The following is a 57,671-nucleotide window of genomic DNA, read 5'->3' on the forward strand; positions in this document are numbered from 1 at the left end:
AGGCCATCTGAAGATCCGGAATCCGAATTTAACTTTTTCTCATTATTTGCTTTTTAGGCTTCATAGTCTTTTTTGGTTTTTATATTACATTCATTAGTTTGTTTTAATTATATCATTTTTATTATAAAATTTATGTGAAATATTATAAAAAAATGTATTTTTGGTGTATATTTTATAGTTATCTAACTGTAATATTACAAGCACAAAGTTATTTTTATGAAAAGATAGAGTATGTAATACTATTTTAATATTTAATAAGTATTTGTACTACATTATGTAGTAATAGTATTACAAGTATTAACTGTCTTATTTAAAAACACAAAATGAAATACCTTTTGGCACTACTCTTTGTTCTCGCATGCTTGCAATTTTCTGCACAGCAGGAAAACTATTATGAAAAATGGTATAATGCTGATGAAAGCAAGCTTCCTCAAAATACCATCAAATCTGTCGTAAAAGATAAATACGGATTTATATGGCTTTCCACCGAAAACGGCATTGTAAGGTTTGATGGAAAGAACTTTCTGACGTACGATGTGAATATTCCTTCGGTAGAGAACAGAACTTTAGTAATAGAAGGCTCGGCAGATGACGACTGGCTTTTCACCTTTTTTAACTCCGGAGAGATTCCGTCCATAATTACCCGCAGATCATTTTCTGTAGTTTCTGAAAGAGATTCTGCCAGCTTTAACAAATTAAAATCTCATGGTCCGGAAAATCTTTGCAAAATCTTAAAAGACAGTTCGGAAAAAATAAAAAAGGGAAGATTTCATTTCTACATTACAAAAAAGGAATTTTATTATATAGACCATTACCGCCTTTTTTATCAAAAAAATGGTAAAACCCGATTTATCAGAGATTTGAAAGGATATGTCTATTTTCGGTTTTTCCTCTTGGGTAATGAACTCTTTTATCTTAAAGATAGTGCTCTTATTGAGAAAATAGAAAAAACAGGATTGATAAAGGAATATCAGACAGGAATAACAGAGAAAGATGATTTTGATTTTTTAGTTAATAATGCGAATAAGCAGCTCCTGATCAGAAATGATAATAAAATCTATTTGATTGAACATAAAAATAACACCATCTCATCAACTCTTGTCTGCGATAGCAAAACTCTTAAAGACCTTCCTATTACATGTATGTATTATGATTCCATAACAAGAACACTGATCGTTGGTACGGTTTCCAAAGGGTTCTTGTTGGTCAGAAAAAATTTTATCAATGCCTATAACTCTCCCCGGAAAACAATTTTTCATGCTATAACAACATTTAATGATAAAGAAGTAATTACAGGTGAAGGAGATGTATTTAACGTAAACGGTTACATCAAAAGCTTTCCTTTTCCCAATAAAGATAAATACGGTATACTTCCGCTTGAAGGAAAGGAAGAATTTGTTCTGAAAAGCGAAAACAGCATTATTCTGTGGTCTCAGGGTAAAGCAAGAACCATCCGGGATTTTGGTAAAAATACCTCAGTCCGTGGTATAAGCAGCACTGCCGGAAATAAAATATGGTTCTGCCTAGAATCGGAAAAAGATCTTATAGGATACATAACTATTAAAAATCAAAAAGTTATAAGAGAAAAATTTTATGATATTAATGTTCCTGTAAGAGGTATAGCCCAGGTTAATAATGAAGAATTTCTGGTTGCTGCACACAACGGACTTTATCTGTTTAACGAAAAGAAAAGTACAAGAAAAACACTTGTAAAAAACATAACTTTCAGAAGTATTAATAATAACGGAGATAATCTTTTTTGGGTACAAACTTATGGAAAAGGACTTTATCTTTATAAAGACGGCAGGCTGTATGCGCCGCCACAAAAAAACGGTACACTTTCCTCGGTACACAGTGTGCTGGATGATGGCATGGGATATTACTGGCTTTCTTCTAATAAGGGCCTTTTTCAGGTAAGAAAACAAAATTTTTTGAATTCTTATCTTCACAGAAAGTCTGATGTCTATATTCACAAATACACCCGTAAGGACGGCCTTCTTACTTCCGAGTTTAATGGCGGAGCTAATATTAACGGGCTCATCAGCAATGGTTTCGTTGTGTTTCCTTCCATGAACGGAATGGTTTATATTAATGTGAAAAATGCCTTTCCTGTAATGCCTGGGAATGATTATTACCTAGACCGCGTTGCTGTTAATGAGAAGGAAAAAAATGTTTCCGGCATTTTAAATCTCGAAAATAATTTCGGATATGTGAAAATTTTTGTGGATTACACGAATTTCGGGAACCAGGCAAATGATTATATCGAATATAGAATAGACGAAAATACATGGCAGCCGCTTCCAGAAAACAGAATCATAAGTATCAACTCCCTTACGCATGGAAAGCACGATATTCAGGTCAGAAAATTAAAAGACTTTTCTTCGGAATATATTTATAAGAAATTGCAGGTGTTTGTAAAGCCTACTTTTTGGGAAACTGCCGCATTCAAATTACTGGCCGTTGTTGTACTGCTGCTGGTATTCTATTCGTTTTACCGGATAAGGCTGAAACAGATAGAAAATGAGTCTCTCCTTTTAAATGCTAAAATTGATGAGCGCACCATCGAACTGAAAGAAACAATAGGTTCGTTATCCAAAACACGGGAAGAGCTTTATGCACAGCTTTACAGGCAGAAAAAACTTGTGGCTGCAATAAGCCATGATATCAAAAGCCCGCTCAAATTTATTAATCTGAGTACTGAGCTTCTCCTGGATAATATTGATGATGCGTGCTACGAAAAAAAAGTGATAGTTTCCATCAATGAATCTTCTGCACAGATACTCGAATTTATAGACTCTACGATTAATTATAATAAAATTTTCATTTACGACAATTATAAGACCAGGGAAAATATTGTGCTGAGAGATTTTATTTTCCAGAGAATGCTGCTGTTTGCCAATACAGCAGAATTTAAATCAATACAGATACAGAATAATATCGGTAAAAATGATATTGTGGTGAGTAATCCTGATGTTTTAAGCATTGTAATTCATAATATTCTGGACAACGCCATTAAGTATACCGACCAGGGATTCATCTATATTTACGGAATCACCAATGATGAGTGCCGTTATCATCTGGTAATTGAAGATACAGGATTCGGAATGTCGGAAGAAGAACTGGCAAAGCTGAAGCAGACTCAGGATTTCTCAGGTTCCAGGTTAGGTATGAAAATCGTTAAAGAGTTACTACCTCTTATAGACGTATCTTTTGATATCGAAAGCAAAAAAGGGGAAGGCACAAAAATGATTTTGACCTTTGCTGTCTGATCAATTCAAATTGAAAATATTTAGAAGAGCAGGGATGTTATTGATTCCGAGCTTTTCAAAAATTCTTGTTTTATAAGTGCTTACTGTAGATTTGTGGATGTAAAGTTTGGAGGCAATTTCGTTATTGGATAATCCTGCCACCAAAAGCCTTGCAATTTCAAGCTCGCGGATGGAAAGCATTTCGATAGGAGATGCGCTGCTTTTCCGGATCATATTATCAAGAAGCCTCTCTTTAAGCTCTTCACTTAAATATTTTCCCGATTCAAAGAATTTACTGAAGGCTCTTACGATCTCTTCCTGCTCAGAAAGTTTGCTTAAAAATCCATGTGCTCCTGCTTTTATAAAGTTAAAAGCATAAATCGTTTCTTCAAGAGCAGAAAAAATAAGTATCTTGATGCTGTCGCCATATTCTATGGTAAGATTTTCAACAAAATTGAGACTGTTGCCTTCAGGAAAATTGATGTCCAGTATGATGAAATTGATATTTCCTTTTTTGATGATCGCCTTTCCGTCGTTTAATGTAGACGCTTCAAATATATCGGTATTGGCAAAATGCTTTCTGATGAGCAGATAGACTCCCTGCCTCACAATGCTGTGATCATCAATAATCAGTACGCTTTTTTTGTTGGTTTCCATTTATACAGTTTTCATCATGTTTATATATTCAAATATATTAATATTTTTTCTAAATATTGTGAATCCGGGACTTCAGTCGGAACGAATGTTCTTAGAATCGCAGAATTTACAATTGCAGAACCCTGTTTTAATCAGAGAATCTGTGCGCTTTCCTTAATGCTGTTCATCACAAAGATACTTTTAGTCTGCCCGATTCCTTCAATTTCAGAGAGTTTATTCACGAAAAATTCATGGAACTCGTCCATGTTGGGCGCCAGGATCTTCAGCATAAAATCAAAATCTCCGCTGATATTATAAAACTCAACCACTTCTTTCAGTTTTCCCACCTCTTCGATGAATTTTCCTGCTGTCTTTTTATTGTGAATATTCAAAGCGATCATACAGATTACCATCATTCCTTTATTCACTTTTTTGCGGTCTACCACGGTCGTATATTCCCGAATAATTCCCAGTCTTTCCATTCTTTTAATGCGTTCATGTGTCGGGGTGGGGCTTAGATTAATTCTTCCTGCAATATCCCGTACACTCAGCTTGGCATCTTTCTGAAGAATTCTCAGAATAGCAAGATCTTTTTCGTCCGGATTATAATTTTCTGTTGTCATTTGTTCTGTTTTTGATACTTATTTTTTTAATATAAGAGTAAATGTACTTTAAAAAATTTAATAATATAATATTTGTTCTAAAATTAACATCAAATTCTAACAGTCGTTCTAATAATTGTAATTTTGCAGCATAAATGAACTATATGGACAGAAAAAGGATCATCTTGATGGTAGCATCTGCAGGAACTTTTGTAGAAGCGTTGGATATTGCTATTGTTAATCTTTCTATTCCTTCTATTCAGGGGCAGTTCGGTATCGGTACAGATACGGTGCAGTGGCTTCAGACGCTGTATGTGCTTTTTTTCGGAGGATTCCTTATTATCGGCGGAAAGCTTTCCGATCAGATCGGGCGTCGTAGGATTTTTCTGCTGGGTTCATTGATTTTCATGCTGACTTCGTTAGGAGCAGGATTATCCTCCGGATTTGAAATGCTGGCGGTATTTCGTGCTTTGCAGGGACTGGGTGCGGCATTCATCATGCCTTCAGCTATGTCTATTGTTACCAATACTTTCACCGGAGACCAGGAGAGAAACCGTGCAGTCGGGATCTTCAGTTCATTTGCGGCAATCGGTTCCGGAAGCGGACTTTCACTGGGAGGAATTATAAGTACTTACCTGAGCTGGCATTGGGTGTTTCTGATTAATGTTCCGATCTTGGCTGTCACGCTTTTTTTAGCTTATTATTATCTCCCGAAAGACATAATTTCAGAAAAATCAAAGAAAACAGATGTCTTATCAGGTGTTTTGCTTGTATTGGGATTGTTGAGCCTTACTTACGGAGCACATGAACTTATTCATATTAAACAACAGACTATAATAGTTGTTTCTTCCTTCATTACCGCTTTTTTATTGTTAACAATATTGTTTTATCGTTTAAAATCGGCAGCTCAGCCATTGATAGACCTGTCATTAATGAAACACAGATCACTGAAAGTTTCAGGACTAAGCTTCGTTGCACTGGGTGCATTTTTTATAGGCTTTCTGTTTCTTATTTCACTGATGCTCCAGAAAGATATGAATCATAGTGCAGCTTCGGCGGGATTAATGCTGGTTCCGTTCAGTATCATGTCTGCGCTGGTTGCCAAGTTTGTTCTGCCACATATTTCAAAAAGGCTCGATTCGGCTCAGATGGCTATTTTCGGATGGAGTTTTATGCTGGCCGGCGCTTTACTGCTGCTGATTTCAGTATATACCGGACATCCTTTGCCTTTGGTTTTAATTGGGGCAGCCTGCATTTCCGGAATAGGAATGACATTTTGTTTTACAGCACAGTCTGTGTTGGGTGTTCAGGATATTGAAGCTTCAGACTACGGAGTAGCTTCAAGTGTGAGTTCTACAAGTTATTTTTTAGGAGCCGGAATTGGGTTATCGTTCATGACATTAATGAGCCAGGTTTTTCCTTCGGAATGGGCAGTGGGAAATTTAAGCTTATTGATTTTGATCGTGTATGCTCTGTCTGCACTGGGAGTATTGTTTTATTTTATCATCAGAACTTTAAAAATAAGAGAAACTAAAATTGCAGTTTCGTAAAATTGACCTTCTTTAACTAAATTATATGAAAGAACCGGAAAAAAAACGCCGGTTCTTTTTATTTTAGCAGAATGAAAATACAAGTCATCAGTGATCTGCATCAGGAATTTGGAGTAACCGATTTGGCCTTTGATAATTCTGATGTGGTTGTGCTGGCCGGAGATGTGAATCTGGGAACGAAGGGAGTTGACTGGATTAAAAGCCATATTCCTAATAAGCCTGTAATCTATGTGCTCGGAAATCATGAGTATTATAAAGGCTACTATCCAAAAACATTGAATAAGATAAAAGAAGCAGCGAAGGATTCCAATATTTTTGTTCTGGAAGACAGCTTTGTAGATATTGAAGGCATACGTTTTCACGGATCCACTTTATGGACGGATTTTTCAATTTTTGGAGATCCCAGATATTACGGATTTCTCTGTCAGAACGGTATGAACGATTATAAAATGATCCGCCGCGATCCTTCCTATTCAAAAATGAGGTCGATTGATATTTTTAAAATTCATCAGTTTTCAAGAGCCTGGCTCACAGAAAGTCTGGAGGAATCTAAAGAGATGCGGAATATAGTTGTGACCCATCATGCGCCAAGCCTCCAATCGGTACCGGAACATTTTAAAAAAGATCCGCTGACGGCAGCGTATGCCTCAGATCTGGAAGATCTAATTCTAAAATATCAGCCTTTATACTGGATTCATGGGCATATTCATACGCCTTGCAGATACAAAGTTGGTAGGACTGAAATCATTTGTAATCCGCACGGATACGTTACGGAAAAATATAACGGATATGAGAAGGAATTGATTATTGGGGTTTAATCATTTCATTTAAAAATCATATCTTTGATAGTGTCAAATGATACTATCATACTTTGAAGCCGCCTTATATTATTACAGAGAAGATACTAACGTTAATTGCTTCTATTTCCGAGAAAATAGGAGAGATTAACGCCAGTCATCTTTATAAGCCTAATACCGAACTCAGAAAGAAGAACAGAATCAAAACTATTCAGTCTTCTCTTGAAATCGAAGGTAATACACTTACGGAAGAGCAGATAACCGCTCTCTTGGAAAATAAACGAATTATTGCTCCCGCAAAAGACATTCTTGAAGTTCAGAATGCGATTGAAGTATATAAGGATTTAAAGATTTTTAATCCCAATAAAATTAAAGATCTGGAATTAGCACATTCAATATTAATGAGAAATCTTGTTGAAAAACCGGGAAGGTTCAGAACTACCAATGTTGGGATTGTGAAAGGCTCAAAAGTAGAACATCTCGCTCCGGGCGGAACTATGGTGAAGGCATTAATGAATGATCTTTTTAATTATATAAAGAATGATAAGGATTTAATCCTGATTAAAAGCTGCGTTTTTCATTACGAGTTTGAATTTATACATCCTTTTACTGATGGAAACGGAAGAATGGGAAGGCTTTGGCAAACGTTAATTCTAATGCAGCAATATCCTGTTTTCGAATACTTGCCGATTGAAAGCTTAATCAAAGAAAACCAGCAGGAATACTATGATAAACTCTCGGAATCTGATAAAGCAGGACAATCGACTCCATTTATTGAGTTTATGTTGTCTATTATTTTACAATCTTTAGAACAGGTTCTACAATCACAAAATATCATCTTAAGCGCAAAAGACAGAATATTTTTATTCAAAGAAAAAATTGGAAATAAAAAGTTCAGCAGAAAAGACTATTTGCAAAATTTTAAAAATATTTCGGCTCCCACCGCAAGCAGGGATCTGAAATGGGCGGCTGATGAGAACATTTTGATGAAATCAGGAGAGCAAAGAACAACAGAATATCAATTTAAATAATTATTGAGCCGGAAAAAGATTAAACGTAGTACTTATCAAAATATTTCCTAATTTTTTAGACTTTTATACAATCTTAATATTCAAATATTTAAATTACAATTAATAAAAAATGCCCGGACAAAATCCGGGCATTCACGTTTTAGAAATATAAATAAGTAAAACTACTTTAAAGTAAACTTCACTTTGGTTTTAATAGCATCAGAAGAATTTCCTATTAAGGCTTCGAAATCTCCGGGTTCAGCAACCCAGTCGTGTTTATCGGCATCGAAAAAGCTTAAAGATGTTTTGTCAATGGTAAACTTTACTTCTTTTTCCTCTCCCGGATTCAGGAATACTTTTTCAAAACCTTTCAGTTCTTTGGCAGGACGCTGAACGGATGATTTCAGATCACTGATGTAAAGCTGTGCAACTTCGGCTCCTGCTTTTTTACCTGTATTTTTAACTGTTACTGTAAAAGAGATGGTATCATCCTGTGAGATGTTTTTTTTATCTGCTTTTGCTTTTCCGAATTCAAAAGTCGTGTAGCTTAGACCATGCCCGAAACTGAATAATGGTTTGATCTTTTTCGTGTCATGCCATCTGTATCCTACCAGAATACCTTCATTGTATTTGATATTAATAGGGTTTTTCTGATCTTTTCCTTTTCCTGCAGCCAATTCTTCCTTATTCCCCGGATATTCTCCCATTTGATGGGCAGCATTATCTTCAAGCTTTACAGGGAAAGTGAACGGCAGTTTTCCGGAAGGGTTCGCATCACCAGCCAATACGGCAGCCAGGGAATTTCCTGCTTCGGAACCCAGATACCATGCCTGAACAATCGTCGGAACTTCTTTTACCCAAGGCATTGCCACCGCATTTCCGGATACCAGCACTACGGCAAGGTTTTTATTGGCTTTTGCCAATGCAGAGATCACCTGATCCTGATTGTAAGGAAGTCCGTAGCTTTTTCTGTCATTGCCTTCGCTGTCCTGGAAATCAGCTTTATTTAATCCGCCTACGAAAATTACATAATCTGAAGACTTTGCCAGCGCAACCGCCTCTTCCAAAAGTGTTTCAGGAGAACGTTCTTCTTTCAGGTTCTGCCCGGATTTTACCCCGTTATATTCGCCACCGATGTCTCCTACATATCCTCGTGCATACTGTACATCAGCCTGTTTCCCGAATCTGGCTTTAATTCCGTCCAGGGGAAGCGTTTCATATTTTACTTTCAGGGAAGAAGAACCTCCTCCTACGGTCATTATCTTGATGGCATTTTCACCGATAACGGCAATTTTTTTAGCTTTATTAATATCAATCGGAAGTACATTTCCCTGGTTTTTCAGGAGCACGATTCCTTCTTCACCAATTTCTTTTGCTACGGCTTTATGTTCTTCAGAAGCAATATTCCCGAAAGGCTTGTTCCTGTTCATGGTAGTTTTATAAGCAAGACGCAACAGTCTGGTCACTTTATCGTCAAGCTCTTTTGTTCCCACTTTTCCTTCTTTAATTAATTTTAAATAAGGTTGTGCCAGATAATAATTGTCATAAGCATTGGAATGCCCGTCCGATAAGCCGTTTGTCCAGCTTCCGAATTCAAGGTCAAGCCCGTTGTGAATAGCCTGTTCAGTATTATTTACCGCACCCCAGTCTGAAACCACAACACCTTTATAATTCCATTCTTTTTTAAGGATGTCATTCAGAAGATATTGGTTCTGGCTGGCGTACTGTCCTTTGTACATATCATAAGCTCCCATGATCGTCCACGAATCTCCTTCCGTTACGGCAGCTTTAAAAGGGGGTAGATAAATTTCATATAAAGTTCTGTCGTCCACGATCACATTGCTGGTGTGACGAAACATTTCCTGATTGTTTAAAGCAAAATGCTTCACGGAAGTTGCCACACCGTTCGACTGCACTCCTTTAATGTAAGGAACCACCATTTTTGAAGTTAGGAACGGATCTTCTCCCATATATTCGAAGTTTCTTCCGTTTAAAGGTGTTCTGTAAATATTGACGCCCGGTCCCAGAAGAATATCTTTTTTTCTGTAGCGGGCTTCTTCACCCAATGCCTTCCCATAATTCCATGACATATTTTTGTTCCAGGTTGCAGAAAGTGCGGTAAGGGCAGGGTAGGCGATGATTGAATCATTAGTCCAGCCGGCCTGGTCCCATTCGTCCCATTTTACTTCAGAACGGACTCCGTGAGGGCCGTCGGTAGTCCAGAATTCAGGAATTCCCAGTCTCGGTACTCCCGGAGAACTGAACTTTGACTGCGCATGAAGCATGGCAATTTTTTCTTCAAGCGTCATTTTGGAAAGAGCATCCTGAATGCGCTGTTCAACGGGTTTTGATTCGTCTAAATAAACGGGAATTGTCTTGGTATTTTGAGCCATATACGAAGCGGAAATAAGAGTAAATAAACTTACAATGGCGGTTTTCTTTAACATAAAAAGCCTTTTTTAGATTAAAAACAAAAATAGGGAATTTTTTTATTATCTCAAATTGAGAAAATGTAATTTCGGAAAATTGGTTATTTTTCACCATTATAAAAACAAAAACATCATTCCTTAAAAAGAAATGATGTCAGCAAAAATATATAAATAACAAAATTTATATCAATCTTGAAAAATCTTATATAATAGATGTACCATTGTATAATTATTATGTTTAGTTCCAGCCTTTAATAGCACCACCCTTGAAAATTTCCTCTGCTTTTTTTAAGACCTCATCAGATTCATAGGCTTTTACGAATTTCTTCACCTTTTCAGAATTTTTATTATCCTCTCTGGAAACAATGACATTAACATAGGGAGAATTTTTGTCTTCTTTTAAAATTCCCTGCTTTTCTGCATCCAGTCCGGCCTGTGCTGCGAAATTATTGTTGATGATCGCCAGCACCACTTCTGTATCATCCAATACTCTCGGTAGCTGTGGTGCTTCAATTTCGATGAGTTTTAACTGTTTGGGGTTGTCTGTAATATCAGTTACTTTAGGCAGTAAGCCAATGCCATCCCTGAGTTTCAGCAACCCATTTTTCTGCAGCAGCAGTAAAGAACGTCCGCCGTTGGTCGGGTCATTGGGAATGACAACCGTACTGCCATTCTGAAGTTCGCTGATGTTTTTTATTTTTTTGGAATAGGCTACAATAGGGTAGACAAATGTATTTCCCACAACGGCCAGTTTATAGCCTCTTTGTTTTGACTGTTCATTCAGATACGGTACGTGCTGAAAGGCATTGGCATCTATGTCACCATTATTCAGAGCTTCATTTGGCACAACATAATCGTTGAAGGCAACGAGTTCCACGTCAAGGTTATATTTTTCTTTCGCTACTTTTTTAGCGGTTTCTGCAATTTCCTGCTCCGGTCCGGCGGTAATTCCGACTTTAATGGAGTTTGGATTGTCTTTTCCGGAATTACAGGATGACAGTAGTAATCCTGCAGTAATTAATCCTAAAATCTTTATTTTTTTCATTGTTTAAATTTTTTTAATGGTTAAAAAGCGAAGATCACAGAACGTTAGTAATCTCAGGGTGTCCCGGAAATTCGCCTTTTACCATCAGTGACAAAGTTTTGCAATGCCACCACACTATTTACATTCACATTATATTAATACTTAAGCCTGAGCAACATTATTTCTTCTTAATTACCGATGGTCAAACCGTTTAGCCAGTCGATCACCAGAAAACTGTATGATGAATACAATGGCTACCAATAAGGCAAGCACAAGGTTCATAATAACCGCATCATAGCCGATGTAGCCGTACTGATAGCCGATCTGTCCCAATCCGCCGGCGCCTACCGCGCCTCCCATCGCAGAATAACCGACTAACGTTATCAAAGTGATTGTTGCATTGTTGATTAACGAAGGCAGCGCTTCCGGCAGGAGAATTTTCCTGATGATCTGAAGCGGACTGGCTCCCAACGCTCTGGCGGTTTCTATCAGTCCGGCCGGAACTTCCAGCAGGCTGTTTTCGACCAGTCTTGCAATAAATGGTGCTGCCCCGATACTCAGCGGAACCAGTGCTGCATTGACTCCTATGGATGTGCCTACCAGACTCCTTGTAAAAGGAATCATCCAGACAATCAAAATAATAAAAGGAATAGACCGAAAAATATTAACCAAAACTGACAAAATCCTGTTATAAATAATATTTTCGAGAAGCTGCCTCTTTCTTGTTAAAAATAACAGAATCCCAACCGGAAGCCCTAACACAAATCCGAAAAATCCTGAAACAAATGTCATGAAAACCGTCTCCCAAAGTCCCTTTGATAAAAGAGAAATTACCGTATCACTAAGCATAACCTCTTACTCTGTTTTGGATTTTGTTCTGATTAAAATAATAAATGGCCTGCTGATTTTCCTCTTCATCTCCCCGAAGCTGAAGCAGAAGTTTACCGAAATTTGCATCTCCCAGATATTCTACATCTGCCTTCAGAACTTTATAAGGGATTTTGTATTTATCATACACAATAGAAAGAAGTTCTTCAACCGAAATATCTTCATTCACTTGTATTTCTATAAGAGGGAAAAGACCGTCCTGTGGTTCTTTTTGGAGTTTTTTATTAAGTTCTTGCGGTATATTCATAACACCAGGGTTTAAAAATTGTTTGATGATGGGATGATCTTTTTGTGAAATAATCTCACGTAAAGTTCCTTTGGTAATAAGTTTTCCTTTGTCTATAACAGCAACATGGTTGCAAACCGTCCGGATGACTTCCATTTCGTGGGTAATCAGCAGGATGGTAATACCCAGCCTTTTATTGATATCTCTCAGCAGTTGGAGGATGGATAGCGTTGTTGCCGGATCAAGCGCACTTGTAGCTTCATCACAAAGCAGAAGGTAAGGGTCGTTGGCCAGGGCTCTTGCAATGGCAACTCTCTGTTTCTGTCCTCCCGAAAGGCTTTTAGGATAATCATTGGCCTTATCTTCAAGACCTACGATTTTGAGAAGCTCACTAACCTTTTTTTGAATTGCTTCTTTATTTGCGCCATCAAGCTCCAGCGGTAAAGCAATATTTTCAGAAACGGTTCTTGATGAAAGAAGGTTGAAATGCTGGAAAATCATTCCTATTTTTTTTCGTTCTTTAGCCAGTTCTCTGGGTTTTAACCGGGTAAAATCTTTTCCGTTGATGATAATTTCCCCTTCGTCCGGTTTTTCAAGCAAGTTTACGGTTCTGATCAGCGTGCTTTTTCCTGCTCCCGAAAACCCTATAATTCCTATGATATCACCTTTTTCAATGTCCAGGCTCACCTGATCCAGTGCTTTAAAAGACTGTTTTTTCTGATGGAAAGTTTTTGATATATTTTTTATCTCTATCATTTTTACGATGCTTCATTAAATAAAAAAAGGCTCTACAACGTGGTAAAGCCTTTAAAATATGTCATATAAAAGTAAGGTCAGTCACCACAATGCTCTATTTCAGGCATACAGCAATACATCATCTTTGTTCTGATGGTATGCTTCATGATGAAAATATTTTTCAAACCTGTATTCATTTTTTTATCTTCTGATTACGCTTGCAAATATAGAACATAAATTTTTATTAGTCCATAAAATAAGTAGACTTTTTATTAAATAAATTTTAATTCATTGATTTTTAAATATTTATTTTGAGAAATAATTCTTTTTATATTCTGGTTAAGATGAAAAATTTGATATAATATTTAAAATTAATTAAAAAATATATCGTAGAACTGCATTTCTAAATGTATATGAAAAGCATTTATTAAACTAGTTAAATGTGCAGGATTTTATAAGCTCATACATTTGTCATATAAAATTAAACAATATGAACAATAGAATTTTAGGGCTGCACCATATCACTGCGGTTGCAGACAACGCCAAAAGAAATTTAGATTTTTATACTCAGGTACTGGGGGTAAGACTGGTGAAAAAAACTGTCAATTTTGATGATCCCGGAACTTACCACTTTTATTTCGGAAACGAAGAAGGAACACCAGGAACCATTCTGACATTTTTCCCGTGGGAAGGAATAGGAAAGGGTACCAACGGAGCTGGATTGGCCACACATATCGGATATTCGGTTCCCAAAGGAAGTCTGGATTTCTGGAAAAACAGACTCCAGCAGTTTAATGTAAATGCAGAAGAAGGAGAAATATTCGGTGAGAAATTAATTTCATTTAACGATCCGGATGGTTTGCAGCTTCAGTTTATTGAATCTTCCACAGATGACAGAAAAGTTTGGACAACGGAAGATATCAAAGAAGAAAATGCTTTGAAAGGATTTCATAATATAACGCTTTCATTGAAAAAAGCAGAGCCGACTATTAAAGTCTTAACGGATATCTTCGGATATGATCTTCAGAAACAGGAAGGCGAAAGATACCGTTTTGCTACAGACGCCATAGAAACAGCAAACATTGTTGATATCATTGAAAATGATCAGTTATTAGCCGGAAGAAATGCGGCAGGAACCAATCACCATGTTGCTTTCAGAGTGAAAGATGATGCTGTTTTGATGGAATTCCGCGAAAAAGTGCTTTCCGCAGGTTTAAACATCACTCCGAAAATCGACAGAGATTATTTTTATTCACTGTATTTCCGTGAACCGGGCGGTGTTTTATTCGAAATTGCTACCGATAATCCCGGATTCACAGTAGATGAACCGTTGAACGAACTGGGAACAAGCTTAAAACTTCCGAAACAGCACGAAGGCCTTCGCCAGAAAATAGAAGAGGTATTGCCGAAATTATCATAGGCCATTCTCTCTTTTTCTTAAACACGGTAATTTAGCAATAAGCAATAAGCAATAAGCAATAAGCAATAAGCAATTAACCAACAACCAACAACCAAAAAAACATTATGGAAACAACGAAAGTAGTTTTAGGAAACGTAAGAGGTGAAATACAGCTTTTTTCAGACGATAACAAAGCCGGAAAAATGGATATTTCAGTAATGGGAAACAAATTGGCCGTCTATCACACCGAAGTCAGCGAAGAATATGCAGGAAAAGGTTTTGCAAAAATATTATTGGATAAGCTGGTTTCGTATGCAAGAGAAAACGATCTTAAAATCGTACCCTTGTGTCCGTATGTTCATGCCCAGTTCAAAAGAAACCCCGAATTGTACAATGACATTTGGTTAAAAGAAGAATAACTCCATTTAACCTTAATCTTAACTTCAACCTCAAATATAAATTATGAAACTGATCACAGGACTTCATCACGTTACAGCCATCACCGGCGATCCACAGGAAAATATAGACTTTTATACCGGAGTATTAGGACTTCGGCTGGTAAAAACAACGGTTAATTTCGATTATTCTGACGTATACCATTTTTATTTCGGAGACGAATTCGGAACGCCGGGAACCATCATGACTACTTTTCCCTACGGAAAAGGACTGGTAAATGGAAGACACGGCAAAGGTATGCTGAATACAACAGCGTTTTCCATATCCATGGATGCACTGGATTACTGGATGAATCGCCTGAATCAGTTTAACATCCCTTTCAAGCAGCCTCAGCAAAGATTTTCAGGTGAAGTATTTATTTATCTTGAAGATTTTGATGGACTCGGACTGGAACTTGTTTTCAATGATAAAGATGAACGTACAGGATACAATAACCATTTTATCCCAAAAGATTTTGCCATTAAAGGAATTCACCATGTGGAAATATGGCTGGATGCTTATGAAAGAACGGCAGCATTATTAACGACCCAGATGGATCATCAGCTTATTAAAGAAAGTTCAGACAGATTCAGGTTTGCAGCGGAAGATGCTCCGGGGAAATATGTAGATCTTGTATGCACCCCGAATGCTTTGAAGGGATTTGCCGGCAGAGGAACAGTTCATCACGTTGCCTTCGCTACTCCCGACGCACAAACCCAGCTTGAGATGATTGAAAAACTCAATAAATTCGGATTGGAACATACCGAAGTGAAAGACCGTAAATATTTCACTTCCGTATATTTCAAAGAACCGGGCGGTGTTTTGTTTGAAATCGCTACTTCAGGTCCCGGATTTGATGTTGATGAGGAACTCGCTTCTTTGGGTGAGCATCTGAATCTTCCTCAGCAGTTTGAAGAAAAAAGAGAACATTTAGTAGAAGTTCTCCCGAAATTTACTTATCCAACAGAGAAATACAGATAAATCATGAGCCATATTTTAGATATAAAAACAGCAGGAAAACCATTGAATGAAGCAGAAAAAGTGTTGATTATGGTTCATGGAAGAGGTGGAAGTGCGCAGGATATTTTAAGCTTGTCACAATACTTAAATGTAAAAGACTACACACTGCTCGCTCCTCAGGCTACCAACGGCAGCTGGTATCCGTTTAGCTTCATCGCTCCGGTGGAACAGAATGAGCCATGGCTCTCTTCAGCAGTGGAAACGATTGGAAAAACCGTAGAAAAAGCTTTGGCTGAAGGTATTAAACCTGAAAATATCTATTTCTTTGGTTTCTCACAGGGAGCCTGTCTAACGCTGGAGTTTTTAGCGAGAAATGCACAGAGATTCGGAGGAGCAACAGCCATTATCGGTGGAGTGATTGGGGAAAAGATCGACAGGGGAAATTATAAGGGCGACTTTGCGCAAACACCTGTTTTGTTAGCAACCAGCAATCCGGATTTTCATGTACCGGTAGAAAGGGTGTATGCAACGGCTAATATTCTCCGGGAAATGAATGCGGATGTTACTGAAAAAGTCTATCAGAATTTTGGACATTCTATCAATGAAGAAGAGCTTGAACTGGCAAATTCACTGATTTTTGTATAGATAAAATCTTAATATTTAATTTTTGTTAATTCGAAAAATCATGAAGATCACAAGAATATTTAGTGACGAAAAAGGTGATTCTTTTTTTGAAGATCTTGAAATTCCTTTAGTCGATCAGGGTGAAATAGGATATTTATCCGACAATTTTGAAGTTAAAAAATTACAGTTCAGAAAAGTTTCTGCGGATTATGATTACGATTTTCATCATGCTCCGCAGAAGCAATTCATTGTGCTTTTGGATGGAGGTGTCGAGATAGAAACTTCACTTGGAGAGTTCCGTCAGTTTCAGACCGGCGAAATTCTCCTGGTTGAAGACACAACCGGAAAAGGTCATAAAACTAGGAATCTCGAGAAAAAAGAGAGAACATCATTATTCATACATTTGTAAGAAAAAGACTGTAAGATAATAGACGGATAGAGGATAGAGAACCAATAGCGCAAGAGTAAATAAGTTAAAGAAACGACCTGGGAAGCTGAAGCGTAAAGAAAATTTCTTTTGCGAACGTTAAGAAAATTCTACTGTTCGAAGCGCGACAAAAATATAGAACCGAAGAACCAACAGTGAACTCGCGCAAGTTTTAGAATTTTTAGAGAGTAAAAGAAATTTTTAGCGTAATGTTCCAGTCTTGAACTTTTGTTTTAAGACAAAAAAAAATAGATTAAAAAATATTTTGAGATTCTTACAGAATGAGACAGTTAGATAGTACAATCTGTCAAACTGTAAGCAAAACAATTGAAGGATCTTTTAGAAATGACCTGGGAAGCTGAAGCGTAAAGAAAATTGCTTTTGCGAACGTTAAGAAAATTCTACTGTTCGAAGCGCGACAAAAATATAGAACCGAAGAACCAATAGTGAACTCGCGTAAGTTTTAGAATTTTTAGAGAGCAGAAGAAATTTTTAGCGGCAGGTTCCAGTCTTGAACTTTTGTTTCTTTTGTTTTAAGACAAAAGAAAATAGATTAAAAATATTTTGAGATTCTTACAGAATGAGACAGTTAGATAGTACAATCTGTCAAACTGTAAGCAAAACAATTGAAGGATCTTTTAGAAATGACCTGGGAAACTGAAGCGTAAAGAAAATTGCTTTTGCGAACGTTAAGAAAATTCTACTGTTCGAAGCGCGACAAAAATATAGAACCGAAGAACCAATAGTGAACTCGCGTAAGTTTTAGAATTTTTAGAGAGTAAAAGAAATTTTTAGCGTAGGTTCCAGTCTTGAACTTTTGTTTCTTTTGTTTTAAGACAAAAAAAATAGATTAAAAATATTTTGAGATTCTTAAAGAATGAGACAGTTAGATAGTACAATCTGTCAAACTGTAAGCAAAACAATTGAAGGATCTTTTAGAAACGACCTGGGAAGCTGAAGCGTAAAGAAAATTGCTTTTGCGAACGTTAAGAAAATTCTACTGTTCGAAGCGCGACAAAAATATAGAACCGAAGAACCAATAGTGAACTCGCGCAAGTTTTAGAATTTTAGAGAGTAAAAGAAATTTTTAGCGTAAGGTTCCAGTTTTGAACTTTTGTTTCTTTTGTTTTAAGACAAAAGAAAATAGATTAAAAATATTTTGAGATTCTTACAGAATGAGACAGTTAGATAGTACAATCTGTCAAACTGTAAGCAAAACAATTGAAGGATCTTTTAGAAACGACCTGGGAAACTGAAGCGTAAAGAAAATTGCTTTTGCGAACGTAAAGAAAATTCTACTGTTCGAAGCGCGACAAAAATATAGAACCGAAGAACCAATAGTGAACTCGCGCAAGTTTTAGAATTTTTAGAGAGCAGAAGAAATTTTTAGCGTAAGGTTCCAGTCTTGAACTTTTGTTTCTTTTGTTTTAAGACAAAAGAAAATAGATTAAAAATATTTTGAGATTCTTACAGAATGACAAACTTTGATATACACACCATAAAACGACACAGGAAAATGAATCGTTAAGAAAAATACTTTTTAAGGCAAAAGAAATTAATATATAGAAAAATAAAAACCATGCACGAACAACTACTCCTTATACTAGGTCTCCTCCTCATCGTCATGCTCCTCGTGATGCTGGCGCAGCGAATAAAAATTGCCTACCCTATATTTCTGGTACTGGCCGGATTGGGCATCAGTTTTATTCCAGGAGTTCCTGTTTTAAAATTAGACCCGGAAATTATATTCCTGATTTTTCTTCCGCCGCTTTTATACGAAGCCGCATGGTACACTTCGTGGAATGACTTCTGGAAATGGAAAAGAACCGTCAGTCTTTTAGCTTTCGGACTGGTTTTTCTCACTTCCCTTGTAGTAGCATTTGCATCACAGGCTTTAATTCCCGGCTTTACCCTGGCGTTAGGGTTTTTACTGGGGGGTATCGTTTCTCCTCCCGATGCTGTGGCGGCGACTACTGTTTTAAAAGGACTTAAGGTTCCTAAACGTACCATTGCTATATTAGAGGGAGAAAGTCTGATTAATGATGCTTCATCCCTTATTGTTTTCAGGTTTGCCCTTGCCGCTGTAATGACCGGAGCATTTTCTATGCAGGAAGCAACCGGACAGTTTTTTCTTGTAGCAGGAATGGGCGTGGTGGTAGGAATTGCAGGGGCACATGTTTTCTACGCCATTCACAGGTTTCTGCCGACAACACCGGCCATTGATGCGGCTCTAACGGTCATTACACCGTATATTTTATTTCTCTCTGCAGAACATTTTCATTACTCGGGAGTTATGGCTGTCGTGAGCGGCGGATTATTCATGTCATTCCGTGCTCATGAAATCTTTAAAACCGGAACAACCAGAGTCAACATGCTGGGAGTCTGGAATACCCTTATTTTTGTGATGAATGCATTGGTTTTTGTACTGATAGGTCTTCAGCTTCCCGATATTATCAACGGTCTCGGAGAAACCTCTTTAATGGAAGGCATAAAGTATGGACTCATCATCAGTGCTATCGTTATTGTGGTAAGAATGCTATGGATTTATCCCGTAGCCCATATTCCGAGATGGCTCAGTAAAAATATCAGGAAAGATCCTACCCCGGGCTGGAAAAATCCGCTGATTATCGGCTGGGCAGGGATGAGAGGGGTTGTTTCTTTGGCAACAGCGCTTTCGATTCCGGTTATGATGAATGACCAGTCGGAATTTCCTATGCGGAACCTCATCCTGTTTATCACCTTTGTTGTCATTTTTGTGACTCTGGTTTTTCAGGGGCTTACACTTCCTTTAATTATCAGACTTACTAAAATTGAGGAGATTGATCCCATTCAGCCATCCCATGAACAGCAGGCGGGTATCCAGATCAGACTTGATAAGCTCGCACTTAATACACTGCATGAAAAATACCAGATGAATATCAATAACAATAGTCTGGTTGAAAATTTTAAAAATACTGTTGAAAACGACATTGAGCTTCACAAAAATCATTTAAGCTCTATTGAGATGTGTACCAACATGCAGAATGACCTTAAAGAATATCAACAGATTATGTTGGATATTTTTGCACTGCAGCGAAAAGAACTGTTTAAAATGAAGAGAGAGAAACGCTTCAGTGATGATGAGATCCGGAAAGCAGAATCACAATTGGATCTGAACGAATTAAAAATTACCGGAAGCAAACATTTGTAAAGCAAAATCGAAAGTTAAGGCTGAGGCTATGATGTAGACTGAGGTAAGGGCTAGAATCAAATCTTTGTGCCCTCTTATAAGTAGAACGGCTTTGTGAAACTTGAATCAATTAGTAGATAGAAATCATTGTGAACTTCGTGTTCAGCAATAAGTACAGGCTAAGGCTGAATTTGAGAGGCTGCGAAAGATTCAACTCGAGAGTATTGAAAAAAATAATCAATCAAATCTCTGTGCCCTATTATAAGTAAAACGGCTTTGTGAACCTTAAAACAGAAAGTATAAAAAGAATCTTAGTGCCCCTAGTGTTCAAACCAACATAAAATAAATAATCAAAAATGAATACCTTACACTTCTTAGTCATCGGAAAAAATCAGGAGATCCTCGATACCCTGAAAAGAATTATTGAAAACAATGAAGGATGGAATGCAATCATCCAAACGGATGAGAATACATGCTATGATACCATCAGAAATACCAATATAGATATTGTACTGCTGAGTTCCGGACTGGAAGAACAATTTGAGAAAGACATTAAAGTATTTTGTGAAAAGCTGGATAAAGAAGTAAAAATTATTGAGCATTATGGCGGAGGAAGCGGATTATTAAAGAACGAAGTTTACACACTTTTTCCTAATTTGCAGCCTTAAACTGCAACTATGTCTGAAAACATCATCGGAAACGTAACACGATTCATTGATCTTGATCCGAAAGAAGAACAATTTTTTACCAATTTGCTTACCCTCCAGACCTTTCCCAAGAAAACGGTTCTGCTGCGCGAAGGCGAAATCTGCCAGTTCGAAGGGTACATCCAGAAAGGCTGCGTACGAGTTTACTATCTTGATGATAATGGCTTTGAAGTGACCATTCTGTTTGCCATAGAAGACTGGTGGATCAGTGATATTGCTTCCTTTCAGGATCAGAAGCCTTCCAGTTTATACATTGAAACACTGGAAGACTCGGAAATTTATATGCTCAATCCGACCACCAAAGAACAGCTGTTAACCGAAATTCCAAAGTTCGAAAGGGTTTTCAGAATGCTTGTGCAGCGAAATCTTTCCACGCTCCAGCACCGTCTGGTCAATACCATTTCCAAAAGTGCTTCAGACCGGTACCTGGAATTTGTTAAAGTATACCCATCCATTCCGCAAAGAGTGGCACAATACTATATCGCTTCCTATCTCGGCGTTTCCAAAGAATTCGTAAGCACCATCCGAAAACGCCTCGCTTCCAGACAAAAATAATTTCAAAATTGAATAATACTGAGTGCGTAATTCACTCTGTCATTCTGAGCGCGAAGCAGCGAATAATCTCCAAACACCACACTATTAACCGACTTAGGAAACTGAAGCGTAAAGAAAATTACTTTTGCGAACGTTAAGAAAATTCTACTGTTCGAAGCGCGACAAAAATATAAAACCGAAGAACCCATAGTAAATTCGCGCAAGTTTTAGAATTTTTAGAGAGCAGAAGGAATTTTTAGCGGAAGGTTCCAGTCTTGAATTTTTGTTTCTTTTGTTTTAAGACAAAAGAAAAATTGTTTAAAAATATGTTGAGATTCTTTCAGAATGACAAGTCATGTAATACACTCTGTCATTCTGAGCGCGAAACAGCGAAGAATCTCCAAACACCACACTATAAACCGACCTGGGAAACTGAAGCGTTAAAAAAAATAATTTTATGAACGTAAAGAAAATCCCACTGTCTGAGTGCGACAGCAATAATAAACCGAAGAACCAATAGTAAATTCGCGCAAGTTTAGAATTTTTAGAGAGCAGAAGGAATTTTTAGCGTAAGGTTCCAGTCTTGAATTTTTGTTTCTTTTGTTTGACTACGTCGAATCTTCGATTTCAAGACAAAAGAAAATATATCAAATGCAGGTTAAGATTCTTTCAGAATGACAAGTCATGTAATACACTCTGTCATTCTGAGCGCAAAGCAGCGAAGAATCTCCAAACACCACACTATCAACCGACTTAGGAAACTGAAGCGTAAAGAAAATTACTTTTGCGAACGTTAAGAAAATTCTACTGTTCGAAGCGCGACAAAAATATAAAACCGAAGAACCAATAGTGAACTCGCACGAGTTTGGGATTTTTAGAGAATAAAAATATTTTTTAGCTTTCAGGTTCCAGTCTTGAATTTTTGTTTCTTTTGTTTGACTACGTCGAATCTTCGATTTCAAGACAAAAGAAAAATTGTTTAAATATGTTGAGATTCTTTCAGAATGACAAGTCATGTAATACACTCTGTCATTCTGAGCGCGAAGCAGCGAATAATCTCCAAACACCACAATATCAACCGACTTAGGAAACTGAAGCGTTAAGAAAATTACTTTTGCGAACGTTAAGAAAATTCTACTGTTCGAAGCGCGACAAAAATATAAAACCGAAGAACCAGTAGTAAATTCGCGCAAGTTTTAGAATTTTTAGAGAGCAAAAGAAATTTTTAGCGTAAGGTTCCAGTCTTGAATTTTTGTTTCTTTTGTTTTAAGACAAAAGAAAAATTGTTTAAAAATATGTTGAGATTCTTTCAGAATGACAAGTCATGTAATACACTCTGTCATTCTGAGCGCAAAGCAGCGAAGAATCTCCAAACACCACACTATCAACCGACCTAGGAAACTGAAGCGTAAAGAAAATTACTTTTGCGAACGTTAAGAAAATTCTACTGTTCGAAGCGCGGCAAAAATATAAAACCGAAGAATCAATAGTGAACTCGCACGAGTTTGGGATTTTTAGAGAATAAAAATATTTTTTAGCATTCAGGTTCCAGTCTTGAGCTTTTGTTTCTTTTGTTTGACTACGTCGAATCTTCGATTTCAAGACAAAAGAAAAATTGTTTAAAATATGGTTAAGATTCTTTCAGAATGACAAGTCATGTAATACACTCTGTCATTCTGAGCGCAAAGCAGCGAAGAATCTCCAAACACCACACTATCAACCGACTTAGGAAACTGAAGCGTAAAGAAAATTACTTTTGCGAACGTTAAGAAAATTCTACTGTTCGAAGCGCGACAAAAATATAAAAACCGAAGAACCCATAGTGAACTCGCACGAGTTTGGGATTTTTAGAGAATAAAAATATTTTTTAGCATTCAGGTTCCAGTCTTGAACTTTGTTTCTTTTGTTTTAAGACAAAAGAAAAATTGTTTAAAATATGTTAAGATTCTTTCAGAATGACAAGTCATGTAATACACTCTGTCATTCTGAGCGCGAAGCAGCGAAGAATCTCCAAACACCACACTATCAACCGACTTAGGAAACTGAAGCGTAAAGAAAATTACTTTTGCGAACGTTAAGAAAATTCTACTGTTCGAAGCGCGACAAAAATATAAAACCGAAGAACCCATAGTAAATTCGCACGAGTTTTGGGATTTTTAGAGAATAAAAATATTTTTTAGCTGTCAGGTTCCAGTCTTGAACTTTTGTTTCTTTTGTTTTAAGACAAAAGAAAATAATCACATTTATTAAACTAGTTAAATGCACAGCAAAACCCGTCAACCTAACTTTGTCCTGTCAAAACAAATAAATACACACCAGATATGGACAGAAAAGATTTTTTAAAAAAAGGATTATTGGGAACGGGAATGTTCGTAGCATCAGCATCATTGGGCAATACCATGAAAAATGAGATCGATGAGATCGAACCGCTGGAGCCTATTGGCTACAACCATCTTCCCAACCCAGATTCAAAAATAAAAGACAATTCCGTTATTCATAAAGCAGATACAAGAGGAAAGGCAGACCACGGCTGGCTGGTGAGCAATCATACCTTCAGTTTTGCCAATTACCACAATCCGGAAAGAATGCATTTCGGGGTATTAAGAGTTTTGAATGATGATAAAGTGGAGGCGGGGAGAGGCTTCGGAACACATCCCCACGACAATATGGAGATCATCAGCATTCCGTTGGAAGGCGATCTGGAACATAAAGACAGCATGGGAAATTCAGCCATCATCAGAAGCGGGGATATCCAGGTAATGAGTGCGGGAACCGGAATTATGCACAGTGAATTCAATAAAAATCAGGATCAGTTGGTGAAATTCCTCCAGATCTGGGTATATCCGAATAAAAGAAACATTACACCAAGATATGACCAGATTACATTAGACAAAACAAAAAGCAAAAATAAATTCCAGCAAATCCTTTCCCCAAATTCCGATGATGAAGGAGTGTGGATTCATCAGGAGGCATGGTTTCATTTAGGAAGATTTGAAAACAATATTGAAACCAATTATCAGGTAAAGAAAAAAGAAAATGGGGTCTATGCATTTATCATTAATGGAAGTGCGGAAATCGAAGGTCAAAAGCTGGAAGAAAGAGATGGCTTCGGAGTTTGGGATATTAATGAGCTTCGCATTAAAGCGACATCTGAAAACACGGAAATTCTTCTCATGGACGTTCCGATGACCATGTAATATGAATAAATTCATGAACCTGGTTCATAAGTATTGTTGGTAAGCTCTCTTTTAAGGGAGCTTTTTTTGAATTAATTAATCTTAATGGTCTAAATTTCTTATGCAGTTAAAATAATAAGCTTCATCGAATCAACTTGTTGGTTAATTATTTGCTCCTTAAATATGCTGGATTATAATTTCAACTTTGCGACAAAGTACGTTTCCTTTAAAAAAGCTACCCATCGTAAGACATATATCTAAAACTATTTATAATATTAGTAATGTAAAGTATATTCTCGCATGGCAAGTTTACATTTTTGCGTTGTAAGATTGCATTCTTTTGATGTAGAGTTACTTTTTTACGTTGTAAGTTTACATTTTTATGTTGTAGGTTTATTTTCTTATGATGTGGAGTTACTTTTTTGCATTGTAAGTTTATATCTTTTCGTTGTAAGGTTGTTTTCTTTCGATGTGGAGTTTCATTCTTGTCTTGTAAGGTTACATTTCTTCAGAGTAAATTATACTTTTCCCTCCGTAGAACCATTTTACTTAAAATTTTATCATTCAGGCTTTTAATAAATAATCAAAACTATCAATCCACAATCACAAACAAATTAGCAAAATCCAAAAAAAATCCCGATTTTTGCCCCTCTTCAAAACTCCGAAAAATTCATGAAACTTTGTATTGCCGAAAAACCAAGCGTTGCCAGAGATATTGCCAAAGTATTGGGAGCCACTACTCCTAAACAGGGGTATATGGAAGGAAACGGCTACTGTGTGACATGGACTTTCGGACATCTCTGCACCCTCAAAGAACCTCACGATTACGGTCCGCAGTATAAATCTTGGAATTTATTTCTGCTTCCGATCATTCCTCATAATTTCGGAATCAAATTAATTCCGAACAAAGGTGTTGAAAACCAATTCAAAGTGATCGAAAGACTGGTAGCCGAATGTGATGAGGTCATCAACTGCGGGGATGCCGGACAGGAGGGAGAACTCATCCAGAGATGGGTACTGCAGAAAGCAAAATGTAACAAACCGATTCAGCGTTTATGGATTTCATCTCTTACTGAAGAAGCCATCAAAGAAGGTTTTGCAAGCTTAAAACCTGCCGAAGATTACAAAAATTTGTATCTCGCCGGAAATGCAAGAGCTATCGGCGACTGGCTTTTAGGAATCAACGCAACCAGGCTTTTTACCAAAAAATTCGGGGGAAATAAAGCCGTCCTTTCTATCGGAAGGGTACAGACGCCTACACTGGCCATGCTCGTGCAGCGCCAAAAGGAAATTGATGCTTTTACCGTAGAGGAATACTGGGAACTGAAAACCCGATACAGGGATGTTATTTTCAATGCCGCCATCGACCGTTTAAAAACATTAGAACGGGCCGAAAAAGGTCTGGAATATCTAAAAGAAAACCCTTTCGAGATCGTTTCTTTCGAAATTAAAGAAGGTAAAGAAAAGAATCCGAGGCTGTTTGACCTTACCGGACTTCAGGTCGAAGCCAACAGAAAATATGGTTATTCCGCAGAAAATACGTTGAATTATATCCAAAGTCTTTACGAAAAAAAGCATGTTACCTATCCCCGTGTAGACACGACGTATTTATCTGAAAGCTTATATCCGAAAATAGAGGGCATCCTCAGAAAAATGACATTCTACCAGGAGCTTGTTTCACCATTGCTGCAGGCACCTATTCCCAAATCAAAAGCGGTTTTTGATGATACAAAAGTGACGGATCACCACGCGATTATCCCCACGGAAGTTCCGCCTTCCCAGAATCTGAGTCGTGAAGAAAAACTGATCTATGATCTAATTGCTAAAAGATTTATCTCCGTTTTTTATCCTGAATGTAAAATTTCCAACACCCTGGTGGAAGGTAAAGTAGGAACGATTCCTTTCAAAACCAGCGGAAAACAGATTCTCGAACCGGGATGGAGAGCAGTATATGCAAAAGAGCCGAAAGACGAGTCGGAAAAAGACAAAGATAAAGAGGAAGAACAGACCATTCCTGAATTTACGGTAGGAGAAACCGGACCTCATGATCCGATGATCCATCAGGGTAAAACGTCGCCGCCAAAACCCTACACCGAAGCAACTCTGCTGCGCGCCATGGAAACCGCAGGAAAACAGGTTGAAGATGATGAACTTCGCGAACTGCTCAAAAATAACGGAATCGGTAGGCCCTCAACCCGAGCCAATATCATCGAAACCCTTTTCAAAAGAAAGTACATTGAAAAGAAAAGGAAAAACCTCATCGCAACACAAACCGGCATTCAGCTGATTGATACGATTGAAGACGAACTCCTTAAAAGTCCGGAACTTACTGGTGAATGGGAGCTTAAGCTCCGAAAAATCGAAAAAGGTGAATACGAAGCCAATCATTTCAAAGAAGAACTGATCCAGATGGTGACAGAGCTTACCGAAAAAGTAGTCTACGGAAAGGGAAAAGTAATCAATCTGGAAGAAGAAAAGGTGGTGGTCAAAGAAAAAAAGAAGCGCGAACCTGCCGTAAAAAAAGAACTGCAGCCCTGGGAAGAAACAAAATGCCCGAAATGCAAAGAACATCATCTCATGAAAGGAAAAACAGCGGTAGGGTGTTCAGATTTCAAAAACTGCGGCTTTAAAGTTTCGTTTGAAATTTTTGGTAAAAAAATATCAGACAAGCAGCTGATGGATCTCGTTCTAAAAGGGAAAACTTCAAAACTGAAAGGGTTCACAGCACATCCTGAAATTCTGGCAGAAGGTATTTTGTCTTTGGATGACAATTTTCAGATTGTTTTAAACTAAATCTGGCTTGAATATGCCTTGACTCGGCTATTTAACATAGTATTTCTACTATTAATGGTTCTGTCAGCAATCTTTGCAACTGTCATGCTAGCTCGTCGAAGCATCTGTTCAACAAAAACATCAATAGGAGCGGACTTTAGTCCGCTTTCCAATAATAAAACCTCAAAATAGCTTTAGCCAAAACTTAATTCAATCGTATCTATTTAAATTAATGTAAAGTCAGAACCATATTTGCATTGTTTTTGAAATTTGTCTTTACATTTACATTTTAAAATCATTACATGACACCCGAAAAAAAACAGCTCATCACCGATAGCTTTCACCGTTCCGAAACATTGAAATTCTATAAAGCAGAACTCCTGGAAGTTGAAACTGATTTCATCTCCATGAAAATCCCTAAAATGGATCTGATGACCAGGAAAGCCGGAATGTTCAACGGAGCAATGATTGCTTCCTTAGTTGATGTTTCTTCAGGATACGCCGCGGTAAGTCATTATGAAGAAGATTGCTATGTTGTTACGGTAGAGTTAAAGGTGAACTACCTGCGTCCGGCAATCGGCGATGCACTCGTCTCAAAATCGTATGTCATCAAGGGTGGAGCAAAGATCAGCGTCATCCGGACGGAAATCTATACTGTTGATGAAAACAATGATTCGGAAAGCCATGTTGCCACTTCTTTGGTAACCATGATGAAAATAAAGTAATCTTTTCGGAAATTTATGCTATATTTAATATAAGAATTTCTGAATAAGTGACTGAACTAAAAAAATAAAAATATGAACTTAATTATTCGTCTGCTGATAACGGCAATTGTTGCCTACCTGCTTACTATGATTTTGCCGGGAGTACATTTTTCCGGATTCGGTGGGGCTATTATCTTTTCCATTGTATTGGGAATTTTAAACCTGATTGTAAAACCGATCCTTAATCTTTTAGGATTACCGTTAACGATCATCACACTGGGATTATTTACACTGGTTATTAATGCAATTATTATTCTCATTGCAGATCGCCTCATTGACAGCATGGTAGTAGACGGCTTCTGGTGGGCACTGATTTTCAGTATCCTTCTTTCTATCGTTACTTCTTTGGCTAATTCCATGTTTTCTGACAGAGATTAGATTATAAACATATCAAAGGTTGATCATGAGTGGGCTTCGGTTCACTCTTTTTTTTATATAACAGTACAAATTTGACAGAATTTTATCTCTGAATATTCTCTTGCTATATGGTAAAAATAAGTAACTTTGAAAACTTTGAAATAAACATGATTATGAGCTTTACATCATAATCAAAAAATTCGATCAACAATATGAAACTTAAGTACAGTCTGCTGGCTTTGGCAGCTCCGCTCTTAATGAATGCACAAAAAGTAATGACGCCTGAAATCCTCTGGACTTTAAAAAAAGTCGGAGTCCAGGCCGTTTCACCCGATCAGTCTTCGCTTATTTATAAAGTGGGGCAGGTGGATCTTAAAACAGAGAAAACCAAAAACGAAACCTATTTTCTGAATGTTCTGAATAATCAGTCCGCAAAAATGGATTTAGGCAAAAAAGCCCTGATTCAGTGGGATAAAAACGGGATTTATGCCCAGGAAGGTGATAAGATTTTTCTTTCTAAAGACAATGCAAAAACCTGGACGGAATTTTATACGATCGGTGAAACCGATAATGTTGTTATTTCTCCTGACGGTAAAAAAATAGCCTTCAGCAGACAGGTCCTGGTGGAAAAAGTAATGGGGAAAGACAAATATTCAGACACCCCGAAAACTACAGCACAGGTTTATACCGACCTCAACCACAGACATTGGGATTATTTCAATGAAGGAAAATACAATCATGTTTTTGTGGTGAATACTTCCGATAAAGCAGATGCCGCAAAAGATCTGCTGGAAGGGAAAATGTGGGATTCCCCGCAAAGGCCCTTCGGCGGAGCTGAAGATTTTATCTGGAGTCCGGACTCTTCACAGCTTCTTTATGTAACAAAACCTAAGAGCGGAAAAGAGTACTCTACAAGCACAAATACAGATATTTTTGCTTACGATCTTGCAACAGGAACAACCAAAAATTTAACGGAGTCCAACAAAGGATACGATGTAAATCCTAAATTCAGTCCGGACGGGAAATCCCTGATCTGGCAGAGTATGGCCAGAGACGGTTATGAAGCGGATAAGAATGATGTGAAAATCATGGACTGGAAAACAGCTAAAGTAACAAACCTTACCACCGGCTGGGACGAGAGTGTTTCCGGTGACGTGTTCTGGAGTGCAGATTCAAAAATAATTTATTTTACGGCGGCATTCAGAGGAACAAAACAGCTGTTTTCGTTAGATCCTAAAAACGCCAAAGTTCAGCAGATCACAAAAGGTGATTTTGATGTAAATGAAATCTTTGCCGATCAGAAAAAATCTTTACTGATAGGAAGAACAGACATCAACCATGCAACGGATCTTTTCTCGGTGAATGTCAAAAACGGGGAAATGCAGCAGGTAACCGATGCCAATAAAGAGATGTATGCAACTCTGGAACAAGGAAAATCTGAGCTTAAAATGGTGAAAACTTCGGACGGTAAAGAAATGGGCGTATGGTTTCATTATCCTCCCAACTTCGACCCGAATAAAAAATACCCGACACTGGTATATTGCCAGGGCGGTCCACAGTCGGCTTTAACTCAATTCTTTAGCACACGATGGAATTTCGCTTTAATGGCTGCCAACGGATATATTGTTGTGGCACCAAACAGAAGAGGAATGCCGGGCTGGGGAACAAAATGGAATGAAGAAATTTCCAAAGACTGGGGCGGTCAGCCCATGAGAGATTATCTTGCAGCAACAGACTTCGCCAAAACATTACCTTACGTGGATGGTGAAAGAGTAGCAGCTGTAGGAGCAAGCTACGGAGGATACAGTGTATTCATGTTAGCCGGAATCCACGAAAACAGATTCAAAACGTTTATTGCTCACGACGGGTTGTTTGATATGAAATCATGGTATCTTACAACGGAAGAGCTTTGGTTTGCCAACTGGGACCTTGGTTCTCCTTGGGAAAAACCGCTTCCGAAAGCCTACACGGAATTTAATCCAAGCAATTTTGTTGATAAATGGAACAAGCCGATTATGATTGTTCAGGGAGGAATCGACTACAGGGTTCCTTACGAGCAGGGTCAGGAAGCTTTCCAGGCAGCACAGCTCAGAGGTCTGAAATCCAAACTGGTATATTTCCCGAATGAAAATCACTGGGTGCTTCACCCGCAGAATGGTCTCGTTTGGCAGAGGGAATTCTTCGACTGGTTAAAGGAAACATTATAAAATATCAATAGGAGCGGGCTTTAGCCCGCTTTTTGTTTGTGAAAAATGAAAGGCTTTAACCAAAATATAAAATCCATTTATGCAAAACAGAATTTTCTCTTTTCCTCCAATCATCGATGATTATTCTGAAATTATAATTTTAGGCTCAATTCCGGGTGTTAAATCCCTGGAAAAGCAACAGTATTATGGCCATCCGCAAAATAAGTTCTGGAAGATTATTTTTGAATTGCTGAATGAAGCATTTACGGAAGATTATGATCAAAGAATTCAGATATTAAAGAAACATCACATCGCGCTTTGGGATGTCATCGATTCCTGTGAAAGAAAAGGAAGCCTCGATTCTGAAATTAAGAACGAAGAAGCCAATCAGATTGGTGAATTGCTGGAAGGTCATCCAAATATGAAAGCCATATTTTGCAATGGCGGAAAATCTTATAAAAATCTACAAAAAATTTTAGGTAAGAATTATAAAATTCCGGTATTTTTGCTGCCTTCTACCAGTCCTCTCCACACCCTGTCTTTTGAAAAGAAACTGGAAGAATGGAAGAAGATAAAACAATACCTATGAAAAAACTCCTCCTATTCCTTATTTTAAGCTTCGCTAATGCTTTTTCCCAGGAATATCATTTTGATTATAAATGTTATGATGTAGAAACTCAACTAAGAGGCAGGTATAAAGGAAATACAAGAAATAATATTATTTATTTCAATTCAGAAAATAAGGATTTTATAGCATACGATTATTCTTTTTCAGGAGAAGCTGAAAGAACATTTTTATTAGATGACTATGCAAAAAATAAACTTTATACCTACTCCATTAATCAAAATAGTAATTTTTCAAGTTTAAAGTTAAAAAAAGTATTTCCGATAAAAGTATACAGGATGAAATAAAGATTGAAAGGGTTGAAGTGGAAAATAATGGTGGAAATTTATATACTGTAAAAACATATCCTAAAAATAAGAGTAAAGAAGCAAATCTCGAACTGAAGATTTTAGTTGAAAAAATCGGCTTTTCTGCTCCGAGAATTCGATTTATGGACCTTACTTCAAATATTCACTCTAAAATTTATAATGCGCTCTTTTCTAAATTGGATTCTGATAATTACAGAATTATACATGCTGAAATTGACTATAAAAACGGTGTAATTATGACGAATGATTTTTCAAAGTGCGAAAAAATTAATGTAAAGATCCTTAAAGGTGAAAATTCTGTATTGTGAAAATAAAAAACAGAAGAAAAGCGGCTACTATTTTAGCCGCTTTTATAAATTAAACTCCTTATTTTTCTAGTCTGTACACTTCTTCATAAGGCTGTATCAGAACCCATCCGCTTCCGGAAAATTTCATCTGGAACTCTTCACCGCTTCCTCTTCCGATAAGGCTTTTGAATGAAACGTTGGTTTTTAATTCAGGAGTCAGGTTTCCCGACCACGCCACCGTTGCATTAGGATCCGTGAAAACAGGTGAATCCGGAGTTACCATTAAAGTTAAAGGCTCACCGTGTGTGGTAACTGCAATATGTCCTGTTCCCGACAATCGTACCTGGAACAGTCCGCCGGACATCACACCTGCAATGCTTTTTAACATCGTGATATCGCTTTTTATGCTTTGCTCATGAGCCAGCACATCGTTGCCGTTTACACAAACGGATTCATTATTAAGATAAAGAATGCGCACCTTTTTTCCCTCGTCCGCAACGTACAGTTTTCCTGTACCTTCCGCCTTCATCAGTCGCGCTCCTTCGCCGCTTATTGCTTTTTTTAGCAGATTTCCCAAGCCTCCTGAAAGCATTCCCTGTCTTTCAAAATTAATATTACCGATATAGCTTACCATACTTCCGGTCTTCGTCCATACCGCCTGATTGTTCAGGTTGATTTCCAGCAACGCGGGTTTTTCCAGTTCGAAGTAATCTCTGTTTTCGGGTTTTTCTTTTGTTTCGTTGACGAAAGATTCAATTGAATATTTGCTCATAGTGTAAATTAAAACTGCAAAATACAATTTTTTTGATCTAATCTTTCCCGTAAAACCACGGTTTTTTGCTCTATTGCAAATAATACTTGACAAAGGGGGTGCGAATGTCGTATATTTGCAGTCCGAAAATTACACCACGTAATTTGATAATTTTTAAACCGTAATTTAAAAAATGAAAACATCAGATTTTAATTTTGATCTTCCTGCAGAATTATTGGCAGAACACCCATCCGAACACAGAGACGAAGCGAGATTAATGGTTTTGGACAGAAAAACTGAAACCATCGAGCATAAACTGTTTAAAGATGTTGTTGATTATTTTGATGAAGGAGATCTTTTTATCTTTAACAATACCAAGGTTTTCCCTGCACGTCTTTATGGAAATAAAGAAAAAACGGGTGCTAAAATTGAAGTTTTCCTATTAAGAGAGCTTGATAAAGAAACCCGCGTTTGGGACGTATTGGTAGATCCTGCAAGAAAAATCAGAATTGGAAATAAATTATTCTTTACTGAAGATGAATCTTTGGTTGCGGAAGTTATCGACAATACGACTTCAAGAGGGAGAACTTTGAGATTCTTGTTCGACGGTTCTTATGAAGAATTCAGAGCTAAATTAAAAGAATTGGGAGAAACACCGCTTCCAAAATATATCAAAAGAGAAGTTGAGCCGGAAGATGCTGAAAGATACCAGACCATCTACGCGAAAGTAGAAGGAGCAGTAGCCGCACCTACAGCAGGACTTCACTTCTCAAGACATTTGATGAAGAGACTGGAAATTAAAGGAATTGATTTCGCAGAAGTTACCCTTCATGTTGGATTGGGAACCTTCAACCCGATTGAAGTAGAAGATCTTTCCAAGCACAAAATGGAGTCTGAAGAGATCTTTATCGACGAGAAAAATGCGCAGATTATCAATAATGCAGTTGATGCACATAAAAGAGTTTGTGCGGTAGGAACCACCACCATGAGAACTTTAGAAACTTCAGTATCTTCAAATAAAAAGATTTCTGCATTCCACGGATGGACGAATAAGTTTATCTATCCTCCTCACGAATTCGGTGTTGCCAACTGTATGATCACGAATTTCCACACTCCAAAATCTACTTTAATCATGATGATTGCAGCATTTGCGGGGAGAGATTTTATAATGCATGCTTATGAAGAAGCTGTAAAAGAAAAATACAAATTCTACTCGTACGGAGATGCGATGCTAATTTTATAAAAAAGTAAAAAGAGCCAAGTTAAAAGTAAAAAGTTAAAGAACACAAAATGAAACAAAACGATTTACTTGCAAGAACTTTTATGTTTGGAGTGAATTGTCTTAAGTTTTTAAGAACACTTCCAAATGATCCTGAAAGTAAGTTAATTAGGTTTCAACTTGGAAAATCAGCCACTTCGATAGGGGCGAATTATGAAGAATCACAAGCCGGGTCTTCAAAAGCAGATTTTAAAAATAAGGTGAAAATTGCCTCAAGAGAAGCTCGGGAAAGCAATTTCCGGCTTCGGATTTTAAAAAATTTAGACGGTTATAATTCAGAAGAATTTCAAGTATTATTAAATGAAAGCGCTGAATTAAAAAATATTTTAGCAACAATAGTTAACAACACAAAGTTGTAAAAACTTTTCAATTTTTACTTTTAACTTGGCTCTTACCTATATGAAAGATATCAGAACTTTATCGCTTGATCAGCTCAAAGACTATTTTATGTCGTTGGGAGAAAAACCTTTCCGTGCGAAGCAGGTGTACGATTGGCTGTGGAGTAAAAATCTCCACTCGATTGATGAGATGACGAATCTTTCGAAAAACCTCCGTGAAAAAATATCAGAAGAATATACCATTAATCCTGTTTCTGTAGATCAGCTCCAGAAAAGCACCGACGGAACCATAAAAAATGGGGTGAAGCTGCACGATGGCTTATTGGTAGAATCTGTTCTGATACCTACCGAAACAAGAACAACAGCCTGCGTCTCCTCACAGGTAGGATGCTCCTTAAACTGCGAATTCTGTGCAACGGCAAGACTCAAAAGAATGAGAAACCTTGAAGTGGCCGAAATTGTAGATCAGGTTGCCTTAATCGACAGCCAGAGCAAAATGTATTTCAACAGGCCGCTTTCCAATATCGTTTTCATGGGAATGGGAGAGCCGATGATGAACTACAAAAATGTAGTGGAAGCGATCAGGAAAATTACACAGCCGGAAGGTCTGGGAATGTCACCAAGAAGGATTACCGTTTCTACATCGGGAATTCCGAAAATGATTAAGATGCTTGCTGATGACGATTTGAGGGTAAAGCTCGCCCTGTCACTTCACTCTGCTATTGAGGCTAAAAGAAATGAAATCATGCCATTTTCCGATAAGTTTCCTTTAACGGAGATTATGGAAGCCCTGCAATACTGGTATCAGAAAACAGGTTCTGTTATTACCTTCGAATACTGTGTATGGAAAGGAATCAATGATGGTGATGAAGATATTAAAGCACTCATTAAATACTGCAAGCAGGTTCCTTCTAAAGTTAATTTAATTCAGTACAATCCTATTGGCGACGGAAAATACGACCAGTGCAATAAACAGGCAGAAGAAAATTATATCCGTCAGCTTGAAAATGCAGGTATTGTATGTGTGGTAAGAAAAAGTCGCGGCGGTGATATAGATGCAGCCTGTGGACAGCTTGCCAACAAAACAACGGATTAAAATTTCATTAAAAAAAATAAAAAAAATTCTTAACGCTTTCTTAAAATATTACCTTTGTACCAAATAAAAGTGACAATGGTAGATTACTTTTTTGGGAAAGATGGTCTTGAAAATATTTATGCATGGTCGATTCCGGTACATGCAACAATCATTCTGGCAGAAATGATTTACAGCCATGTTGCAGAAGCCAGGCTTTACAACGGAAAAGATCTTGCAACCAATATTTATCTTGCGTTACTCAACTTCGGGCTGGATATTCTGATGAAAGCTTTTGCCATGGGAGTGATGTTTTTCTTCTTCAACCACAGGCTTTTTTCATGGGAATATACCGTATGGTACGGATTGCTTTGCTTTATTATTACGGATTTCGCTTACTATGTCCTTCATTATGTAGATCATCATTCCAGGGCTTTTTGGGCGGTACATATTACCCATCATAGCTCGGAGTTCTTTAATCTCACCACAGGTTTCAGAAGCCCGGTTCTACAGCCGCTGTACCGGTATCTTTATTTTTCCCCGCTCGCTTTTTTAGGGTTTAATCCATGGCATATCATGGTGGCTTATGCAATCGGTCAGGTGTACGGAACCTGGGTTCACACACAGACGGTAAAAAGCATGGGAATTTTGGAGTACATTCTGGTTACACCTTCTCATCATCGTGTTCATCACGCCTGCAATATTAAATATCTCGACAGAAATATGGGCATGTGCCTGATTATCTGGGACAAAATCTTCGGAACTTTTGAAAAAGAAGATCCCAATGTTCCGGTAAAATATGGAATCTATCCCAAAATGCCTGATAATAAACCGGATACCGTTCTTTTATACGAATGGCGAAGAATGTGGAAAGACATCAGGCAGCCTGGTTTGACCATCTCTGACAGGGTAAATTATATTTTTAATTCTCCCGGATGGCGACACGACGGAACCGGAAAAACGGTTCGGCAATATCAGAAAGATTACTGGGCAAAGAAAAATAAGAGGAAACAGAAGATACAGAAAAAAACGGCGTGAGTTTAATTTTTTTCTAAATCAAAATGAATTTTTCTATACAATCTATATAATCAATTCAGGCGGCTTGGTCCGTCTTTTTTTATTAGCTTAATTATTTGATATTTATACACTTTTCTGTGCAACATTAATTATCAAAAACACAAATTATAATTAATATTAGGTTTTGCCATCATTTGCTGAGTGGAAACAAAAAATAAAAGCAATCATTTAAAATAAAAAGCGTTGCGTTCATCGAGTTAAAATATTTACCGGAAAAATTAAACAAAGATTGCGAAAGCACATACCCTTAAACTTATTAAAAGATTCTTCCTTGGTCAGAAAGACAAACCAGAAAATAAGGCAAAAAAGTATTAGTGAAATCAGTGCAAAAATTAGTGCATTTGTATTTAAATAAATATTTTTACCTAATGAAAAAGCTTTTCTTTATTATTACAATCACAATTTTCACGTCCTCATTTTCCCAAAAATCTGAACCATTAAAGATCAGAAAGTTCAGAATTGCTTATCTGGATGAAAAGATTAAAGAAACATCAGGTCTTAATTTAATGAGTGGAAAACTTTACACATTCAATGACAGCGGAAATTCTCCCGAACTTTTTGAATTGGATAAAACAACCGGAGCAATTGCCAACACCATAAAAATAAACACTAAAAACAAAGACTGGGAAGCTTTAACCAATGACGGAAACAATTTCTATATCGGCGATTTCGGAAACAACGGAGGCACACGCAGAGATCTTGAAATCTACAAATTAACGTTTGATAATTCTTCAAAAAATGATTCTGTTCAGATTATCTCATTTGAATACCCCGAACAAAAAGAATTTGTTCCGAATTACTCTTCAACCAATTTTGACGCTGAAGCGATGATTTACCTAAACGGAAAAATTCATCTTTTTAGCAAAGAATGGACTGCAAAATCAACGACACATTATATCATTGATCCTGAAATTTCAGGAAAACAGCAGGTGCAGAAAACAGAATCTTTCAAAACCAATTTTTTAGTTACCGATGCTTCCTATTACAATAAGAAATTGTACCTCATTGGCTATACAAAGAAGACGGAAGTTTTTTTAAGCATATTTAACGAAACTGGACCGGGCATTTTTTTCAAAGAAAATCCTAAAAAATATTATCTGGGAAGCGCCTTATCCATCGGACAGATTGAAGGAATTGCCGTTGATGAAACCGGGATTTATATTTCAGGAGAAAAGTTCTATTCTCCGGTAGGCGGGGGAAAACAAAGCCTTTATTTTATTCCAAAAGATAAACTCAAAGATTAATAATTTAAACGTTTGTATCACTTGCTGAGCTAAGCGCCTTTGCGGACGTAAAAATATTCAAATAATTATATAATTCTCTGCGACTTTGCGTTAACACTAAAATGATATTCGTATTAAATTACCTTAAAATTGCCTGAAAAAAATTATCTTTGTGGTAATTAATAATTTATCCATCATCAAAGATTGTGGCGAACACTGTAGAAGAAATCAAGCGACCGATCAATGAGGAAATGAAACTTTTCGAGCAGAAGTTTTATGAATCCATGCAGAGTAAAGTACCTTTATTAGATAAAGTCACGCGTTTTATCGTTACTACAAAAGGGAAGCAGATGCGGCCTATGTTTGTTTTTCTTTGCGCCAAGCTTGTTGGCAACGTTAATGAAAAAACGTACCGCGGTGCCTCCATGATTGAGCTTATTCATACCGCAACGCTGGTTCATGATGATGTAGTGGATGAAAGCTTTAAACGCCGGAATTTCTTTTCAATCAATGCTTTGTGGAAAAATAAAATTGCCGTTTTGGTGGGAGATTACCTTTTATCCAAATCGGTTTTATTATCAACAGATCACAAAGATTACGATTTATTAGGCGTTATTTCAAGAACAATCCGTGAAATGTCGGAAGGTGAGCTCCTGCAGCTGGAAAAAGCCAGGAAACTGGATATTACCGAAGAAGTGTATTACGAAATCATTCGCCAGAAAACCGCGACTTTAATTGCAGCCTGCTGTGAAATAGGCGTGCTTTCAAACAATGCCGATGAAGTACTGGCTAAAAAAATGATGGATTTCGGAACCTTTACGGGAATGGCCTTTCAAATCAAAGATGACCTGTTTGATTACCTGAGTTCCAACGTAATAGGAAAACCTTTAGGAATTGATATTAAAGAGCAAAAGATGACGTTACCTTTGATATTTACCCTAAGGAACGCCGACGAAAAGGATAAAAAGTATTATTTCAATACTATTAAAAGACATAACAATGATCAGAAGCGGGTAAAAGAGCTGATCAGCTTTGTAAAAAGTTCCGGCGGGCTGGATTATGCCATTTCTGTGATGAAAGATTTTCAACAGAAAGCTAAAAATATTCTCAATGAATTTCCGGATTCCGAAGCCAGAAAATCTTTACATATTATGCTGGATTACGTAATTGAGCGAAAATTTTAAATTAAATTATTTTCATCGTTACAATAATAACGGCTAAAACTATGCAAAATAAAGCTGTTAAAAATAAATAATCCGCAATAGTTTCAAATCTGTGTCCAAGCTTTTCATGGGTAGATCTTATCGCAAGAAACGAAAAGAAACAGCTGAATGCGAAAAACAGGCAGGCTACACCCGCAAATTCGTCCAAATGAGTACTGTGGCTCATTTTAGTGATCTTCAGAGATGTGATGATCACCAGTGAAAAGCCCAGCAAATTACTTGAAGCATTCAGAATATGGGTGGATTTCTTCTCCATCTTTACAATTTTTTTCTAATATAAATACAAATTTTTTTTATTATCAAATATTTAAAAAAGATTATTAAAAATTAAAATTAATTTAAAAAGTGTATATTAGCAAAATACTTCAAGAATTATAAAATTTTTTATCGGGCTATGCAGACAACCTATATTGAAACACAGCAAATTTCCTTTCAAGACTTTAGAAATCAGATACTTGAAGATTATAAGTTAGGAAGGATTTCTCGCGAAATGTCATATTTGGGCAGAAGAGAAGTTCTTACGGGAAAAGCTAAATTTGGTATTTTTGGGGATGGTAAAGAGCTTCCTCAGCTTGCAATGGCGAAAGTTTTCAGAGATGGAGACTTCCGTTCAGGGTACTACAGAGATCAGACCTTTGCACTGGCGGTTGATGCATTAACTGTTGAAAGCTTTTTTGCTCAGCTGTATGCAGATACTAGTGTTGAAAGAGAGCCAGCCTCTGCAGGAAGACAGATGAACGGGCATTTTGCTACAAGAAGTCTTAATGAAGATGGAAGCTGGAAAGATTTAACAGCTCAGAAAAATATTTCATCCGATATTTCTCCCACTGCCGGACAAATGCCAAGATTATTAGGATTGGCGCAGGCTTCCAAAATATATAAATCAGTAAAATTTGAAGGTTCTGAGAAATTCTCAAAAGACGGGAACGAGATTGCTTTCGGTACAATTGGTGATGCTTCTACGGCAGAAGGCCATTTTTGGGAAACGCTGAATGCCGCCTGTGCGCTTCAGGTACCGATGATCGTTTCAATCTGGGACGACGGCTACGGGATTTCCGTTCCTACCATGAAGCAGAGAGCAAAAGCAGATATTGCTGAAATGCTGAGCGGTTTCCAGAGAAAAGAAGGTGAATTCCAGGGATGTGAAATTATTCAGGTGAAAGCTTGGGATTATCCGTCACTATTGGATGCTTATGCCCGAGCAGAACAGTTTGCAAGAATGGAAAGCATCCCGGTGGTAGTACACGTTGTAGAAGTTACCCAGCCGCAGGGACACTCCACGTCAGGATCTCATGAAAGATATAAAAATGAAGACCGTCTGGCCTGGGAATCCCAGTTTGACGGCTTGGTGAAATTCAAAGAGTGGATTCTTAATTATTCCATTGAAATTGACGGAAAAGAACAAGTGCTTGCAACCGCCGAAGAACTGGATGCTATTGATGAAGAAGCTAAAAAAACAGTAAAAGCGGGACAGAAAAATGCATGGGAAAACTATCAGAAGACCATCACAGATTTAATCAGTTCGGTATTGCCTTTCGTTGAAAACCTGAAAGGACAAAACTCTGAAATTGAGAACTATATCAGCCAGTTCAATAAACTGGTTTCCAAAGCGAAGAAAGATGTCTTCCATTTGGTGAGACGCTCTTTACTGGCAACCAGAGGAACCAATTCTGCAGAAAGAAATCAGCTGATGCAGAAATACAATGAGATTTTTGAAGTCGAAAAAGACAATTACTCTTCTCATTTATATTCTCAGTCTCAATGGAAAGCGGAAAATGTAAAAGAAATCAAGCCAGTCTATTCTGAAAATTCTGAAGATGTTGACGGAAGAGTAGTGGTAAGAAATAATTTTGACAAGATTTTTGAAAAATATCCTGAGACATTGGTTTTTGGTGAAGATGCCGGAAATATAGGTGACGTAAACCAGGGACTCGAAGGAATGCAGGAAAAATACGGTGAAGTTCGTGTAGCTGATACCGGAATCCGTGAAGCTACAATTCTTGGACAGGGAATTGGTATGGCGATGAGAGGTTTGAGACCGATTGCTGAAATCCAGTATTTAGACTATATTTTGTATTGTTTACAGGGAATGAGTGATGATCTTGCTACGGTTCAGTACAGAACTAAAGGAGGTCAGAAAGCTCCTGTAATTATCAGAACAAGAGGTCACAGACTGGAAGGTGTTTGGCATTCAGGCTCTCCGATGGCGGGAATTCTTAATCTTTCCAAAGGGATTTTAGTTTTGGTTCCGAGAAACCTTACAAAAGCTGCCGGATTCTATAATACGATGCTTCAAAGCGACGACCCGGCCGTAATTGTTGAATGTCTGAATGGATACCGTTTAAAAGAGAAGCAACCTGATAATTTAGGTGAGTTTACTGTTCCTGTTGGAAAAATTGAAGTTACCAAAGAAGGAAATGACGTGACTTTAGTAACATACGGTTCTACGTGGAGAATTGTTATGGAAGCAGCGGAAGAGCTTGAAAAATTAGGGATTTCTGCGGAAGTGATTGATGTGCAGTCATTGATTCCTTTCGATTTAACTCACGAAATTGCTGAATCGGTGAAGAAAACCAACCGATTGGTGGTGATCGACGAAGATGTGGAAGGCGGAACTTCAGCGTTTATTTTACAGCAGATCTTAGAAAAACAGAAAGCCTTCAGATTCCTGGATTCTGATCCGTTGACGATTTCTGCAAATGATCACAGGCCGGCTTATGCAAGTGACGGAGATTATTTCTCTAAACCATCTGCAGACGATATGGTAGAAAGAATCTATGCGATGTTTAACGAAACAAATCCTCAGAAATATCCAGCGATATTTTAACTGAGATTTTACATAAACTTTGAAACCGCTTCTTTTGGGAGCGGTTTTATTGGATAGAAGAATTCATAGATTATAGATATTATGCTACAAGATCAAATAACTTTAAAAACACGTCATAGAAATTTCGTAAAGAAAATTTCAGAGAAAGAAATTGTCTATGCCTTAAAAAACAGTGAAGGATATGCGACCTCCTCCTCAAATGAAGTAGAAGATGAAGAGGGTAATCCAATTGAAATAATTTGCTTTTGGTCAGATATTTCTATCGCAAAATCATGTATAGAAAATGAATGGAATGAATATGAAATTAGTGAATTAAGTTTATCGGAATTTTTAGAAAATTGGTGTGTCGGAATGAGTAACGATGGATTAATAATCGGGACAAATTTCGATAAAAATCTTTTTGGCTATGAAATTGAACCTTTGGATTTAATTTTAGAAATTATTTCAGAATTGAATTTATTAAATAAACAGATTATATTTAACAAGTTTGATGGTATTCAGGATTTAGAATTTCAAATTAAAAATATTCTTGAAAATTAAAATACCATTTAAACAACACTCTTCTGCACCTTCTTTCCTTCCATAATCATCTTACAAGCCTTCTCCTTTTCCGGATCATAAATATGATATTTCATTTCCCATTCTTCAAGCTGGTACAAAATAGGAAGCAATGCTAAACCTTTCTCCGTCAGAGAATATTCAACCCTCGGCGGAATTTCTTTAAACTCTTCACGAATCACCAGTCCGTCGGATTCCATTTCCCGAAGCTGGTCGGTAAGCACTTTTCTGGAAATGACATTAATGCGCACCGCAAGCTCGCCGAAACGCAATTTCCGGTCTTTTATTACCAGAACAATGATCGGTTTCCATTTGCTTCCCAAAGCAGACATAGCCTTACCGAGAGGACAGCTGTATTGCATTAATTCGTTCTTTTTCATAAAGGTTTATTTCTCATTTTGTTTGTCTTCGTTGAACATGAAGTTCACAAAGATTTTTTTATACTAACTGTTTCAAGTTTGACAAAGCCGTTTCACTTATAAGAGGGTACAAAGATTTAATTATATCAATTCTTTTAACATTGTCAACCGAAGTCCTCGACCTCAATCTTAGCCTTTACCTCAACCTTATCGTTACCTCCATGTTACCATCATCAGTTACCGCAAAGTTACCACTTTTTTTCTTCTAAAGATACAAATATGAACTATTATTAGTTACTTTGTGTAACAAATATAAAAAAGTAAATCTAAAATGAGCACAGAATCATTATTTACACCTTTCAAGTACAAAAATTTAGAACTAAAAAATAGAATCGTCATGGCTCCGATGACAAGAGCACAATCGGACAACGGAGTACCCACACAGCAGATCGCTGATTACTACGCCAGAAGAGCAGCTGCAGAAGTGGGATTAATCCTTTCTGAAGGGACGGTAATCAACCGCCCGGCTTCGAAAAATATGCAGAATATCCCTGATTTCTACGGAACAGAAGCCTTAAACGGATGGAAAAATGTAATTGATGCTGTACACCAAAACGGCGGAAAAATGGGACCTCAGATCTGGCACGTTGGAGATACCAGAAGTACACCGGATTATCCTTTGGAGGATATGGAAAAAGCTTCAACAATGACATTGGAAGATATTCAGGATACGATTGCTAAGTTTGCAGAGTCGGCCAAATCGGCTAAAGATCTTGGTTTCGATGTATTGGAAATTCATGGCGCTCACGGCTATCTGATTGACCAGTTTTTCTGGGAAGGAACCAATACCCGAACCGATGAATACGGCGGAAAAACCATTAAAGAAAGAAGCCGTTTTGCAGTAGATGTTGTAAAAGCCATCAGAGCTGCAGTGGGAGAAGATTTCACGATTATCATTCGCCTTTCCCAATGGAAACAGCAGGATTATTCGGTAAAATTAGCTCACACTCCTGAAGAGATGGAAGAATGGCTGTTGCCGTTAAAAGAAGCAGGAGTTGATATTTTCCACTGTTCACAAAGACGATTCTGGGAACCGGAATTTGAAGGTTCCGACCTCAACTTTGCAGGTTGGGCAAAGAAAATTACCGGTCAGCCAACCATTACCGTGGGATCTGTAGGACTGGAAGGCGATTTTATGGCTGCTTTCGGAGGACAGGGAACGGAGAAAGCAGATTTAACGGAACTAACGAAAAGACTGGAAAGAGGAGATTTCGATTTGGTTGCCGTTGGACGTGCATTGCTTCAGGATCCGGAATGGGCAAAAAAAGTAAAAGAACAAAATACCGAAGCGCTTCTTGACTTTTCAGCAGAAAGCCTCGGCGTATTATACTAAAGTTTAATTATCAATAGTGGGTCTGCTTCGCTGCCTGTTTGATTTTTACAACTTTTCTGAACGGGCAATTGCTATTCACTGACGAAGTAAAATTCACCGTTGATGATTTTACCATATCTTGATTACCTATTTAAATTTTTTTCCAAAACCGCCTGAGAATATTCAAAGGCGGTTTTTTTCAAAAGCAAAACCACTTTTCGTTTTCAGGAAAGTGGTTTTTTAACAGATTTAAATATCTAAAATGTCAGATAATTCTAACAACGTGATCGTTTACAAACCTATATTTTTGGTAGGCTTCAGCTGTTTTCTGATGCTTTTCGGAAGAGCATCCTTGTGTACCAGAATTGCAGTGGATTTATATTCTACATACGGTCTCGTTACATAAATATATCCTTCAAAATCATTTGTTACACCCCATGAATTTTTCACCATATAGTATTCTTTTCCGCTCTGGTCTTTTGCAAGCCCCACGATATGCATGCCGTGGTCATCGGTTGTGGACAGGTTGTTTAAAGCCTGCTGACGCATATCTTCCGTAATGGTTTTGTCTTTTTTAGGTTCAGTGAATAAAGTTCCTTTGTTCTCATTATTGATCTGGTCAAGATTCATATCCGGAACATATGCCACTCCGTTTTTGTAAGAAAAATACGGTTCGGAAACATCCGTTGCCCAGCCTACGGAATAGCCTTTATTTACCGCATTGTCAATAATTGCCGTTAGATCTTTCATTGGAACATTCCAGTCAGAGTCATGGCTCCAGTTGTCCGGAATAGGAACAACAAATTTCTGGAAGTAAGGATAATCTTTATAAGAAGAAATTTCAACATAATCTTCAGGATTGATGCCTACTACTTCTTTCGCAAAAGTCTGTGGCGTGTAAGATTTTCCTTCGTAGGTAAAGTTAGCGGGAATTTTTCCCAGATACTGATCCAGAATCGCATCTACGGAAGACATCCAGTTGTCGGTTAATTTTCCTTTAGCGCCGGCCTGAACCAGACTGTCAAGAACGGGTTTCAGTTTACCCTGCATTTCAGAGAAATTATTTAGCGTCTGTCCCTGTCTGAGCCCTGTGTAAACGTCCTGTGGAACAGCTCCGTATTTTTTGTACATGTTGATGACATCATGCAGCTCACCGCCGTCGCCCCAGCTGATTGCTCCATTATTTAATACATATAATTTTGCCTTATCATGGTAAGAATTTCTTGCCGTGAAGATTTCTGCAAGATCAACAGGCTTTTTACCCATTCTCTGCATTTCAGACTCCAGGAAAGAGTTTCCCGAATAGCTCCAGCACGTTCCCGAAGAACCCTGGTTTTTTACCGAAGTCGCACCCACATCTTTCAGCGTGGTAAACTGGAAATTGGCATTTTGAGACTGGTTGTTTTTTAACTTGTTGATTAAGTCATCCTGAGCAAACATCATACTTCCTGCAGACAAAACAAAAAGTAATGATACAAATTTTGAATTTTTCATTACTATAAAATATTATTTATACGAATAGTCGTTGGTAATAAAGATTTGTTACAGCTTTAAAGGTTAAATGCAATATTGAATTTTTGGAGCTGTTTCGCGCTTTCGCTACTCGCTTTTTTCTGTTTTCGGCGGCGGCAAAGCCGCCGCCGAAAACAGAAAAAGAGCTCAAACATGCCGCTCAATCACGGCTAGGGTAGAGGTCTTTCATAACCTTCCGGAAATGTCCAATACATCTTGTCATGATGAAAACATTCATGAACAATTAGCTTAAATCCTTCCGGCATGAAAACCTCCGGCAATAATTTTTAAAGCAATCTGTGTGAATGAAAGGGAGTGATCTATTAATTCAAAATCAATAGTCATTTTTTACTTTGCCTCATTCGTAAGATTTCATTACTTTTCAAAAAAAAGTTTATCATGCTTCCAACCTTTTTGAGTTTTTCTGCATCTGTATAGATATAAAGCCTGATTATGGAACGAGAGTTACTACTACAATGTCAGCGGAACGACCGCAATGCCCAGCGGAAAGTCTATGAGAAAATGGCAGGAAAATTATATGCGGTCTGCAGACGGTATCTTAAGAACGATGAAGATATCGAAGAAGTGCTTGCCGATACATTTTATAAGATCTTTATAAAAATAGACCAGCTTCAGAATCCGGATATTTTTGAAGCCTGGGCAAGAAAAATTACGGTCAATGAATGCCTGCAGAAGCTAAGGGCGGCGAAACGTCTGCATATTTCTTTAGAAGAAAATCACGTCATAAGTTCCAATACAGTGAGTGAAAATGCTTCTTTTGAAAAGGATATTCTGCATCTTCTCAACTTTCTTCCGGAAGGCTGCAGAGCAATTTTCAATCTTTTCGCTATTGAAGGATATCCTCATAAGGAAATTGCCGTTATGCTTTCTATCAGCGAGGGAACGTCAAAATCCCAGCTCAATTTTGCAAGAAAAAAACTTCAGGAACTTCTGGTGAATCAAAATGTTTAAACTTTACAACAATGGAAAATAATCACGATATCGATAAAACTTTTAATGAGGCTTCTCAGTCTTTAGAAGAACCTGTAACTTTTCCGGGACTTGATAAAGTTTGGGCTAAAGTTGAGGACAAGCTTGATCAGAGAGAAGAGAGAAAACATAAAAGAATTCCTGCGTGGCTTCCGTACGGAATTGCCGCCAGTCTGCTTATTGCTTCCGGGATTTTTTATTTTACCTCTACACAAGATAATGATACAACGATTAACGAATCGGTTATTGCAAAGAATACAGTGGATGAAAAAATTTCTTCTCCACAGATTTCTGAGCAGATCCGTAAGACCGACAGTGTGGTAAAGGTAAATATTCAAAAACAAATTGTATCAGCTCCGGCTATAAAATTAGCCCGAAATGAAAAGCAAAAGTCTCCTGTTGCTTCATTAATGCCTCGGGATTACGAAACCGAATCTACATCGTCTTTCGATAATACTGTACTTGAGATTAGAGAAGAAAGAGCAATTATGGACAGCATAAAACGGAACAATATAGAAGAAGTTATCGCAAAGGGCATTAAAAAAGAAAAAGCTTCGATGAATGCTTTGGCTTCCAACAAGAGAATTTCTGATCTGAATAAAATTGCAGATACTGCAGATTATGATTATCCGGATTTAAGATTCAGTCGCCGGGAAAAACAACAGGAACCTGAAATACTTTATAAAAAATCTTCTGCAAACCCATATAAACCTCTTGCACGAAATTCCGGAAACAGAACTTTTTTGGGTGAAAAGCAAACTGTAGCTTCTCTTAACGGTTTTGCGCCGGGTCTCAGCATCAATTCTGTTTCGGGCGCAACGGGTTTGGGAAGAGTGGATATTTCGGTAGGATATCAGGCAAATTCCAAAACGGGATCTGAACCTTTGGTTGTTATCGACGGCGCAGTCTCAGATATCGAAACTCTCAAAAAGATAGCGCCTTCAAAAATTGACAATATTTCCGTAATCAGTAAAGAAAAAGCAGGAGGGATGTTCGCCGGAAAAGCAAAGAATGGTTTAATTGTCGTTATCACAAAAGATATTTCTAAAACAGAAAAACAAAGGCTGAAAAAGCTTCTTGAGGAAAAAGACCCCGAAAAATAATACTGTGCTTTTAAAAACTAATAACCATTTTATCATACATCTGGAAAGGAACTTTGGAAGGAGTTTCTTTTTCTAAATTTTAATAACAAAAACCATGAATAAGGTTTATTATTTACCTTTTTTACTTGCCGTGAATTATTTCTCCGGCCAAAATTCGCAGCTGTATCATTCCGGAATTTTTTTAAATGAAAAAGAGAAGCCACAGAACTTTTTAAAAGTTCTGAATAAAAACAGCGGTGTTTATGAGCTTACTGATGAAAAAGGTTTTGCAATAATTGCAGCAAAACAATATGATACCCTGGTTTGGAATAACGGTAAAAACAAAGCGGTAATATATTATCCGCAGGAGCTTAAATCTATTCTGGAAAGGCAGGTAAAAAGAAAAGACGTGGATCACATTCCAAATAAAGTTTATGACAGTCTTGTTTCCGGAGAGCTTAAAGATGAGTTCAGTATTGAAAAATCCAGGCAGAGCTTAATAAATAATTCCGACTTTTATGCTGTCAGAAAATTAAAAGAAGCGAGTAAAGATCATTTCAAATTAAAAAATCGTTCACGTAAAATTTTGTTTCTAAACGGGAGCTTTACTACTTCTTTCGACGTGAAAAACAGAAATTCCGTTCCCGAGACTCAAAATGAATACGTTCAGGGAAGATCTGAAAACGGACAGCTGGTTTGGAGAGGTCCTGAAACAGGCGAAATGTTCAGCTTTGGACCGGCTATTTCTGTTTTGCAGTTTGATAAACAGTCGTATGAATATGATCAGAACGGAAGACTGATCCCCTTAGAGAGCGGAAATAATCCTGCAAAACCTTATATAAATGATATTTTCCAGACAACAATTGGTTATAATAACCAATTAAGGCTGAATGCCTTCATCAAAAGCAATGAAAACAGGTATGATGACCTATTCAGGATTTCCCTGGAGCTCGGACAACACAAGAATCAGACCTATTTTAGCGATCAATACAGTATTTTGAATTCATTAAAGACGAAACTAAGCTCAAAAATTCTAAAATTCTCATTGAATTTTGCGTTCAGTTACGATGAAAATAAAGCGACAAATTCCAACAGAACTGGGCTGTTTAACAGAGCATATCAGAATTCTTTACTTACGCCTGTTTCTTTTTCAAATAAACAAAGTCCCTTTTTGCCAGACGGACTGCAGAGGAGCTATAGCGGATTTGCAGATAATCCCGATTTTTTATTGTATCCAAATAATAAATATAATTACAGCGATAGGAGAAGACAGTACAATCTTGGCATTTTAAGAAGCTGGAGCTATTTTAAGGTGAGCATTAATCAATCTTACGAAAATGATGTGTTCAGTAATTTAGATGAATACAAGCTATCAACTTCCGGATTTTCAGGCGGCTTGAAAAATGAAAGAATACAAAACAACCGATTATACAATTCTAATATCTTATTAACATATAGGTTTGGTGAAAGCGACTGGCAAAATACATTTAGCTTTAATCAAATTATTAATAATCAGGAATCAGATATTTATAATACCCTGCAAAATAAAAAATATGCTTATCAAAGAACCTCGCAGGATTATATTTTTGAGTATAAACTGAACTACGAAAATTACAATGATTTTGAGATGGGAATGAATCTTGGAAATTCTTTCTATATTTCAAATACTTCACTGAAGAATAGTTATTTTCTTCCTAAAGTCGGTGCCTTTATCACTTTGAAAGACATTTTCAGCTGGCGTAATATCGATTTTAAGATTTTAGGAACGTACACCCAACTTAGTTCAGAACCAGAGATTACCAGATCTTATGCTCCTTATGCGACAACTTTATTTAACGCTGAGAATTCAAATCAATATTTTCCGCTGCAGGAAGCTGATACATTCCGGAACCTGTTGAATATAGAATCAAAGGAATGGAAAACGGGTTTCAGACTTACATCCAAAAACAATTTAGGGGTGGAGGCAGAATATTTTAACAGAAGATTTACCAACGATATTTTTCCTGTTTTTCACGATAATAAGCTAAAGCTGAAAAATCTTGCGGATCACACCTACCGCGGATATGAGGCGACTTTATTTTATGAAAATATTTTTTTGGGACGAGATTTCAGAATGAGTCAGAAAGCTTCATTTTTCAAATATAGAGATGTGGTAGACAGGGTAGATTTCGGGTATAATCATCTTGCGCTATCAGGATTTAAAGATATTTATAAAACAATATCAGAAAATGAGGTTTTGGGAGCGGTAATGGGAAGTTATTTTAAAAGGAATGCCAACGGAGAAATAATCATTGATGAATCAGGATATCCTGAAAAAGCGGAAGGAATGAAGATTATCGCAGATCCGACACCTGATTTTGTTATGAAATTTAGCCATAATTTCAGCTATAAAATGTTTTCTTTTGACCTTAATTGGGAATGGAAAAAAGGTGGCCAGCTATGGAACGGAACTCAGGCTGTTCTCGATTATTACGGACGCTCCCAAACTTCGGGAAATGAGAGAAACATCAAAAATTATATTTTTCAGGGAATAAATGCTGCCGGCAATACCAATCAGGTTCCTGTTGATTTTTATGACCCCGGTCAGGATGTTTCGCAGAACCGATGGACACGCTACGGCTATTTGGGTGTTGCGGAAAACGACGTTCAGAAAGCTGATTATGTAAGAATTAATACAATTTCGTTAACGGCAAAATTTGATGTCGGACAATTTAGCAGAGCGTTGGGCATTACTTTTTATGTAAACAATATTGTGCTTTGGCAGGCAAATCACGGTGCAGATTCTAACCAGAATTTCTACGATGCTGATAACGGAAGAGGATTGGATTTTTTTAATCTGCCTTCTTATAAAACTTTTGGCTGTATGGTTTCATTTCAATTTTAACGTATGAATTTTAAGGTATTATCATTTGTTTCAGCATTATTCTTTCTGGTTTTCACCTCTGTTTTAAAAGCTCAGGAACCATTTGGAAATTTCGAAAAAGAGAAAACATATATCCAGACCAATCACGTTTTTTATAAACCTGGTGAGGAAATGTACTTTAAAATCTACACCGTTCGGGCAGAAAATAATCTTCCTGCAAATCAGAGTAAGGCTGTGAATTTTGAACTCATTGATCCGGCTGGAACTGTTGTGAAAAGAGCCAAATATGAGATCACAAATGGATATTCCGAGGGATACTTTAATTTCAGCAACGATATGAAGGGCGGAATTTACAGGCTTCGTGCTTTTACCAACTGGATGCAGAACGAAGATGGAAAAAATGCTTTTGAAAAAGAAATTACGCTGCAGAAAATTGTATCCCCGAGAATTCTGATGAAGCTTGAATTTCCTAAAAAAGGCTATGGCTCAGGAGACGAGGTTCTGGCCGATTTTTCTATGAGAAGCCTCAGCAATCTGCCAATTCCTTTCTATGAAGGAAATTTTACAGTACAGCATAACGGAGAAACCATTTCCGAAGGAAAGTTTATCACAGACAAAGAAGGGAAAAATCAGCTGAAATTTAAACTCCCTGAAGTTCTGAAATCTTCTGATGCTTTATTGAATATCAAAATAAATTTCGACGGCTTTACCGAGTCAATTTCCCGGAATATCCCGATCGTTCTGAACAATCTTGAAGTAAAGTTTATGCCCGAAGGGGGAACACTCGTTAACGGAATTGAGCAGAATATAGCCTATAAAATTCTTGATGAATTTGAAAAGCCGGTTGACGCAACATTGGAAATTTTCAATCAGAATCATCAGAAAGTTACAGAAACATCAGCCTTTAATTTCGGAATGGGAAATTTTTATCTTACTCCTAAAAAAACAGAAAGTTACTATGCTAAAGTTTTGAAACCCGACAATATTTCCGGGATTTACCAACTTCCGGCAGCAAAAGATAACGGTATTGTCTTTAATGTAAATAAAGAAAACCAGAAGATTTATTTTAAGATTATTTCAACGGAAGAAAAAACACTTATAGTTAAAGGAAGTTTTCGCGAAAAAGAAATTTATCACAAAATCATTCGTGTGACAAACGGACGGGCACAGTTGGAAATTCCTGAAAACGAACTTCCTGCCGGAATATGCAGATTCACCGTTTTTGAAGACAATATTCCGTTGGCGGAAAGAATCGTGTTTACTAATGAAAACAGACAAATGCATGTGAAGGTAAAGCCTGTGAAACAACATTATCTGCCGCGGGAAAAAGTGATTCTAAATATCGAGACAACAGACGAAAATAATAATCCCGTTCCGGCAAATTTAGCGGTAAGTGTGGTCGACGATAAGTTATGGACTTACGCAGACGATAAACAAAATCATATTATTTCGTGGCTTCTCCTTGATTCTGAATTGAAAGGGAAAATTGAAAGACCCCAGTTTTATTTCGATAAAAAAGAAGAGAAAAGAGTTAAAAGCCTTGATCTGGTAATGCTTACCAACGGGTACAGATATTTTGAAATGATTCCCGAAGTTATTCAGAAGAAGAAATACAAGTATCTTCCGGAGAAGAAAAACCCCGTTTACGGAATCGTAGAAGATGAAAATGGAAACCCTGTAAAAGCTGATGTATTCCTGATCAGAGACAGTAAAATATTGAAACAGACAACTGCTGAAGATGGATTGTTTTATTTTTCAGATCTGGACAGGCAATATTCGCAAAAGCTTATCGCAAAATCTCATCAGCCGAAACAGCAGGTCAAAATCCGAATCTTATCTTATAAACTTGCCGTAAATCCTCTAAGCAAAAAAACAGTAAATAATGCAGATGTGGAAGAAATTGTAAAAGAAAATTTAAAACCGGAAGATAAGATAAAGTTAACAAACGATGATGGAGAAAAATTAACAGTTTCTATTGAGAACAAGCCGAATTCTTCGGTGTTAAAACCTTCTGGCAGAACGGATACCGTCAAATCTCAGAAAATAGAAGAAATTGTTGTTGTCGGGTTTGGGCAGAGCCTGCTAAAAGCAAAAAGTACCGTTTCGTCTCATGTAGTTGAAAACAGTGAATTCAACAATCCTGTGTTGTCTTCTGTTTTGTCGGGCAAAGTAGCAGGAATTTCAGTTGCTCCTGCAGGTCAGCCGGGAGGTAACATCAATGTTCAGATCAGAGGATCTGCCTCTCTATCCAATAAAACACCTTTATATATTGTTGACGGCGTTCCGGTAGAAAACTTTAATACAACCATTAATCCGAATGACATCAACAGCGTAACTGTTTTAAAAGATGCGGCAGCAACTTCTATTTATGGAAACAGAGGAGCAAATGGAGTAGTGATCATCAATTCTTACAAAAATAATCGTTCTAAAATCAAATTTGATATTACTCCCAAATCATATTATGCAGTTTTAAATGTTCCGAATGACAGTCTGGTTTCTTATGATTATACAAGGCGTTTCTCCTATCCGGTGTATCCGACCACCAATACATCTTACCGTTATGATTATAGGGAAACGCTTTACTGGAATCCTGTTGTAGAAACCGGAAAAGAAGGAAAAGCACAGGTGGAATTTTATAATTCTGATGCCAGTACCACATTCAGAGTTATTACGGAAGGGATCTCTTCTTCCGGCCAAATCGGGCATGATGAAACAACTTATGCCGCACAAAGCCTGATTTCTGTTGATGCCAAAATTCCTCAGTATGTAACCAGAACAGATGAAATGATTATTCCGGTGGTCATTAAAAATAATTCCCCGGAAACCAGGAAAATGGTTATGGATGTTATTGTTCCGAATCGTGTAAATCTGGTAGCATCTGATAGTACGATTACGCTGAAACCGTTGGAGTCCGGTAAATTATTTGTGAAAATCCTTACTAATCAGGTTATTTCCTCAAACATACAATTTACCATCAGATCAGGAGATTTCAGGGAAACGATGATTCTGCCTTTTAATGTGGAAGAAAAAGGGTTTCCTTATCATTATTCAACAATCAATAATAAATCCGAAGTGATCAGCGTCAATATTCCGGATTATATTGAAGGCAGTTTCTTTTCTTCTTATTATGTGTATGAAAACAACGCATTGCAGATGTTTGAAGATATTGAGCGGTTAAAACGGGAGCCTTACGGATGTTTTGAGCAGCTTTCATCAACCATTTATCCTAATACTTTTATTCTGGATTATCTGAAGCAAAGTAAAAAAATCACTCCCGAAACCGAAACAGAGGTGATTAGGAACATTAAAAAAGGCTATCAGAAAATGCTGAGCTACAAAAACAGTGACGGCGGATTTTCTTATTTCGGATCGTCGGAATCGGATGTTGCGCTTTCTGCTTTTGCGCTGCTTGAGTTCAGAGATTTAAAAAAATATGTGAATATTGATCCCAGGATTATTCAGGGTCTCACCTCATTCATATTGTCCAAGAAAAACACGAACGGAATTTTTGATGTAAGAAGAGATTATGAAAAGAATGAAGCTTTTTCAGATTTTGCATGGTCCAGGAATATATACGTATTGTATGCCCTGTCTAAAATCGGGATCAGAAATTTGGATGATGCTTATAATACAAGTCTGAAAAGGGTATTGGCTACCAAAGATTCTTACCAGCTGGCTTTAATGGCAAATGTTTCGTCAGATTTGGGTAGAAGCAACGAATATCAGGATTTAATAGGAATTTTAAATAAACAATTTGACAGCAGGAATGTAAAAACAAAAATTACTTTTACGGGTTCCAGAGGATTTTCAGCACAATCGGAAACGCTCGCGCTTTATCTCATGGCTTTGCAGAAAGATAAAAAAGTGAACGCGTTAAAAAAAGCAGAAATTGCTGATGAATTAATGAATTTAAATAGTTACTATGGTTTCGGGTCTACACAGGCAACAACTCTGGCACTGGAAGCGCTATCGCTGTTCTTTGCTGAAAATGAGAAACTGTACGGGACTGAAAAGCCGTTCATAAAAATAAATGGTGCAGAAGTCACACCAAATAGTTCTCTGGCTTCTGCGTACAAAGCCGGTGAAAATACCATTGACACTCATTATTCTTCAGAAAAAGGGCTTACTTATAAACTGGATTACGGCTATTATACCTTAAAAGCTCCCAAAAGCGCAGATATTCCTTTAACCATGAATACCTTCTTAAAATCTGAAACGGCAAAAACAGGAGAAACCAACAGATTGACTGTAACGGTTTCCAACAAAGTGAATAATAAACTACCGATGGTTACCGCGAAAATCGGTATTCCGGCGGGATTAACTTTGCAAAATGCTTTATTAAAAGATTTGCTGGATCGGAATGAATTTTCTTATTATGAGATTTTTGATAACTATTTGGTTTTGTACTGGGAACATTTTAATGCCAACGAAACAAAAATTATTAATCTGGATCTTAAAGTAGAATTTGGGGGCGAATATACTGGTAAAGCGAGCAATGTGTATCTCTACTATATGCCTGAAGCAAAGTTCTGGAATGAAGGAATAAAAGTTAAAATTGAGTAAAAAAGAAATCTTTCACCTGAAACTTTTCTGAAAATCTGCATCCTTAAATATAGCAGCAGAAAAAACTGAAACTTCAAAAAATAATAAATATGAAAAAATTAGGAATAACAATACTGGCTTTAGGACTATTGATGGCATGTAAAACCAAAACCGCGTCAGATCAGCAAAAAGAGCCGGAAAAATTAAGCATTGAAAAAGACAGAGATCAGGACGGCCTTAACAACAGGAAAGATAAATGTCCTGAAATTGCCGGACCTTCCGAAAATAAAGGCTGTCCGTGGCCGGATCTCGATCAAGATGGTACTCCGGATAAAGATGATCAATGTAAAGATGTTTCGGGACCGATAGAAAATAATGGCTGTCCTTTTCCTGACGCCGACGGAGACGGAATTATTGATAGAGACGATGCTTGTTCAACAGCTGCAGGGCCAGCAGAAAACAATGGCTGCCCTTGGCCCGATACAGATACCGACGGAATTCTGGATAAAGATGATGCGTGCCCTACCGTTCCCGGAATGCCGGAATATAATGGCTGCCCAAAACCGAAAGCAATGGTCGCTATGGAAGTTGAATCTTCATTCAGACCCAACCCCCGAAAAGTATATGACAATTATGGGTCTCATAAAAAACCAGTAAAAAAAGTATCAAAAAATTATATTGATTATAATGATGAAGAATACAATGCTTTGGTTGAAAATCCATTTGAATTGACGAAAAACCAGCCGCTTTCGACTTTTTCTATCGATACCGATAATGCTTCCTATTCTAACTTAAGGAGAATGATTGAGTACGGCAGGGTCGATAAAAATGCGGTGAGAGTAGAGGAGATGATCAACTATTTTACATACAATTATCCTCAGCCAAAAAATAACCAACCCTTCTCCATCAATACAGAGTTGGGAAGAAGCCCTTGGAATCCCAATCATCAATTGCTTAAAATAGGAATTAAAGGGAAAAACATCCCAATGAGTAATCTTCCTCCGTCTAATATCGTTTTCCTGATCGATACTTCGGGTTCTATGGCTGAAGAAAACAAGTTGCCACTTTTAAAATTTTCTTTAAAAATATTGCTGGATCAGCTGAGACCGGTAGACAAGGTGGCAATAGTGGTGTATGCCGGAAGTGCGGGTGTAGTACTGACTTCGACTTCCGTTTCTGAGAAAGGGAAAATTATTGAAGCGCTGGACAGGCTGAACGCAGACGGAAGTACGGCGGGCGGAGCAGGCATTGAGCTTGCTTACAAACTGGCGCAGGAAAGTTTTATGAAAGGAGGAAATAATCGCGTGATTTTGGCAACAGACGGCGATTTTAATGTTGGAGCGTCTTCAGAGGCTGATCTTGAAAGCCTGATTGAAGAAAAAAGAAAATCCGGAGTTTTTCTTACCTGTCTGGGTTACGGCATGGGAAATTACAAAGACAATAAAATGGAAACCCTCGCCGACAAAGGAAACGGAAACTATGCCTATATTGATAATATTCAGGAAGCCAATAAGTTTTTAGGAAGAGAATTTGCCGGAAATATCTATACGATTGCGAAGGATGTGAAAATTCAGATTGAGTTTAATCCAAAATATGTTCAATCATACAGATTGATAGGATATGAAAACAGAAAACTGAGAAATGAAGATTTTACAAACGATAAAATTGATGCGGGAGAATTAGGAAGCGGGCATACGGTAACAGCTTTATATGAAATAATTCCTGCAAATGTTAAATCTAAATTTTTACCGAAACAAAATAAAACTAAATATACTGTAAATTCAGTCAAAGCAAACTTTGGTAATGAACTGGGAACTGTAAAATTCAGATATAAAAAACCGCAGGGATCTAAAAGTTCTGAAATTGTTCATGTTATAAAAAATTATTCAGCTCAGCAACCGGGCAGAGATTTCAGATTTGCTTCTTCAGTAGCTTGGTTTGGATTGGTTTTAAGAGATTCTCAATTAATTGCTAAAAAAAGTCTATCGGAAATTGAGCAGTTAGCCAAAGAGAATGAAGGAGAAGATATTGAAGGCTACAGAAACGGATTTGTAGAAATGGTTAAAGAATACCAGACTATTTCTAAGTGAATTAAAATTAGATTCGGGCAGGCATTCTCAAAAGGGATGTCTGTTTTTTTATTATTTTATTTTCAAAAATTATTGAAAGTTCAAAATATTTAATTATATTTGTAATAGAAATTAAAATCAGACAATGAAACTTTCAGAAGCCAAAGAAAAATACATTCAGACCTGGGGAACATTTGCAACCAACTGGGGCATCAACCGTACCATGGCGCAGGTTCACGCTTTGCTTTTGGCAACCGGAAAGCCGCTTTCTACCGATGAGGTGATGGAGCAGCTTGAAATTTCAAGAGGAAATGCCAACATGAATCTCCGTGCTTTGATGGATTGGGGAATCGTAAGAAAAGAATTTGTAAAAGGAGACCGGAAAGAATATTTTGTTGCTGAAAAAGACGTTTGGTTTTTATTTAAACAAATTACCAAAGAGCGAAGAAAAAGAGAAATTGAACCGGTTATTTCTTTTCTGGAAGAACTGAAAAATATTGAAGATAAAGACTCTGAAGAAGCCAAAGAATTTATCAGATTAATGGAAGATTTCAGTTCGGTGACAGGAAAAATCAACAATATCATGGATCTCGCGATAAAGAGCGACGATCACTGGCTGGTGGGGAAAATAACCAATTTGTTGAAGTAATAAGCGATGT

The 57,671-nt window shown here is 37.3% G+C and carries 45 protein-coding genes; 35 read left to right on the forward strand and 10 right to left on the reverse strand.

Features of this window, described 5'->3' with window-relative positions; translation table 11 throughout:
* The first annotated feature begins 323 nt into the window (after positions 1-323).
* A complete protein-coding gene (locus tag ACYT6F_RS11665) occupies positions 324-3,269 on the forward strand; it encodes a sensor histidine kinase (RefSeq protein ID WP_472597844.1) in 2,946 nt (981 codons plus the stop codon).
* Here the strand turns inward: ACYT6F_RS11665 and ACYT6F_RS11670 are convergent, their stop codons facing one another.
* On the reverse strand, positions 3,270-3,905 hold the full coding sequence (locus tag ACYT6F_RS11670) for a response regulator (protein ID WP_472597845.1): 636 nt from the start codon (positions 3,903-3,905) through the stop codon (positions 3,270-3,272).
* 131 nt (positions 3,906-4,036) lie between these two features.
* Complete coding sequence (locus ACYT6F_RS11675; RefSeq protein ID WP_472597846.1) at positions 4,037-4,507, reverse strand: Lrp/AsnC family transcriptional regulator; 471 nt, start codon at positions 4,505-4,507, stop codon at positions 4,037-4,039.
* 143 nt (positions 4,508-4,650) lie between these two features.
* Here ACYT6F_RS11675 and ACYT6F_RS11680 point away from each other — a divergent pair, with 143 nt between their 5' ends.
* From ACYT6F_RS11680 to ACYT6F_RS11690, 3 genes are all read left to right on the forward strand, one after another.
* Positions 4,651-6,036 (forward strand): MFS transporter, encoded by a 1,386-nt coding sequence (locus tag ACYT6F_RS11680; RefSeq protein WP_472597847.1) that lies wholly within the window; start codon positions 4,651-4,653, stop codon positions 6,034-6,036.
* 71 nt (positions 6,037-6,107) lie between these two features.
* Positions 6,108-6,854, forward strand: a complete 747-nt coding sequence (locus ACYT6F_RS11685; RefSeq protein ID WP_472597848.1) for a metallophosphoesterase — start codon at positions 6,108-6,110, stop codon at positions 6,852-6,854.
* 53 nt (positions 6,855-6,907) lie between these two features.
* The gene (locus ACYT6F_RS11690) at positions 6,908-7,864 is read left to right on the forward strand and encodes a Fic family protein (RefSeq protein WP_472597849.1); all 957 of its coding nucleotides are present in this window, start codon (positions 6,908-6,910) and stop codon (positions 7,862-7,864) included.
* Between the two features lie 161 nt (positions 7,865-8,025).
* Here ACYT6F_RS11690 and ACYT6F_RS11695 read toward each other — a convergent pair whose 3' ends face one another.
* The 4 genes from ACYT6F_RS11695 to ACYT6F_RS11710 all read right to left on the reverse strand — a co-directional run bounded on the left by ACYT6F_RS11695 (position 8,026) and on the right by ACYT6F_RS11710 (position 13,166).
* Positions 8,026-10,290 carry a glycoside hydrolase family 3 C-terminal domain-containing protein gene (locus tag ACYT6F_RS11695; protein ID WP_472597850.1) on the reverse strand — a complete coding sequence of 755 codons (2,265 nt, stop codon included), beginning with the start codon at positions 10,288-10,290 and terminating at the stop codon, positions 8,026-8,028.
* Positions 10,291-10,510: 220 nt separating this feature from the next.
* On the reverse strand, positions 10,511-11,317 hold the full coding sequence (metQ, locus tag ACYT6F_RS11700; protein ID WP_472597851.1) for a methionine ABC transporter substrate-binding lipoprotein MetQ: 807 nt from the start codon (positions 11,315-11,317) through the stop codon (positions 10,511-10,513).
* Positions 11,318-11,488: 171 nt separating this feature from the next.
* Complete coding sequence (gene metI, locus ACYT6F_RS11705; RefSeq protein WP_472597852.1) at positions 11,489-12,145, reverse strand: methionine ABC transporter permease MetI; 657 nt, start codon at positions 12,143-12,145, stop codon at positions 11,489-11,491.
* Positions 12,138-13,166: a methionine ABC transporter ATP-binding protein gene (locus ACYT6F_RS11710; RefSeq protein ID WP_472597853.1), complete on the reverse strand. Its 1,029-nt coding sequence runs from the start codon at positions 13,164-13,166 to the stop codon at positions 12,138-12,140. The genes metI and ACYT6F_RS11710 overlap by 8 nt, the downstream gene beginning before the upstream one ends.
* Before the next feature lie 469 nt (positions 13,167-13,635).
* Between ACYT6F_RS11710 and ACYT6F_RS11715 the strand changes: the two genes are divergently transcribed.
* From ACYT6F_RS11715 to ACYT6F_RS11790, 16 genes are all read left to right on the forward strand, one after another.
* Complete coding sequence (locus tag ACYT6F_RS11715; RefSeq protein WP_472597854.1) at positions 13,636-14,565, forward strand: ring-cleaving dioxygenase; 930 nt, start codon at positions 13,636-13,638, stop codon at positions 14,563-14,565.
* A 104-nt stretch (positions 14,566-14,669) separates the two neighbouring features.
* Positions 14,670-14,963: a GNAT family N-acetyltransferase gene (locus ACYT6F_RS11720; RefSeq protein WP_472597855.1), complete on the forward strand. Its 294-nt coding sequence runs from the start codon at positions 14,670-14,672 to the stop codon at positions 14,961-14,963.
* 43 nt (positions 14,964-15,006) lie between these two features.
* Positions 15,007-15,960 (forward strand): VOC family protein, encoded by a 954-nt coding sequence (locus tag ACYT6F_RS11725; protein WP_472597856.1) that lies wholly within the window; start codon positions 15,007-15,009, stop codon positions 15,958-15,960.
* Positions 15,961-15,963: 3 nt separating this feature from the next.
* Positions 15,964-16,584, forward strand: coding sequence for an alpha/beta hydrolase (locus tag ACYT6F_RS11730; protein ID WP_472597857.1), 621 nt, complete (start codon positions 15,964-15,966; stop codon positions 16,582-16,584).
* A 40-nt stretch (positions 16,585-16,624) separates the two neighbouring features.
* On the forward strand, positions 16,625-16,972 hold the full coding sequence (locus ACYT6F_RS11735; RefSeq protein WP_472597858.1) for a cupin domain-containing protein: 348 nt from the start codon (positions 16,625-16,627) through the stop codon (positions 16,970-16,972).
* A 1,597-nt stretch (positions 16,973-18,569) separates the two neighbouring features.
* Positions 18,570-20,180, forward strand: coding sequence for a Na+/H+ antiporter (locus ACYT6F_RS11740; RefSeq protein ID WP_472597859.1), 1,611 nt, complete (start codon positions 18,570-18,572; stop codon positions 20,178-20,180).
* A gap of 335 nt (positions 20,181-20,515) precedes the next feature.
* Entirely contained in the window at positions 20,516-20,827 is a 312-nt protein-coding gene (locus tag ACYT6F_RS11745) for a hypothetical protein (protein WP_472597860.1), read from the forward strand.
* A 9-nt stretch (positions 20,828-20,836) separates the two neighbouring features.
* The gene (locus ACYT6F_RS11750) at positions 20,837-21,421 is read left to right on the forward strand and encodes a Crp/Fnr family transcriptional regulator (protein WP_472597861.1); all 585 of its coding nucleotides are present in this window, start codon (positions 20,837-20,839) and stop codon (positions 21,419-21,421) included.
* 2,300 nt (positions 21,422-23,721) lie between these two features.
* Positions 23,722-24,597, forward strand: a complete 876-nt coding sequence (locus ACYT6F_RS11755; RefSeq protein ID WP_472597862.1) for a pirin family protein — start codon at positions 23,722-23,724, stop codon at positions 24,595-24,597.
* A 651-nt stretch (positions 24,598-25,248) separates the two neighbouring features.
* On the forward strand, positions 25,249-27,369 hold the full coding sequence (locus ACYT6F_RS11760) for a type IA DNA topoisomerase (RefSeq protein WP_472597863.1): 2,121 nt from the start codon (positions 25,249-25,251) through the stop codon (positions 27,367-27,369).
* 281 nt (positions 27,370-27,650) lie between these two features.
* On the forward strand, positions 27,651-28,073 hold the full coding sequence (locus tag ACYT6F_RS11765) for a PaaI family thioesterase (RefSeq protein WP_248394167.1): 423 nt from the start codon (positions 27,651-27,653) through the stop codon (positions 28,071-28,073).
* 72 nt (positions 28,074-28,145) lie between these two features.
* On the forward strand, positions 28,146-28,490 hold the full coding sequence (locus ACYT6F_RS11770; RefSeq protein WP_472597864.1) for a phage holin family protein: 345 nt from the start codon (positions 28,146-28,148) through the stop codon (positions 28,488-28,490).
* A gap of 191 nt (positions 28,491-28,681) precedes the next feature.
* Positions 28,682-30,676: a S9 family peptidase gene (locus tag ACYT6F_RS11775; protein ID WP_472597865.1), complete on the forward strand. Its 1,995-nt coding sequence runs from the start codon at positions 28,682-28,684 to the stop codon at positions 30,674-30,676.
* Between the two features lie 79 nt (positions 30,677-30,755).
* Positions 30,756-31,244: a DNA-deoxyinosine glycosylase gene (locus ACYT6F_RS11780; protein ID WP_472597866.1), complete on the forward strand. Its 489-nt coding sequence runs from the start codon at positions 30,756-30,758 to the stop codon at positions 31,242-31,244.
* Positions 31,217-31,567, forward strand: coding sequence for a hypothetical protein (locus ACYT6F_RS11785; RefSeq protein WP_472597867.1), 351 nt, complete (start codon positions 31,217-31,219; stop codon positions 31,565-31,567). The genes ACYT6F_RS11780 and ACYT6F_RS11785 overlap by 28 nt, the downstream gene beginning before the upstream one ends.
* A 17-nt stretch (positions 31,568-31,584) precedes the next feature.
* Positions 31,585-31,896 carry a hypothetical protein gene (locus tag ACYT6F_RS11790; RefSeq protein WP_472597868.1) on the forward strand — a complete coding sequence of 104 codons (312 nt, stop codon included), beginning with the start codon at positions 31,585-31,587 and terminating at the stop codon, positions 31,894-31,896.
* A 58-nt stretch (positions 31,897-31,954) separates the two neighbouring features.
* Here ACYT6F_RS11790 and ACYT6F_RS11795 read toward each other — a convergent pair whose 3' ends face one another.
* Positions 31,955-32,647 carry an AIM24 family protein gene (locus ACYT6F_RS11795; protein ID WP_472597869.1) on the reverse strand — a complete coding sequence of 231 codons (693 nt, stop codon included), beginning with the start codon at positions 32,645-32,647 and terminating at the stop codon, positions 31,955-31,957.
* Positions 32,648-32,819: 172 nt separating this feature from the next.
* Here ACYT6F_RS11795 and queA point away from each other — a divergent pair, with 172 nt between their 5' ends.
* The 6 genes from queA (at position 32,820) to ACYT6F_RS11825 (ending at position 38,799) form a co-directional block, all read left to right on the forward strand.
* A complete protein-coding gene (gene queA, locus ACYT6F_RS11800; protein WP_169232750.1) occupies positions 32,820-33,869 on the forward strand; it encodes a tRNA preQ1(34) S-adenosylmethionine ribosyltransferase-isomerase QueA in 1,050 nt (349 codons plus the stop codon).
* Between the two features lie 47 nt (positions 33,870-33,916).
* Complete coding sequence (locus ACYT6F_RS11805) at positions 33,917-34,264, forward strand: four helix bundle protein (protein ID WP_472597870.1); 348 nt, start codon at positions 33,917-33,919, stop codon at positions 34,262-34,264.
* Between the two features lie 40 nt (positions 34,265-34,304).
* Positions 34,305-35,339: a dual-specificity RNA methyltransferase RlmN gene (gene rlmN / locus ACYT6F_RS11810; protein ID WP_169232748.1), complete on the forward strand. Its 1,035-nt coding sequence runs from the start codon at positions 34,305-34,307 to the stop codon at positions 35,337-35,339.
* 75 nt (positions 35,340-35,414) lie between these two features.
* Complete coding sequence (locus tag ACYT6F_RS11815) at positions 35,415-36,353, forward strand: sterol desaturase family protein (RefSeq protein WP_472597871.1); 939 nt, start codon at positions 35,415-35,417, stop codon at positions 36,351-36,353.
* Positions 36,354-36,760: 407 nt separating this feature from the next.
* The gene (locus ACYT6F_RS11820) at positions 36,761-37,636 is read left to right on the forward strand and encodes a hypothetical protein (protein ID WP_472597872.1); all 876 of its coding nucleotides are present in this window, start codon (positions 36,761-36,763) and stop codon (positions 37,634-37,636) included.
* A gap of 185 nt (positions 37,637-37,821) precedes the next feature.
* Entirely contained in the window at positions 37,822-38,799 is a 978-nt protein-coding gene (locus ACYT6F_RS11825; protein WP_472597873.1) for a polyprenyl synthetase family protein, read from the forward strand.
* 1 nt (position 38,800) lies between these two features.
* Here the strand turns inward: ACYT6F_RS11825 and ACYT6F_RS11830 are convergent, their stop codons facing one another.
* The gene (locus ACYT6F_RS11830; protein ID WP_472597874.1) at positions 38,801-39,094 is read right to left on the reverse strand and encodes a hypothetical protein; all 294 of its coding nucleotides are present in this window, start codon (positions 39,092-39,094) and stop codon (positions 38,801-38,803) included.
* A gap of 138 nt (positions 39,095-39,232) precedes the next feature.
* On the opposite strand from ACYT6F_RS11830, the gene ACYT6F_RS11835 reads away from it, so the two are divergent.
* Both ACYT6F_RS11835 and ACYT6F_RS11840 read left to right on the forward strand, forming a co-directional pair.
* Positions 39,233-41,665 carry an alpha-ketoacid dehydrogenase subunit alpha/beta gene (locus tag ACYT6F_RS11835; RefSeq protein ID WP_472597875.1) on the forward strand — a complete coding sequence of 811 codons (2,433 nt, stop codon included), beginning with the start codon at positions 39,233-39,235 and terminating at the stop codon, positions 41,663-41,665.
* An 81-nt stretch (positions 41,666-41,746) separates the two neighbouring features.
* Positions 41,747-42,205: a DUF2750 domain-containing protein gene (locus ACYT6F_RS11840; protein ID WP_472597876.1), complete on the forward strand. Its 459-nt coding sequence runs from the start codon at positions 41,747-41,749 to the stop codon at positions 42,203-42,205.
* A gap of 8 nt (positions 42,206-42,213) precedes the next feature.
* Here ACYT6F_RS11840 and ACYT6F_RS11845 read toward each other — a convergent pair whose 3' ends face one another.
* Positions 42,214-42,603, reverse strand: coding sequence for a winged helix-turn-helix transcriptional regulator (locus ACYT6F_RS11845; protein ID WP_472597877.1), 390 nt, complete (start codon positions 42,601-42,603; stop codon positions 42,214-42,216).
* Between the two features lie 310 nt (positions 42,604-42,913).
* On the opposite strand from ACYT6F_RS11845, the gene ACYT6F_RS11850 reads away from it, so the two are divergent.
* Complete coding sequence (locus ACYT6F_RS11850) at positions 42,914-43,975, forward strand: NADH:flavin oxidoreductase (RefSeq protein ID WP_472597878.1); 1,062 nt, start codon at positions 42,914-42,916, stop codon at positions 43,973-43,975.
* A 270-nt stretch (positions 43,976-44,245) separates the two neighbouring features.
* Here the strand turns inward: ACYT6F_RS11850 and ACYT6F_RS11855 are convergent, their stop codons facing one another.
* Positions 44,246-45,448, reverse strand: coding sequence for a C1 family peptidase (locus ACYT6F_RS11855; protein WP_472597879.1), 1,203 nt, complete (start codon positions 45,446-45,448; stop codon positions 44,246-44,248).
* Positions 45,449-45,919: 471 nt separating this feature from the next.
* On the opposite strand from ACYT6F_RS11855, the gene ACYT6F_RS11860 reads away from it, so the two are divergent.
* The 6 genes from ACYT6F_RS11860 to ACYT6F_RS11885 all read left to right on the forward strand — a co-directional run bounded on the left by ACYT6F_RS11860 (position 45,920) and on the right by ACYT6F_RS11885 (position 57,661).
* Positions 45,920-46,438: an RNA polymerase sigma factor gene (locus ACYT6F_RS11860; RefSeq protein WP_472597880.1), complete on the forward strand. Its 519-nt coding sequence runs from the start codon at positions 45,920-45,922 to the stop codon at positions 46,436-46,438.
* Between the two features lie 11 nt (positions 46,439-46,449).
* Positions 46,450-47,559 (forward strand): hypothetical protein, encoded by a 1,110-nt coding sequence (locus tag ACYT6F_RS11865; RefSeq protein ID WP_472597881.1) that lies wholly within the window; start codon positions 46,450-46,452, stop codon positions 47,557-47,559.
* 94 nt (positions 47,560-47,653) lie between these two features.
* Positions 47,654-50,422: a hypothetical protein gene (locus ACYT6F_RS11870; RefSeq protein WP_472597882.1), complete on the forward strand. Its 2,769-nt coding sequence runs from the start codon at positions 47,654-47,656 to the stop codon at positions 50,420-50,422.
* 3 nt (positions 50,423-50,425) lie between these two features.
* On the forward strand, positions 50,426-54,964 hold the full coding sequence (locus ACYT6F_RS11875) for a TonB-dependent receptor plug domain-containing protein (RefSeq protein ID WP_472597883.1): 4,539 nt from the start codon (positions 50,426-50,428) through the stop codon (positions 54,962-54,964).
* A gap of 89 nt (positions 54,965-55,053) precedes the next feature.
* A complete protein-coding gene (locus tag ACYT6F_RS11880) occupies positions 55,054-57,033 on the forward strand; it encodes a vWA domain-containing protein (protein WP_472597884.1) in 1,980 nt (659 codons plus the stop codon).
* A 124-nt stretch (positions 57,034-57,157) separates the two neighbouring features.
* Entirely contained in the window at positions 57,158-57,661 is a 504-nt protein-coding gene (locus ACYT6F_RS11885) for a GbsR/MarR family transcriptional regulator (protein WP_472597885.1), read from the forward strand.
* Positions 57,662-57,671: the final 10 nt, after the last annotated feature.

The organism is Chryseobacterium sp. NG-CE01 (genome assembly GCF_055695505.1).

Bases quoted from the DNA above. Each gene is read 5' to 3' on its own strand.
- ACYT6F_RS11665 (WP_472597844.1), top strand. From the start codon at position 324: ATGAAATACCTTTTGGCACTACTCTTTGTTCTCGCATGCTTGCAATTT.
- ACYT6F_RS11670 (WP_472597845.1), bottom strand. From the start codon at position 3,905: ATGGAAACCAACAAAAAAAGCGTACTGATTATTGATGATCACAGCATT.
- ACYT6F_RS11675 (WP_472597846.1), bottom strand. From the start codon at position 4,507: ATGACAACAGAAAATTATAATCCGGACGAAAAAGATCTTGCTATTCTG.
- ACYT6F_RS11680 (WP_472597847.1), top strand. From the start codon at position 4,651: ATGGACAGAAAAAGGATCATCTTGATGGTAGCATCTGCAGGAACTTTT.
- ACYT6F_RS11685 (WP_472597848.1), top strand. From the start codon at position 6,108: ATGAAAATACAAGTCATCAGTGATCTGCATCAGGAATTTGGAGTAACC.
- ACYT6F_RS11695 (WP_472597850.1), bottom strand. From the start codon at position 10,290: ATGTTAAAGAAAACCGCCATTGTAAGTTTATTTACTCTTATTTCCGCT.
- metQ (WP_472597851.1), bottom strand. From the start codon at position 11,317: ATGAAAAAAATAAAGATTTTAGGATTAATTACTGCAGGATTACTACTG.
- metI (WP_472597852.1), bottom strand. From the start codon at position 12,145: ATGCTTAGTGATACGGTAATTTCTCTTTTATCAAAGGGACTTTGGGAG.
- ACYT6F_RS11710 (WP_472597853.1), bottom strand. From the start codon at position 13,166: ATGATAGAGATAAAAAATATATCAAAAACTTTCCATCAGAAAAAACAG.
- ACYT6F_RS11715 (WP_472597854.1), top strand. From the start codon at position 13,636: ATGAACAATAGAATTTTAGGGCTGCACCATATCACTGCGGTTGCAGAC.
- ACYT6F_RS11720 (WP_472597855.1), top strand. From the start codon at position 14,670: ATGGAAACAACGAAAGTAGTTTTAGGAAACGTAAGAGGTGAAATACAG.
- ACYT6F_RS11725 (WP_472597856.1), top strand. From the start codon at position 15,007: ATGAAACTGATCACAGGACTTCATCACGTTACAGCCATCACCGGCGAT.
- ACYT6F_RS11730 (WP_472597857.1), top strand. From the start codon at position 15,964: ATGAGCCATATTTTAGATATAAAAACAGCAGGAAAACCATTGAATGAA.
- ACYT6F_RS11735 (WP_472597858.1), top strand. From the start codon at position 16,625: ATGAAGATCACAAGAATATTTAGTGACGAAAAAGGTGATTCTTTTTTT.
- ACYT6F_RS11740 (WP_472597859.1), top strand. From the start codon at position 18,570: ATGCACGAACAACTACTCCTTATACTAGGTCTCCTCCTCATCGTCATG.
- ACYT6F_RS11745 (WP_472597860.1), top strand. From the start codon at position 20,516: ATGAATACCTTACACTTCTTAGTCATCGGAAAAAATCAGGAGATCCTC.
- ACYT6F_RS11750 (WP_472597861.1), top strand. From the start codon at position 20,837: ATGTCTGAAAACATCATCGGAAACGTAACACGATTCATTGATCTTGAT.
- ACYT6F_RS11755 (WP_472597862.1), top strand. From the start codon at position 23,722: ATGGACAGAAAAGATTTTTTAAAAAAAGGATTATTGGGAACGGGAATG.
- ACYT6F_RS11760 (WP_472597863.1), top strand. From the start codon at position 25,249: ATGAAACTTTGTATTGCCGAAAAACCAAGCGTTGCCAGAGATATTGCC.
- ACYT6F_RS11765 (WP_248394167.1), top strand. From the start codon at position 27,651: ATGACACCCGAAAAAAAACAGCTCATCACCGATAGCTTTCACCGTTCC.
- ACYT6F_RS11770 (WP_472597864.1), top strand. From the start codon at position 28,146: ATGAACTTAATTATTCGTCTGCTGATAACGGCAATTGTTGCCTACCTG.
- ACYT6F_RS11775 (WP_472597865.1), top strand. From the start codon at position 28,682: ATGAAACTTAAGTACAGTCTGCTGGCTTTGGCAGCTCCGCTCTTAATG.
- ACYT6F_RS11780 (WP_472597866.1), top strand. From the start codon at position 30,756: ATGCAAAACAGAATTTTCTCTTTTCCTCCAATCATCGATGATTATTCT.
- ACYT6F_RS11785 (WP_472597867.1), top strand. From the start codon at position 31,217: ATGGAAGAAGATAAAACAATACCTATGAAAAAACTCCTCCTATTCCTT.
- ACYT6F_RS11795 (WP_472597869.1), bottom strand. From the start codon at position 32,647: ATGAGCAAATATTCAATTGAATCTTTCGTCAACGAAACAAAAGAAAAA.
- queA (WP_169232750.1), top strand. From the start codon at position 32,820: ATGAAAACATCAGATTTTAATTTTGATCTTCCTGCAGAATTATTGGCA.
- ACYT6F_RS11805 (WP_472597870.1), top strand. From the start codon at position 33,917: ATGAAACAAAACGATTTACTTGCAAGAACTTTTATGTTTGGAGTGAAT.
- rlmN (WP_169232748.1), top strand. From the start codon at position 34,305: ATGAAAGATATCAGAACTTTATCGCTTGATCAGCTCAAAGACTATTTT.
- ACYT6F_RS11815 (WP_472597871.1), top strand. From the start codon at position 35,415: ATGGTAGATTACTTTTTTGGGAAAGATGGTCTTGAAAATATTTATGCA.
- ACYT6F_RS11820 (WP_472597872.1), top strand. From the start codon at position 36,761: ATGAAAAAGCTTTTCTTTATTATTACAATCACAATTTTCACGTCCTCA.
- ACYT6F_RS11830 (WP_472597874.1), bottom strand. From the start codon at position 39,094: ATGGAGAAGAAATCCACCCATATTCTGAATGCTTCAAGTAATTTGCTG.
- ACYT6F_RS11835 (WP_472597875.1), top strand. From the start codon at position 39,233: ATGCAGACAACCTATATTGAAACACAGCAAATTTCCTTTCAAGACTTT.
- ACYT6F_RS11840 (WP_472597876.1), top strand. From the start codon at position 41,747: ATGCTACAAGATCAAATAACTTTAAAAACACGTCATAGAAATTTCGTA.
- ACYT6F_RS11845 (WP_472597877.1), bottom strand. From the start codon at position 42,603: ATGAAAAAGAACGAATTAATGCAATACAGCTGTCCTCTCGGTAAGGCT.
- ACYT6F_RS11850 (WP_472597878.1), top strand. From the start codon at position 42,914: ATGAGCACAGAATCATTATTTACACCTTTCAAGTACAAAAATTTAGAA.
- ACYT6F_RS11855 (WP_472597879.1), bottom strand. From the start codon at position 45,448: ATGAAAAATTCAAAATTTGTATCATTACTTTTTGTTTTGTCTGCAGGA.
- ACYT6F_RS11860 (WP_472597880.1), top strand. From the start codon at position 45,920: ATGGAACGAGAGTTACTACTACAATGTCAGCGGAACGACCGCAATGCC.
- ACYT6F_RS11865 (WP_472597881.1), top strand. From the start codon at position 46,450: ATGGAAAATAATCACGATATCGATAAAACTTTTAATGAGGCTTCTCAG.
- ACYT6F_RS11870 (WP_472597882.1), top strand. From the start codon at position 47,654: ATGAATAAGGTTTATTATTTACCTTTTTTACTTGCCGTGAATTATTTC.
- ACYT6F_RS11875 (WP_472597883.1), top strand. From the start codon at position 50,426: ATGAATTTTAAGGTATTATCATTTGTTTCAGCATTATTCTTTCTGGTT.
- ACYT6F_RS11880 (WP_472597884.1), top strand. From the start codon at position 55,054: ATGAAAAAATTAGGAATAACAATACTGGCTTTAGGACTATTGATGGCA.
- ACYT6F_RS11885 (WP_472597885.1), top strand. From the start codon at position 57,158: ATGAAACTTTCAGAAGCCAAAGAAAAATACATTCAGACCTGGGGAACA.